The sequence below is a fragment of the Tritonibacter multivorans genome, assembly GCF_001458415.1.
Lineage (GTDB): Bacteria > Pseudomonadota > Alphaproteobacteria > Rhodobacterales > Rhodobacteraceae > Epibacterium > Epibacterium multivorans.
This window is the reverse complement of the sequence record NZ_CYSD01000012.1, coordinates 1-55,839: the sequence shown is the minus strand read 5'-3', so window position 1 is coordinate 55,839 and position 55,839 is coordinate 1. Positions and strand designations below refer to the sequence as shown.

General features: G+C 61.6%; 53 protein-coding genes and 4 tRNA genes (1 of these 57 only partly in view). 34 read left to right on the top strand and 23 right to left on the bottom strand.

Translation table 11 applies throughout. The features are described 5' to 3' along the window. Together TRM7557_RS01560 and TRM7557_RS01555 are read left to right on the top strand one after the other, a co-directional pair. Positions 1 to 771, top strand: the 3' portion of a protein-coding gene (locus tag TRM7557_RS01560; protein ID WP_058288454.1) for a GGDEF domain-containing protein. 282 nt of this gene lie to the left of the window's left edge; only the last 771 of its 1,053 coding nucleotides appear in the window; the start codon falls outside the window, past its left edge; the stop codon is at positions 769 to 771. 103 nt (positions 772 to 874) lie between these two features. Beyond that, positions 875 to 2,926 carry a molybdopterin-containing oxidoreductase family protein gene (locus TRM7557_RS01555; RefSeq protein WP_058288453.1) on the top strand — a complete coding sequence of 684 codons (2,052 nt, stop codon included), beginning with the start codon at positions 875 to 877 and terminating at the stop codon, positions 2,924 to 2,926. 170 nt (positions 2,927 to 3,096) lie between these two features. On the opposite strand, the gene TRM7557_RS01550 is transcribed toward TRM7557_RS01555, so the two are convergent. The 7 genes from TRM7557_RS01550 to TRM7557_RS01520 form a co-directional block, all read right to left on the bottom strand. Then, a tRNA-Glu gene (locus TRM7557_RS01550) sits at positions 3,097 to 3,171 on the bottom strand. Between the two features lie 169 nt (positions 3,172 to 3,340). Further along, positions 3,341 to 3,415 (bottom strand) — tRNA-Glu (locus TRM7557_RS01545). A 59-nt stretch (positions 3,416 to 3,474) separates the two neighbouring features. Continuing rightward, positions 3,475 to 3,549: transfer RNA gene (locus TRM7557_RS01540), tRNA-Glu, on the bottom strand. Between the two features lie 113 nt (positions 3,550 to 3,662). Further along, positions 3,663 to 5,405, bottom strand: a complete 1,743-nt coding sequence (gene recJ, locus TRM7557_RS01535) for a single-stranded-DNA-specific exonuclease RecJ (RefSeq protein WP_058288452.1) — start codon at positions 5,403 to 5,405, stop codon at positions 3,663 to 3,665. Between the two features lie 108 nt (positions 5,406 to 5,513). Then, on the bottom strand, positions 5,514 to 6,497 hold the full coding sequence (gene glpX / locus TRM7557_RS01530) for a class II fructose-bisphosphatase (RefSeq protein WP_058288451.1): 984 nt from the start codon (positions 6,495 to 6,497) through the stop codon (positions 5,514 to 5,516). Positions 6,498 to 6,665: 168 nt separating this feature from the next. Next, entirely contained in the window at positions 6,666 to 7,952 is a 1,287-nt protein-coding gene (locus TRM7557_RS01525; RefSeq protein ID WP_058288450.1) for a homoserine dehydrogenase, read from the bottom strand. Positions 7,953 to 8,064: 112 nt separating this feature from the next. Beyond that, a complete protein-coding gene (locus tag TRM7557_RS01520; protein WP_058288449.1) occupies positions 8,065 to 8,358 on the bottom strand; it encodes a hypothetical protein in 294 nt (97 codons plus the stop codon). Positions 8,359 to 8,495: 137 nt separating this feature from the next. On the opposite strand from TRM7557_RS01520, the gene TRM7557_RS01515 reads away from it, so the two are divergent. After that, entirely contained in the window at positions 8,496 to 9,083 is a 588-nt protein-coding gene (locus TRM7557_RS01515) for a TetR/AcrR family transcriptional regulator (RefSeq protein ID WP_058288908.1), read from the top strand. A 123-nt stretch (positions 9,084 to 9,206) separates the two neighbouring features. On the opposite strand, the gene TRM7557_RS01510 is transcribed toward TRM7557_RS01515, so the two are convergent. After that, the gene (locus TRM7557_RS01510; protein ID WP_058288448.1) at positions 9,207 to 10,118 is read right to left on the bottom strand and encodes a pirin family protein; all 912 of its coding nucleotides are present in this window, start codon (positions 10,116 to 10,118) and stop codon (positions 9,207 to 9,209) included. 225 nt (positions 10,119 to 10,343) lie between these two features. On the opposite strand from TRM7557_RS01510, the gene TRM7557_RS01505 reads away from it, so the two are divergent. From TRM7557_RS01505 to TRM7557_RS01495, 3 genes are all read left to right on the top strand, one after another. Beyond that, complete coding sequence (locus TRM7557_RS01505; RefSeq protein WP_058288447.1) at positions 10,344 to 11,315, top strand: NAD(P)-dependent oxidoreductase; 972 nt, start codon at positions 10,344 to 10,346, stop codon at positions 11,313 to 11,315. Positions 11,316 to 11,348: 33 nt separating this feature from the next. Further along, entirely contained in the window at positions 11,349 to 12,716 is a 1,368-nt protein-coding gene (locus TRM7557_RS01500) for an FAD-dependent oxidoreductase (RefSeq protein WP_058288446.1), read from the top strand. A gap of 97 nt (positions 12,717 to 12,813) precedes the next feature. Beyond that, complete coding sequence (locus TRM7557_RS01495) at positions 12,814 to 13,299, top strand: hypothetical protein (RefSeq protein ID WP_058288445.1); 486 nt, start codon at positions 12,814 to 12,816, stop codon at positions 13,297 to 13,299. Between the two features lie 74 nt (positions 13,300 to 13,373). Here TRM7557_RS01495 and TRM7557_RS01490 read toward each other — a convergent pair whose 3' ends face one another. Genes TRM7557_RS01490 through TRM7557_RS01480 form a run of 3 tightly spaced genes read right to left on the bottom strand, consistent with a single transcriptional unit; the run spans position 13,374 to position 16,264 of the window. Next, positions 13,374 to 14,000, bottom strand: coding sequence for a TadE/TadG family type IV pilus assembly protein (locus TRM7557_RS01490; protein WP_058288444.1), 627 nt, complete (start codon positions 13,998 to 14,000; stop codon positions 13,374 to 13,376). Between the two features lie 3 nt (positions 14,001 to 14,003). Beyond that, positions 14,004 to 14,552, bottom strand: a complete 549-nt coding sequence (locus TRM7557_RS01485) for a TadE/TadG family type IV pilus assembly protein (protein WP_058288443.1) — start codon at positions 14,550 to 14,552, stop codon at positions 14,004 to 14,006. After that, the gene (locus TRM7557_RS01480) at positions 14,549 to 16,264 is read right to left on the bottom strand and encodes a VWA domain-containing protein (protein WP_235811373.1); all 1,716 of its coding nucleotides are present in this window, start codon (positions 16,262 to 16,264) and stop codon (positions 14,549 to 14,551) included. The genes TRM7557_RS01485 and TRM7557_RS01480 overlap by 4 nt, the downstream gene beginning before the upstream one ends. A gap of 419 nt (positions 16,265 to 16,683) precedes the next feature. Between TRM7557_RS01480 and TRM7557_RS01475 the strand changes: the two genes are divergently transcribed. Next, on the top strand, positions 16,684 to 18,114 hold the full coding sequence (locus tag TRM7557_RS01475; RefSeq protein ID WP_058288907.1) for a Glu/Leu/Phe/Val family dehydrogenase: 1,431 nt from the start codon (positions 16,684 to 16,686) through the stop codon (positions 18,112 to 18,114). Positions 18,115 to 18,165: 51 nt separating this feature from the next. Here TRM7557_RS01475 and TRM7557_RS01470 read toward each other — a convergent pair whose 3' ends face one another. Beyond that, entirely contained in the window at positions 18,166 to 18,483 is a 318-nt protein-coding gene (locus tag TRM7557_RS01470; protein ID WP_058288441.1) for a DMT family transporter, read from the bottom strand. 198 nt (positions 18,484 to 18,681) lie between these two features. Here TRM7557_RS01470 and TRM7557_RS01465 point away from each other — a divergent pair, with 198 nt between their 5' ends. The 15 genes from TRM7557_RS01465 (at position 18,682) to TRM7557_RS20140 (ending at position 34,499) form a co-directional block, all read left to right on the top strand. Then, positions 18,682 to 20,016 (top strand): mechanosensitive ion channel family protein, encoded by a 1,335-nt coding sequence (locus TRM7557_RS01465; protein ID WP_058288440.1) that lies wholly within the window; start codon positions 18,682 to 18,684, stop codon positions 20,014 to 20,016. Positions 20,017 to 20,198: 182 nt separating this feature from the next. Then, on the top strand, positions 20,199 to 21,467 hold the full coding sequence (locus TRM7557_RS01460) for a sarcosine oxidase subunit beta family protein (protein ID WP_413081149.1): 1,269 nt from the start codon (positions 20,199 to 20,201) through the stop codon (positions 21,465 to 21,467). A 66-nt stretch (positions 21,468 to 21,533) separates the two neighbouring features. Beyond that, entirely contained in the window at positions 21,534 to 21,818 is a 285-nt protein-coding gene (locus TRM7557_RS01455) for a sarcosine oxidase subunit delta (RefSeq protein ID WP_058288438.1), read from the top strand. Beyond that, entirely contained in the window at positions 21,815 to 24,760 is a 2,946-nt protein-coding gene (locus tag TRM7557_RS01450) for a sarcosine oxidase subunit alpha family protein (RefSeq protein ID WP_058288437.1), read from the top strand. Before TRM7557_RS01455 ends, TRM7557_RS01450 begins: the two co-directional genes overlap by 4 nt. Beyond that, positions 24,753 to 25,298: a sarcosine oxidase subunit gamma gene (locus tag TRM7557_RS01445; RefSeq protein WP_058288436.1), complete on the top strand. Its 546-nt coding sequence runs from the start codon at positions 24,753 to 24,755 to the stop codon at positions 25,296 to 25,298. The genes TRM7557_RS01450 and TRM7557_RS01445 overlap by 8 nt, the downstream gene beginning before the upstream one ends. A gap of 37 nt (positions 25,299 to 25,335) precedes the next feature. Next, positions 25,336 to 25,695 carry a hypothetical protein gene (locus TRM7557_RS01440; RefSeq protein ID WP_058288435.1) on the top strand — a complete coding sequence of 120 codons (360 nt, stop codon included), beginning with the start codon at positions 25,336 to 25,338 and terminating at the stop codon, positions 25,693 to 25,695. 11 nt (positions 25,696 to 25,706) lie between these two features. Beyond that, positions 25,707 to 27,806 carry a DNA primase gene (dnaG, locus tag TRM7557_RS01435; protein ID WP_058288434.1) on the top strand — a complete coding sequence of 700 codons (2,100 nt, stop codon included), beginning with the start codon at positions 25,707 to 25,709 and terminating at the stop codon, positions 27,804 to 27,806. 190 nt (positions 27,807 to 27,996) lie between these two features. Further along, a complete protein-coding gene (rpoD, locus tag TRM7557_RS01430) occupies positions 27,997 to 29,985 on the top strand; it encodes an RNA polymerase sigma factor RpoD (protein ID WP_058288433.1) in 1,989 nt (662 codons plus the stop codon). Positions 29,986 to 30,091: 106 nt separating this feature from the next. Beyond that, positions 30,092 to 30,646 (top strand): hypothetical protein, encoded by a 555-nt coding sequence (locus TRM7557_RS01425; protein WP_058288432.1) that lies wholly within the window; start codon positions 30,092 to 30,094, stop codon positions 30,644 to 30,646. 414 nt (positions 30,647 to 31,060) lie between these two features. Continuing rightward, positions 31,061 to 31,351, top strand: coding sequence for a hypothetical protein (locus TRM7557_RS01420; RefSeq protein WP_058288431.1), 291 nt, complete (start codon positions 31,061 to 31,063; stop codon positions 31,349 to 31,351). A 173-nt stretch (positions 31,352 to 31,524) separates the two neighbouring features. Continuing rightward, positions 31,525 to 31,998, top strand: a complete 474-nt coding sequence (locus TRM7557_RS01415) for a hypothetical protein (protein ID WP_058288430.1) — start codon at positions 31,525 to 31,527, stop codon at positions 31,996 to 31,998. A gap of 103 nt (positions 31,999 to 32,101) precedes the next feature. Next, positions 32,102 to 32,524 (top strand): secondary thiamine-phosphate synthase enzyme YjbQ, encoded by a 423-nt coding sequence (locus tag TRM7557_RS01410; protein ID WP_058288429.1) that lies wholly within the window; start codon positions 32,102 to 32,104, stop codon positions 32,522 to 32,524. A 117-nt stretch (positions 32,525 to 32,641) separates the two neighbouring features. Beyond that, positions 32,642 to 33,109, top strand: a complete 468-nt coding sequence (gene nrdR, locus TRM7557_RS01405) for a transcriptional regulator NrdR (RefSeq protein WP_058288428.1) — start codon at positions 32,642 to 32,644, stop codon at positions 33,107 to 33,109. 42 nt (positions 33,110 to 33,151) lie between these two features. Next, a complete protein-coding gene (ribD, locus tag TRM7557_RS01400) occupies positions 33,152 to 34,249 on the top strand; it encodes a bifunctional diaminohydroxyphosphoribosylaminopyrimidine deaminase/5-amino-6-(5-phosphoribosylamino)uracil reductase RibD (protein ID WP_074942025.1) in 1,098 nt (365 codons plus the stop codon). Between the two features lie 22 nt (positions 34,250 to 34,271). Continuing rightward, positions 34,272 to 34,499: a hypothetical protein gene (locus tag TRM7557_RS20140; protein WP_058288427.1), complete on the top strand. Its 228-nt coding sequence runs from the start codon at positions 34,272 to 34,274 to the stop codon at positions 34,497 to 34,499. Positions 34,500 to 34,703: 204 nt separating this feature from the next. Here the strand turns inward: TRM7557_RS20140 and TRM7557_RS01390 are convergent, their stop codons facing one another. The 3 genes from TRM7557_RS01390 to TRM7557_RS01380 form a co-directional block, all read right to left on the bottom strand. Continuing rightward, positions 34,704 to 36,743 carry a capsular polysaccharide biosynthesis protein gene (locus tag TRM7557_RS01390; RefSeq protein WP_058288426.1) on the bottom strand — a complete coding sequence of 680 codons (2,040 nt, stop codon included), beginning with the start codon at positions 36,741 to 36,743 and terminating at the stop codon, positions 34,704 to 34,706. A 21-nt stretch (positions 36,744 to 36,764) separates the two neighbouring features. Next, positions 36,765 to 37,865 carry a polysaccharide biosynthesis/export family protein gene (locus tag TRM7557_RS01385; RefSeq protein WP_058288905.1) on the bottom strand — a complete coding sequence of 367 codons (1,101 nt, stop codon included), beginning with the start codon at positions 37,863 to 37,865 and terminating at the stop codon, positions 36,765 to 36,767. Between the two features lie 135 nt (positions 37,866 to 38,000). Continuing rightward, on the bottom strand, positions 38,001 to 39,314 hold the full coding sequence (locus TRM7557_RS01380) for a capsule biosynthesis protein (protein ID WP_058288425.1): 1,314 nt from the start codon (positions 39,312 to 39,314) through the stop codon (positions 38,001 to 38,003). A gap of 230 nt (positions 39,315 to 39,544) precedes the next feature. Here TRM7557_RS01380 and TRM7557_RS01375 point away from each other — a divergent pair, with 230 nt between their 5' ends. The 5 genes from TRM7557_RS01375 (at position 39,545) to nusB (ending at position 43,073) form a co-directional block, all read left to right on the top strand. Beyond that, complete coding sequence (locus tag TRM7557_RS01375) at positions 39,545 to 40,135, top strand: riboflavin synthase (RefSeq protein ID WP_058288424.1); 591 nt, start codon at positions 39,545 to 39,547, stop codon at positions 40,133 to 40,135. Positions 40,136 to 40,155: 20 nt separating this feature from the next. Then, positions 40,156 to 40,725, top strand: coding sequence for a hypothetical protein (locus TRM7557_RS01370; RefSeq protein ID WP_207382608.1), 570 nt, complete (start codon positions 40,156 to 40,158; stop codon positions 40,723 to 40,725). 171 nt (positions 40,726 to 40,896) lie between these two features. Further along, positions 40,897 to 42,018, top strand: coding sequence for a 3,4-dihydroxy-2-butanone-4-phosphate synthase (gene ribB, locus TRM7557_RS01365; RefSeq protein ID WP_058288422.1), 1,122 nt, complete (start codon positions 40,897 to 40,899; stop codon positions 42,016 to 42,018). Between the two features lie 24 nt (positions 42,019 to 42,042). Continuing rightward, positions 42,043 to 42,594, top strand: coding sequence for a 6,7-dimethyl-8-ribityllumazine synthase (locus tag TRM7557_RS01360; protein WP_058288421.1), 552 nt, complete (start codon positions 42,043 to 42,045; stop codon positions 42,592 to 42,594). Then, complete coding sequence (gene nusB / locus TRM7557_RS01355) at positions 42,591 to 43,073, top strand: transcription antitermination factor NusB (RefSeq protein WP_058288420.1); 483 nt, start codon at positions 42,591 to 42,593, stop codon at positions 43,071 to 43,073. The genes TRM7557_RS01360 and nusB overlap by 4 nt, the downstream gene beginning before the upstream one ends. Positions 43,074 to 43,431: 358 nt before the next feature. On the opposite strand, the gene TRM7557_RS01350 is transcribed toward nusB, so the two are convergent. Continuing rightward, positions 43,432 to 44,991 (bottom strand): adenylate/guanylate cyclase domain-containing protein, encoded by a 1,560-nt coding sequence (locus TRM7557_RS01350; protein ID WP_058288419.1) that lies wholly within the window; start codon positions 44,989 to 44,991, stop codon positions 43,432 to 43,434. Between the two features lie 170 nt (positions 44,992 to 45,161). On the opposite strand from TRM7557_RS01350, the gene TRM7557_RS01345 reads away from it, so the two are divergent. Both TRM7557_RS01345 and TRM7557_RS01340 read left to right on the top strand, forming a co-directional pair. After that, on the top strand, positions 45,162 to 45,503 hold the full coding sequence (locus TRM7557_RS01345; RefSeq protein WP_058288418.1) for a hypothetical protein: 342 nt from the start codon (positions 45,162 to 45,164) through the stop codon (positions 45,501 to 45,503). Positions 45,504 to 45,946: 443 nt separating this feature from the next. After that, positions 45,947 to 46,453: an MmcB family DNA repair protein gene (locus TRM7557_RS01340; protein WP_235811372.1), complete on the top strand. Its 507-nt coding sequence runs from the start codon at positions 45,947 to 45,949 to the stop codon at positions 46,451 to 46,453. Positions 46,454 to 46,463: 10 nt separating this feature from the next. Here the strand turns inward: TRM7557_RS01340 and TRM7557_RS01335 are convergent, their stop codons facing one another. From TRM7557_RS01335 to TRM7557_RS01325, 3 genes are all read right to left on the bottom strand, one after another. Next, on the bottom strand, positions 46,464 to 47,198 hold the full coding sequence (locus TRM7557_RS01335) for a hypothetical protein (RefSeq protein ID WP_074942026.1): 735 nt from the start codon (positions 47,196 to 47,198) through the stop codon (positions 46,464 to 46,466). Between the two features lie 223 nt (positions 47,199 to 47,421). Beyond that, on the bottom strand, positions 47,422 to 47,610 hold the full coding sequence (locus TRM7557_RS01330; RefSeq protein ID WP_058288416.1) for a DUF6324 family protein: 189 nt from the start codon (positions 47,608 to 47,610) through the stop codon (positions 47,422 to 47,424). A 92-nt stretch (positions 47,611 to 47,702) separates the two neighbouring features. Further along, positions 47,703 to 48,086 carry an ACT domain-containing protein gene (locus TRM7557_RS01325; RefSeq protein WP_058288415.1) on the bottom strand — a complete coding sequence of 128 codons (384 nt, stop codon included), beginning with the start codon at positions 48,084 to 48,086 and terminating at the stop codon, positions 47,703 to 47,705. A 355-nt stretch (positions 48,087 to 48,441) separates the two neighbouring features. On the opposite strand from TRM7557_RS01325, the gene TRM7557_RS01320 reads away from it, so the two are divergent. Then, positions 48,442 to 48,518, top strand: a tRNA-His gene (locus TRM7557_RS01320). 118 nt (positions 48,519 to 48,636) lie between these two features. Here the strand turns inward: TRM7557_RS01320 and TRM7557_RS01315 are convergent. Continuing rightward, positions 48,637 to 48,963, bottom strand: a complete 327-nt coding sequence (locus TRM7557_RS01315) for a DUF6476 family protein (RefSeq protein WP_058288414.1) — start codon at positions 48,961 to 48,963, stop codon at positions 48,637 to 48,639. On the opposite strand from TRM7557_RS01315, the gene TRM7557_RS01310 reads away from it, so the two are divergent. Both TRM7557_RS01310 and rpoH read left to right on the top strand, forming a co-directional pair. Next, positions 48,962 to 49,999 carry an RluA family pseudouridine synthase gene (locus TRM7557_RS01310; protein WP_058288413.1) on the top strand — a complete coding sequence of 346 codons (1,038 nt, stop codon included), beginning with the start codon at positions 48,962 to 48,964 and terminating at the stop codon, positions 49,997 to 49,999. The genes TRM7557_RS01315 and TRM7557_RS01310 overlap by 2 nt on opposite strands. A gap of 426 nt (positions 50,000 to 50,425) precedes the next feature. Beyond that, on the top strand, positions 50,426 to 51,322 hold the full coding sequence (gene rpoH, locus TRM7557_RS01305) for an RNA polymerase sigma factor RpoH (RefSeq protein WP_058288412.1): 897 nt from the start codon (positions 50,426 to 50,428) through the stop codon (positions 51,320 to 51,322). 99 nt (positions 51,323 to 51,421) lie between these two features. Here the strand turns inward: rpoH and TRM7557_RS01300 are convergent, their stop codons facing one another. Together TRM7557_RS01300 and TRM7557_RS01295 are read right to left on the bottom strand one after the other, a co-directional pair. Further along, positions 51,422 to 51,751 carry a 4a-hydroxytetrahydrobiopterin dehydratase gene (locus TRM7557_RS01300; RefSeq protein ID WP_058288411.1) on the bottom strand — a complete coding sequence of 110 codons (330 nt, stop codon included), beginning with the start codon at positions 51,749 to 51,751 and terminating at the stop codon, positions 51,422 to 51,424. Between the two features lie 14 nt (positions 51,752 to 51,765). Beyond that, positions 51,766 to 52,554: a phenylalanine 4-monooxygenase gene (locus tag TRM7557_RS01295; RefSeq protein WP_058288410.1), complete on the bottom strand. Its 789-nt coding sequence runs from the start codon at positions 52,552 to 52,554 to the stop codon at positions 51,766 to 51,768. A gap of 142 nt (positions 52,555 to 52,696) precedes the next feature. Here TRM7557_RS01295 and TRM7557_RS01290 point away from each other — a divergent pair, with 142 nt between their 5' ends. Then, positions 52,697 to 53,167: an Lrp/AsnC family transcriptional regulator gene (locus tag TRM7557_RS01290; RefSeq protein WP_058288409.1), complete on the top strand. Its 471-nt coding sequence runs from the start codon at positions 52,697 to 52,699 to the stop codon at positions 53,165 to 53,167. Positions 53,168 to 53,430: 263 nt separating this feature from the next. Here TRM7557_RS01290 and TRM7557_RS01285 read toward each other — a convergent pair whose 3' ends face one another. Then, positions 53,431 to 54,591, bottom strand: a complete 1,161-nt coding sequence (locus TRM7557_RS01285) for a dipeptidase (protein ID WP_058288408.1) — start codon at positions 54,589 to 54,591, stop codon at positions 53,431 to 53,433. Between the two features lie 204 nt (positions 54,592 to 54,795). On the opposite strand from TRM7557_RS01285, the gene TRM7557_RS01280 reads away from it, so the two are divergent. Continuing rightward, on the top strand, positions 54,796 to 55,782 hold the full coding sequence (locus TRM7557_RS01280) for a Gfo/Idh/MocA family protein (protein ID WP_058288407.1): 987 nt from the start codon (positions 54,796 to 54,798) through the stop codon (positions 55,780 to 55,782). Positions 55,783 to 55,839 lie beyond the last annotated feature (57 nt).

Genomic DNA, 55,839 nt, shown 5'->3' with positions numbered 1-55,839 from the left:
GTCGGTAAGGGCGCGGTCATCAACCTGTCCTTTGGCATCTCTGTGGTCGAAGCGGTGCGGGATTTTGCCCTGACCGCCGCAGATTTCTCGCACACCGATCAGACCATCGAAATGCTCTATCTGGTGGAGGCGAAATCGGCTGCCATGCAGGCCTCGCGTCAGCTGAACCTGCGACTGCAAGGCGCGAAGATCGCCGCCGAAGAACAGGCTTTCACAGACACGCTGACCGGTCTCAAGAACCGCCGCGCGATGGATCATGTGCTGGACCGCCTGATTGCGACGGGCAAGGAATTTGCGCTGATGCATGTCGATCTTGACCTGTTCAAACAGGTCAATGACACGTTGGGCCACGCCGCAGGCGACGCGGTTCTGCAGCGCGTCTCGGCGGTGATGGTTGATTGTGTGCGCAAAGACGACACCGTGGCGCGCGTCGGCGGAGATGAATTTGTTTTCATCTTCGAAGGGCTGATGGACTGCGAACGGATCGAAGGGCTTGCCAATCGCCTGATCGAAGGCATTGAAGAACCCATTCGCTTTGGCAAGGATATTTGCCGGATTTCCGCCTCGGCCGGGACCACCCTGTCCACTGCCATGGTGCAGCCCGATGCGGCTGTGCTTCTCAATCAGGCGGATGCCGCGCTTTATGCCGCAAAACGGGCAGGCAAGGCGCAGCATGTGTTCTACCGCGAGGGGCTGGAGGCCGAGCTGGTCCAAAACGACAGCGCCCAACCACCAGCCGATGTGGTGCTGGGGCAAACAGGTCACGGTTGATTGGTACAATGCATTTCTCGCCACGTGGCGGGAATGCGGTTTAGGGTTTCAGGGCAGGGGCCAGATCGGTCCCGCGCAGTTTCATGTCCCCGAGAGGCCCGCTATGAAAGACAGCCAGCCCACAGTTGAGCATCGCCCCAGTGTTTGCCCGCTGGATTGCCCCGACACCTGTAGCCTGAACATTGAGCTGACCGATGGTCAAATCACAGATGTACGCGGGTCGAAATCCAATCCCTTCACCGCCGGTGCAATCTGCAAAAAGGTCATGCGCTCTTATGCAGAATTCACCCAGGGCGCCGACCGTCTGCTGTACCCGCTGCGCCGCACCGGTCCGCGCGGATCCGGTCAGTTCGAGCGCATCTCGTGGGAGGAGGCGCTGGAGCTGGTCCATGACGGCTTTACCCGGGCGATTGCGGCGCATGGGTCCCAGACCGTGCTGCCGCTGAACTACGCGGGGCCGCATGGGGAACTGGCAGGCGGGTCCATGGACCGGCGGTTTTTCTACAAGCTGGGCGCGTCACGTCTGGACCGCAAGCCGCTTTGCGCGGGCGTGCGCAGCATGGCTTATTCCAGCCTGTTCGGCAGTGCGGCCAGCATGGGGCCCGAGCAGCTGGCTCAATCCGATCTGATCCTGATCTGGGGCGTCAATGTCACCGTCTCTGCGCTGCATCTGACCCGCCACATCAATGCCGCGCGCAAGGCGGGTGGGCGGCTGGTGATCATCGACCCCAAACGCACCAAAATCGCAGAGCAGGCGGATCTGCATCTGCAGGTGAAACCCGGCACCGATGTTGTTCTGGGGCTGGCACTGGCTGCCGAACTGGACCGGCGCGGCGCTCTGGACGAGGCCTTCCTTGAAAAATGGGCCCTTGGCGCGGATGAATACCGCGCCAATGCCCGCCAGTATGACCTGCCCAAAGCGGCTGAGATCTGCGGCCTTGCGCTGGCGGATCTGGAGCAGCTGACCGATTGGTTGGTTGCCGCCCGTGCATTGGTCACCGCCACAGGGGTTGGGCCTGAGCGGGGCCGCTCGGGTGGGGCCGGGCTGCGCGCGGCCATGAGCCTCAATGCGCTTCTTGGCCAGCATGGCCGCCCCGGCGCAGGGGTCTATGGCAAGCCCGCAGCGCTTCTGCCCAAAACCACCGCGCGGCTGCAGGGCGATCACATGATCGACCCGGACACCCGTATTATCAATATTCTCGACAGTGCCGCCGCCATGCTGGACCGGGACCGCAAAATCCCGGTGTCGGCGGTGATGATCTACAACCACAATCCCGTGGCCGTGCATCCTGATCAGGGCGCTATGATCAAAGCGCTGAGCCAGGAAGAGGTCTTTACCGTTGGCTGTGACGTGGTGATGACCGACAGTATGGCCTATTGCGATGTGATCCTGCCGGCGGCAAGTCATTTCGAATTTGACGACATCTATAGCGCCTATGGGCACACCTATGTTCAACGCGCCGCCCCGGTGATGGCGCCGCTTGGGGAAAGCCTGCCAAATACCGAAATCTTCCGCCGCCTTGCCGCACGTTTCGGCTTTGAAGGTGCAGAGTTCACCGCCACGGATGCAGAGCTGATGGATCAGGCGTTTGATCTCTCGGATCCGCGTTTTGAGGGGGGCAAACTCTCTGATCTGCCGCTGGACGGTGCGCTGCATCTGGATCTGGGCGCGGCGGGTGCGGCGATCCTGTGCGACACGCATGGCCCTGCAACCCCGTCGGGCAAAATCGAACTTTACAGCGCGGATCTGGAGGCGCGCTTTGGCGCCGGGCTGCCCCGCTATATTGCGCCCACGCAGGATGCAGCTTTCACGTTGGTGACGCCCGGCTCGGACAAGCGCATCAATGCGACCTTTGGCAATTGCGCCCTGTCGGACGGCCCGGAAGAGCTGGAAATCCATCCCGAGGATGCGGTCGCCCGTGGTCTGGTCGATGGCGCAGAGGTCGAAGTGTTCAATGCGCGGGGCGCGGTGCAGCTGGTGGTCAAAATCACTGATGCCATGCAGCCGGGCGTGCTCTATGTGGCCAAGGGGGCCTGGCGGCGCAGCTCTGCTACGGGCTTGACGGTCAATGCGCTGATCGCCGCCAGCGCGCGCACCGATATTGGCGATGGTGCGGCCTATCACGAAACCTTTGTGGACCTGCGCCCCATCTAGGGGCCGGGCCGCGCGCGGTGGTCTATTGCAAAAGGGCGCTCAACCCTGCTGCAGGCGAAAATACGCCGCAGCAGGGGAGCATCATGCTGGCAAGCAAACGTGAGTGAGTGGAGCCAGGCTGGGGTCTCTGAAAGAGGGTCTTGAAAGCTCGTGCACTGCATTCAGCAAAGTGGCAGCCCGTAGGGGAATCGAACCCCTCTTTCCAGGTTGAAAACCTGGCGTCCTAACCGATAGACGAACGGGCCACTGTAGTGCGTGAGGCGGCTTTTACGGTGTCCTCTGCAAAGGCACAAGAGGGAAAAGACACGCAATGCGATTTTTTTGTGACAGCGTAATTCGACATGCGAAACTTGCAAAAAACGATGCAATTACAGCGTGTTAATGCGAGCGTTCAGATTAAAGGCAGGAAAGAAGTGGCAGCCCGTAGGGGAATCGAACCCCTCTTTCCAGGTTGAAAACCTGGCGTCCTAACCGATAGACGAACGGGCCACTGAGTGCGCGACGGCGCGCTATGTTTTGCCAAACTGTCGCACCCGAAGGCGGGAAAGTGGCAGCCCGTAGGGGAATCGAACCCCTCTTTCCAGGTTGAAAACCTGGCGTCCTAACCGATAGACGAACGGGCCACGTTGGCGTGAGCGGGTATCTATGGGTTTTGCGGCGGGGCTGCAAGGGAAAAAATGCACTCAAATCGCATTTTCTTGTCCACAGCCCCGCGCGGGTGTTGAAGGGCGTTTGATCAGGCCTCTGCGGCGTCTTCCAGCCGCAATTGCGCGCTCTGACGGCCGCCCCAGGTGTTGATTTCCAGGCGCCCGGCAAAGTGGAAGCGCGCGCCACCATGCTCCAGCAGGCGAGGCCCCAGAGCCGTGTCAAACGCGCCAAAGCAGATCGCATCAATCCCCCCGCCCAGACCGTCGGTCAGGGACAGTTTCAGATGGCTTTCGCCCACCCGTTTGGCAAAGCGCACCTGAAGATCCGGGAAGCCATAACGCGGGGCCGCAGCCCCGGCGCCAAAGGGACCCGCCTGTTCGATCTGCGTGATCAGGTCCACTGTTGCAGCCCCCGGCATCAGCATGCCATCCATCTTCAGATCTGCCGGTCCCAGATCGCCAGCCCCCTGTTTTTCCAGAAGCGCAGAGAGCCGTGCCATCGCCGCATCCAGCTGGTCGCGCGCCACCGTCAAGCCCGCCGCCATCTTGTGGCCACCGCCTTTCAGCAGCACACCTTCGGAGGCGCAGCGCTGGATTGACGCGCCAAGGTCAATGCCGGTGACCGACCGGCCCGACCCTTTGCCCTCGTCGCCGTCCAGACCGATGACCACGGCGGGGCGGCCGGTGGCTTCTTTCAGGCGCGAGGCGACAATGCCGACCACGCCGGGATGCCAGCCCTCGCCTGCCGCCCAGACCAGTGGCGCATCAAGCCCGCGTTCTTCCGCCTGTTCAAGTGCTGCGGCGCGCACCGCGTTTTCAATGTCGCGGCGTTCGGTGTTCAGCTGATCCAGCCGTTCCGCCATGGCGGCGGCCTCGTGCGGATTGTCCGTCGCCAGGAGGCGCGCGCCCAAATCCGCCTTGCCGATCCGTCCCCCTGCGTTGACACGGGGGCCCAAAAGGAAGCCGAGGTGATAGGTGGAGGGCGCGGAATCCATGCGGCTCACGTCCGCCAGCGCCACAAGGCCTGCCCGCTGGCGCCGCGCCATGACCTTCAGCCCTTGCCGCACCAGCGCGCGGTTTGCATCCACCAGCGGGGCGACATCGGCCACCGTGGCCAGCGCCACCAGATCCAGCAGCGCCATCAGGTCGGGCCCATTGCCAAGTCCCTTTTCACGGGCCTGACGGCGCACCTCGACCAGCATCAGGAAAACAACGCCCGCGGCACAGAAGTACCCAAGGTCGCCTTCTTCGTCCTGCCGGTTCGGGTTCACCACCGCAACGCAATCGGGCAGGGTTTCACCGCCCAAGTGGTGATCCAGCACCACCACATCCGCGCCTTTGGCAGCAGCAATCGGCCCGTGGCTCAGCGTGCCGCAGTCGACGCAGACAATCAGATCGTGATCGCGCGCCAGCGCGGCCATGGCAGGCTCGTTCGGGCCATAGCCTTCGTCGATGCGATCGGGAATATAGAGCGTCGCCTCCTGGCCCATTTCGCGCAGATAAACCAGCAGCAAAGCCGCAGAAGAGCCGCCATCGACGTCATAGTCGGCAAAGACCGCGATCTTTTCGCCGCGCTCCACCGCCTGCAGAAAGCGGGCGGCGGCCCTCTCCATGTCTTTCATCCGCCGGGGATCGGGCAGCAATTCCTTCAGCTGCGGGTTCAGGAACCCGGACGCCTCATGCGCGGGCACGCCGCGGCGCGCCAGCACATTGCAGACCGCAGGCGGCAATCCGGTTTCCTGCGCCATATGTTCACTGGCGCGGGCCTGATCAATGCCGGGACCCACCCACTTGCGCCCCGTGAGAGAGCTTTCAACGCCTAGGAAACTCACTGTCTTCGCCTTTCATTATGCAAAAACGCCGGACCCGATCGGGCCCGGCACTTTCATCTTTTTATAAATATCCAAATTCCGGCCGCAGCCGCAAGCGGATCGCCCGGATTACTGGTGCGACGACAGCGGCGTGCGATAGGACATACGCCGCACAGAGCCGGTTTTGGACCGCATCAACAGGGTGGTGGTTTCCACCCAGCCCGGCGTCCGTTTGATCGACGGCAACAGCGACCCACCGGTGACGCCGGTGGCAGCAAAGATCACATCCTGCGTGACCATTTCATCGCGGGTATAGACGCGGTCATAATCGGTGATGCCAGCTTTTGCGGCGCGGGCTTTCTCATCATCATTGCGGAAGATCAGACGGCCAAAGATCTGGCCGCCCATGCACTTCAGTGCAGCCGCCGCCAGAACACCCTCGGGCGCGCCGCCAGAGCCCATGTACATGTCGATGCCGGTGATCTCGGATTCGGCACAGTGCATCACGCCTGCAACGTCGCCATCGGTGATCAGACGGATCGAGGCACCGGTTTCGCGCACTTCGGCAATCATGGCCTCATGGCGCGGACGTTCAAGGATACATACGGTGATATCGGCAGGGGTGCAGCCTTTGGCTGCGGCCAGGGCCTCAACGCGTTCACGCGGGGACATATCCAGGGTCACAACACCCTCGGCATAGCCCGGACCAATGGCCAGCTTGTCCATATAGGTGTCCGGCGCATGCAGCATGGAGCCGCGCGGGCCCATGGCGATGACAGTCAGTGCATTGGGCATGTCCTTGGCGGTCAGCGTGGTGCCTTCCAGCGGGTCCAGTGCAATGTCCACGCCGGGGCCTTTGCCGGTGCCGACCTCTTCGCCGATGAACAGCATCGGCGCCTCGTCCCGTTCGCCTTCCCCGATGACCACAACACCCGCGATGTCCAGAAGGTTCAGCTGTTCGCGCATGGCGTTTACGGCCGCTTGGTCAGCGGCTTTCTCGTCGCCGCGCCCGATCAGCGGGGCAGAGGCCAGCGCGGCCTGTTCCGCAACCCGGGCCAGGCCCAGGGACAGCATGCGGTCGTGGAAAGGTGCATCGGCGGTGGTCGAAGTCATACCAAAATCCTATCTCAATATTAGGCGGTTCGTTGTTCGCATACCCCGCCCCATTGCCGGCGGGCAAGGCGGAAGTCAGATGTTGCCGCTAACGTACCGCAATATGTCAAAAATTCCGACAGCAACAAAAAAGCCGCCCGGATCAGGGCGGCTTTTAAGGCAAGAATGTTACAGTTCTTCGATCCGCAGGACGACCGGGTCGCCTTCAAGGACCGCTGTGTCGCGCAGGCCAACCAGCGCGTGTTCCAGCATGTCAGAGGTGCATTTGTGGGTCACAATCAGCACGGGCTTGGCATTATCGGCGCGGCCATACTGGCGCATCCGGTCGACCGAGACACCGGCCTCACCCAGGGCTGCGGCCACTTTGGCCAGCGCGCCCGGTTTATCCAGCAGTTTCATGCGCAGATAATAGGGGGCGGGCAGGCCGGTGCGTGCGGCGGGCGCATCGTCCAATGTGGCGGCAGGCTGGCCAAAGGTGGCAATGCGCAGGCCACGGGCCAGATCGCAGATGTCGCCCAGAACCGCGCTGGCAGTCGGGCCTTCGCCCGCGCCGGGGCCGCGCAGAACCACCTGTTCAATCGAGTCGCCTTCGATGACCACCATATTGGTGCCGCCTTCCAGCTGACCCAGCGGCGAATTCGCGGGCACAAGGCAGGGGGTCATGCGCTGTTCCAGACCGCGGGCAGACCGCTGCGCCACACCCAGAAGTTTGATCCGATAGCCCATGTCGGCCGCGTGGCGGATGTCATCCAGCTCAATGCGCTGAATGCCTTCCAGCGTCACATTGTCAAAGGCCGGTTTGGTGCCAAAAGCGATCGACGCCAGAAGCGCCAGCTTGTGACCGGCGTCAATGCCGCCCACATCCAAATTCGGGTCCGCTTCCAGATAACCCAGCTCTGCGCATTCATCAAACAGCACATTATAGCCCTGACCGGTGGCTTCCATCCGGGTGAGGATATAGTTGCAGGTGCCGTTCATCACGCCCATGACGCGGGTGATTTCATTGCCCGCCAGACCCTCGGTCAGGGATTTGATCACCGGGATGCCACCGGCAACAGCGGCCTCGAACCGGATCACACGGCCTGCGGCCTCGGCGGTTTCGGCCAGCTCTTGGCCGTGGATCGCCAGCAGCGCTTTGTTGGCGGTGACCACATCTTTGCCCGCAGCCAGCGCGGCCTCGGTGGCCAGTTTGGCCGGGCCTTCATGGCCGCCCATCAGCTCGACAAAGACATCCACGTCGTCACGTTTGGCCAGGGCAACTGGGTCGGTCTCCCAAGCATAATCGCCGAGCGACACGCCGCGGTCCTTGCTGGCGTCACGGGCCGATACGGCAGTGATCACCACCGGGCGGCCGGTGCGCGCCTCCAGCAGCGCAGCATGACGGCGGACAATTTTGACCACGCCAATGCCGACGGTGCCCAGTCCTGCGATCCCGAGGCGAAGCGGTTCAGTCATGGCGAGTGGTCCTTTCCTTCAAGTAAGCTTTGGACGCCTTAACGGGTTCGCCCCGTCGGTGCAACGGAACTGATGAAACTGTGAGCGCTATCTGTGGCTTTGGGCGCGGCGGTCAGAGTTCACGTTTCCGAAGAGCTGCGGCGCGGGCCTTTAGGCGGCGGGCGCGCGCGTCGAGGTCTTCGTTCACTGCGGCGGCGGCCTCAGCGGGCGGGGTTTGCGCGGGCAAAGCGGTCGAAAGCGGCAGCAACTGCGGATAGGGCTGCGCGCGCAGATCGTCTGACAACTGGCTTTCGATTTCCGGAACGCGACTGCAGGCGCCCAGTCCGGCCCCAAGCCCAGCCAAGAGCACAAGGCCGAGGGTCGTGGTCTTGGCCCAGACCGGGCCGGGCAAAACTGTGGTAATCATCGCAGCGTCCTTTTTCTTGCCTCTTGATGCACAATTGCACCCGGCGACACAAGCATGGCACAAGCGGTGCGACGCAATCTCTGGCCCAATGGGGCGCAGGGGTATGAATTGAACACTTGATCATTTATCCTGAGGCCATGGCACGCACCCAAGGTTCCCATTCCGAAACCACCGGCCCGCGCATTCGTGCAGCGGCTGAAACCCTGTTTGCCCGCCACGGCTATGCGGCGGTCTCCATGCGCCAGATCGCGGGCGCGGTGGGGCTGCAGGCGGGCGCGCTGTATAACTATACCCCTGACAAACAGAGCCTTCTGGTCGATCTGATGCAGCGCCATATGGAGGCGCTGATGGGCGCTTGGGCCCAAGAAGTGCAGGGCGACACGGCGCTCGCTGCGCTCGAAGCCTTTGCCCGCTTCCACATTCGGTTCAATCTCGCCCGGCGGGATGCGGTTTTCATCGCCTATAACGAACTGCGCAATCTGGAGCCCGAAGGCTTTGCCCAGATCGAAGCGCTGCGCAACGCCTATGAGGGAGAGCTGGCAGGCATCCTGACCGCCGGTCGGGAGGCAGGTCTGTTCCAGCTGGAAGAACCGCGCGTGACCACCCGCGCTGTCATCGCGCTCTTGAATGGTGTTCTGACCTGGTACCGCGATGACGGACGGCTGAGCCTTGAAGAGGTCGAGAGCCTGCACTGGCAGATGGTCCGCCGTCTGGTCGGCGTGTAACGCAAGCGCCGACCAATCGGTCAGCGCCCGCAAAAGGCACCGGTTTTCCCGACCCGTGAGCGGGCCGCGCCGCTCGCAGGGAAAAGTGGGCACCGGTTTTCCCGACCCGTGAGCGGGCCAATATTAGTGAGAGGGCTTAATAAACGTCCCATTGCGCAGCTCGGCAAAGGCTTTGTTCAGCTCTGCCTTGGTGTTCATCACAATGGGGCCATGCCAGGCCACGGGCTCTTCGATCGGCGCGCCTGAAATCAGCAGAAACCGCACGCCCTCGGGGCCGGCCTGCACCGTGACCTCATCGCCGGTGCCAAAGCGCACAAGCGTACGGTCGCCGGACATATCGCGGATGTTCAGTTCCTGGCCCGCAACCTCTTTCTCCAGCAGCACCCCTTGCGGGGTGGCGGCATCGACAAAAGCGCCTGCGCCCTCAAACACATAGGCAAAAGCCCGGCGGTAGGTGTCGATGCGGAAGGTCTTGGTCACGCCTGCGGGCACGGATACATCCAGATACTGCGGATCGGCGGCAATGCCATCGACGGGGCCGGTCTTGCCCCAGAAGCTGCCGACAATCACGCGGACGCGGGTGCCATCATCGTCGATCACCTCGGGGATTTCCTTGGCCTCCACATCCTGATAGCGCGGCGCGGTCATCTTCTGGCTGCCCGGCAGATTGCCCCACAGCTGGAAGCCATGCATCTGGCCTGCTGCGTTGCCGTGCGGCATTTCCTGATGCAGGATGCCAGAGCCAGCCGTCATCCACTGTACATCGCCTGCGCCCAGACTGCCGGAATTTCCCAGACTGTCGCTGTGATCGACCGTGCCGGACAGCACATAGGTAATCGTCTCGATCCCGCGGTGGGGGTGCCAGGGGAAACCCGCCTGATAAAACGCCGGGTCGTCATTGCGGAAATCATCAAACAGCAGGAACGGGTCCAGTTCGCTGGGGTCCTGAAACCCAAAAGCGCGGTGCAGATGCACGCCTGCGCCTTCCATCGTGGGCTGGGCGCGGCGGGTTTCGAGAATCGGTCGCAGGGACATCTGGCTCTCCTTGGTCTGAGCAAACTCTGGTGTCGCCAATGTAGCCTTTGCGGCCCGTCGCTCTATTCCCTGCCGGCTCACGGGGGCTGTGCGCAAATGCGCAATTTGCACCTGTGACGCAGCGGCCTGTCGCGAACGGGCGAAGAGAAGTCTGTAAAGTGTCGTTTTCGAGCGGTTTTGCGACGCAATTCCTGATGAGGCTGGGGCGATACAGGAGGACGTGTGATGGAGTTTGAAGGCAGGGTCGGATTTATCGGTCTTGGGAATGTTGGCGCTAAACTCGCAGGCAATCTGCTGCGCAATGGCGTGGAGCTGGTGGTCTTTGATCTGGACGCCGACAAATGCCTCGAGATGAGCGAAACAGGCGCTGGCATTGCCGGATCTGCCGCTGAACTGGCACAGGTGGCCGATGTGATCATCACCTGCCTGCCCAGCCCTGCGGCCTGCGCCGCTGTGGTGGAAGAAATGCTGCCCGTTCTGGGGGCTGGCAAAACCTGGGTCGAAATGTCCACTACCGACGCAGATGAAGTGGCGCAACTGGCCGAAAAAGTCTCTGCGCGCGGTGCATTGGCGATGGAATGCCCGGTCTCTGGCGGGTGCCACCGGGCGGCGACGGGCAATATCTCGATCTTTGTGGGCGGGCCGCGCGAAGGGTTCGATGCGATCTACCCGGTGATGCAGATCCTTGGCCGTCGCATTCTGCACACAGGCGAGATCGGCACCGCGTCGAAACTGAAGGTGATGACCAATTATCTGGCCACCGCCAATCTGCTGACGCTGTGCGAAGCGATGGTGACAATGGGCGCGGCGGGGCTGGATATGGCAACGACCTATGAGGCGATCAAGATCTCTTCGGGGACGTCCTTTGTGCATGAAACCGAAAGCCAGCTGATCCTGTCGGGCGCGCGGGACGTGAACTTCACCATGGATCTGGTGCTGAAAGACATTGGCCTGTTTCAGGACCTTGCCGATCAGAACCATGTGCCACTGGAGCTGTCGCCCGAAGTGATCCGCATCATGAAAGACGGTCAAAGCCGCTATGGCGAACGGGCCCAGTCGGATCGCATTATTGAACGGCTTGAAGAATTGGCAGGCGTGCATGTGCTTGCCGATGGTTTCCCGACCGAACTGGTGGATGAGGAACCACCGGTCAAAGGGGAAGAGGTGCAGCCCAGATCGGGGCCTGTCCTCAGCTAGCGACATCAATGGACATTCATAAAGGGAGAGCAGATGTCCGTGAAAACAATTACCGAACCCGCCCGCGACATACCCGTGGTGCATGAAACGGATGTGCTGGTTGTGGGCTCCGGCCCCGGCGGCTTGGCGGCGGCATTGGCCGCGGCCCGCGCCGGTGTGGAGGTCACGCTGCTGGAACGTTTCGGCTGCTTTGGCGGCAATATCACCACCGTCGGCGTCGAAGGCTTTGCCTGGTATCGCCACGAGGCGACAGTGGAAGCAGGCGGAATTGGCTGGGAGTTCGAGGAACGCGCCAAAGCCATGGGCGCGGCCGTGCCCGAAAGCCAGTCGCTGAGCTATGAGCTCGACAGTGAAGGGTTCAAGCTGGTTGCTGACCGATTGGTCGAAGAGGCAGGCATCCACCCGATGCTGCACCGCCAGTTCGTCGCGCCGATCATGGAAGGCGATGCAATCTGTGGTGTGATCGTGGAATCCAAAGTGGGCCGCGAGGCCATCCTCGCCAAACGGGTGATCGACGCCACAGGCGATGCCGACATCGCTCATCGCGCGGGCGCGGCCACGATCAAAACCCCGGTTGAAGAAATGCAGGCCGCCAGCGTCATGTTCCATGTGGCGGGCGTCGACAAAACGGCCTTCATGGAAGGCGTAAAATCCGACCCGCAGACCTATGCCGACTGGTCCAGCGGCGAATGGCAGGTCGAAACGGACGGCAAAGAAGACGCGATGTTCTCGCCGTTTCTGCGCAAACCCTTTGAGATGGCGCAGGCGGCGGGGGTGATCCCGGCAGAGCTGAACACCATTGGCGGCACCTGGGGCGCGGTGCATGACAGCGGTGAAATGACCTATATGAACCTCGTCCATCTGGGCGGCTGTGATGGCACCGACCCCGACAGTCTGACGCAGTACGAGATCGAAGGCCGCCGTCAGGCGATGCTGGCGATCGAGGCCCTGCGCCGCTTTACCCCCGGCTGTGACGGCGTGCGGCTGCGCAACTTTGGCATGACCATCGGCATCCGCGACACCCGCAAGATCGACGCGGTCTATAATATGACCGAAGACGACGCCCGCCATCAGGGCCGGTTCGAGGACACCATCGGCATCTACCCCGAGTTCATCGACGGCTATGGCGTGCTGATCCTGCCCACCACCGGGCGCTATATGCAGGTGCCCTATCGGTCGATGCTGCCCAAAGGGGTGCGAAACCTGCTGGTTGCCGGGCGCGCCATTGGGGGGGACAAAATCGCCCATGCGGCCACGCGCAATATGGCCTGCTGCGCTGTGGCCGGGCAGGGCGCAGGGGTGGCCGCCGCGCTGTCGATCAAATCCGGGCGCGATCTGGATGCGGTCGATCTGAACGCGGTGCAATCCACGCTCGCAGACCAAGGGGTGCGCATTCACTAACAGTTCAGGCGCGTTCGCACCCAATTCCCCCTAGGTCCGCCCCCGGTTTTCGGCTACATCCCGTCGCGAGTTATAAAACAGTGGGGGAGAGCATCAGATGCTGAAAAACGACGGAGAGGTCCTTGCGACCATTACCGCATCACCGGCGCGCCGCGTGATGGGGGCGGGCATGCTGGGGAGCTTGGGGTGTCTGACGCTGTATCTGGCCATGACGGCGCCGCCCTCTCCGGGGTGGCTGGTGTTTCTGCTGGTGGTGGGGGCTGCTTCCCTGTGGTGCGGCATTCGCCTCTGGCAGGCCACGGCCCATACGATCGAGCTCACCGAAACGGAACTGCGCTGTACCGATGGCACCCTGATCGCACGGGTCGAAGACCTCGATCACATCGACCGGGGGTTCTTTGCCTTCAAGCCCTCCAATGGGTTTGTCCTGCGCAGCAAGGCGTCTGCGCCGCGCGCATGGTATCCGGGCCTCTGGTGGCGTATGGGCCGTCGCATTGGCGTTGGCGGTGTAACACCGGGCCAGCAGGGCAAGGCAATGTCGGAAATCCTTGCGGCGATGATGTCCGGGCTGGAACCGCAGTAAACCTGCGGACCAAACAAAAGAAAACCGCCGGACCTTTGCGGGTCCGGCGGTTTTTTGTTGTTCAGGCTGACCTGTTACAGCGTGGCGTCTTCGGTGCCATCGTCATGCACCGGACCATCCGAGGCGCGCATGCCCTCAAAGATAATCTGACCTGCAAAGCGGGGGCGGGTGAAGACAAAGTTATAAAGATCAAAATTGTCCAGACCCACATCAAAGATCGGCAGCAGGTTGTTCCAGGTCTCGACCAAGATCACCCGTTCCTGATCCGGCAGATTGGGCAGGTGTTCGGCCACATCATTGATGGTGCCATCATTCCAGACCGCCAGACCTGTGCCACGCTCAACCGACCAGTCGACGCCATAGGATCCGCTTGCCTCGTCCCAATAGACCACTGAAATCCGCATAGACACATCGCGGGTGTCGCGGGTCATGGCTTGGGTCAACAGATACATATTGTCGATATAGGTGTCGTCCAGGGTCGCGGTTTCCCGCGAGACCAGATCCGAAATGGTATAGGCGGCCTTGATGCTGATGCTCTCCTGACGGAAGGCATCATACAGCGTGAAGATCGCGGCAAACATTGCCAGCAGCAGCGGGAAGTAGAAGGCCGCTTCAATAGCGACAGAGCCTTCCTCATCGCGGCGGAACCGGTTCACAGCGCTGCGCAGCGCGGCGACTGGGGAAAAACATGTCTCAGTCATGGCTTACTTGGGCTCCTGTACAAAGATGGAGGAGGCGAGAACATTCACGCGACCGTCGCCGTCTTTGACCAGATCGGCACCAAGGCCGATGTGCGGAAAGACCGGGTTAAAGCTCTGGCAAGCGCGCAGGAACATCAGCTCATTGCTGTCGCCATTGACGAATTTCACCACCGGGTCCACTTCCACCGCCGAGTCGATGCAGTCGGGTGTTTCCGGCATTGTGATCGGCGCATAGGGGTCCAGCTGGGTCATCTCCAACTTCAGGTCCGTGCTGCAATTGTTGATCAGGATCGACCGTTCGCAGATCTTGTCTCGGATCTGGTCATGCTGCCAGTCCGCGCCGGTGCCCAGACGAATGTCCCGCACGGTCAGATCCAGGGCGCGGTCCAGAAAGGTCTGGCGCACGGTGATCAGCCCCATTTCGATCGAAGAGGCCAGGATAATGAACATCAGCGGCACAATGATGACAAACTCAACTGTGACGTTGCCCTCTGTGGCGCGGTGAAAGCGGCGGAATGCGGCCGCAGCGCGGAACTTGGAAAAACGGATCATTCGGTGAGCCTCAGCTGACGGATGGTGGATGCGATATTGGCAAAGGCATCCTGAATCTCGAGCCCTTCCACGTCGTAGTAATGCGCATCAGAGCTGGCACAGTCTTCCAGCACGGCCTGACCACCTGACGGGGCCTCAAAGCCGATGGTAAAGACCACAATGCCTTCGTCCTTGGCGGCGTCGCAGATCGCGCGGGTGCGGGTGTCTTTGGTGGAACGCCCGTACCAGCCGAATGCGTTGTACCACCATTTGTTGGTTGCCGCGTTCCAGGTCATCCATTCGTCTGCAAGTCTGCTGTACATGTAGGGCAGCGAAGTCTCGGCCAGAAGATCCTCGAATGTCAGGTTCTCCAGGTCGTTCGATTTGACTTCGTTGTAATAGTAGCCCGAGTAGCAGCCACCGCTGTAGTAATAGGTGGTACAGATAAACGTAGAGCTGTTCTGCTGCCCATGCGGGTGGTCGGCCCAGATGTCGACGTTGTGCCAGTAGTAGCGGTTGTTGTCTTCGTCGTAGGACGAATACACATCTGCGTCGTCATCAAACCAGACATCGGATTCGCCAACGCGGTAGTCGTCCTTCAGATAGTACTGACTGGTGTTCTGCCCGTCGGTCATCAACACCACGACCTTCAGGGTCTCGGTGTCATTGTAGGGTACAGGACGGTCCCGGAAACGCGGATCAATGACATCGGCGTGGTTCTCAGAGACCGCGGCAACTTTTGGCTGGATCGACGGATCCAGCAGCGCCACCCCCCATTTCATGCCCAGATCCAACGAGGTGTTTTCCCCCGCATAGAAGGAATCAATATAGGTCTGCATTGTCGAGACATTGTCTTCAAACAGCAGCGCGGTCCGGCCGGGGGCGTCGCTGTGGATGGTGCAGACCGGGTCGCGGACGTACCGGCTGTCATTGGTCCGATAGTCCGTGGTGCCCCAGACCGAAAACGGCATGGTGCGCTGGTATTTCTGGTTGGACGGCAGGGCGGTTGTATTGAAGTCAGAGGCTTCAAAGTTCACGCAGTTTGTGTAATCCCACCCCCGCGCGTCCGACCGCGCCTTGGCGTCTGCAGCCGCGCTGGCATAGCTGCCGGGCAGGCCATTGCCGATTTCCACGTCATATTCGTCCAGAAAATCCTGCGGCATCGCAACTTGGGTAGAGTAGGGCACGATCGAAATCGACAGATTGCCGTCTTCGGTGTTCTGCTCCATCGTTTCCACAAACTGCTTCGCGGCGGTTTTCAGGTTCGGCAGACGGTTGTTGCTGCCCATGGATCCTGACACGTCCAGCACCATCGAGATCTCGACCTTGCCGATGCTCTCGATCGCCACAGAATGGGCGGTCAGGGGCAACTCTTCCTCGGATCCGGTGAAGTTGAGCCACAGGTTGTTGAACCCCATGTCCACATCTGCCGTCACCTTTTTGGAGGTCGGTCGCACCGCACCTACGGGCAGGGTCTCAACAATGGGCTCTTGGTAATATTCCTCAAGGCCGGCTTTGGACAGGTAATCCAGAACCACTTCGGCCGGGGTCTGCGGCTGATCCAGATCCGCCGCCGCCAGCACCGCCCGGTCAAGCGTGTTCTGCAACCAGGCCCGGTCCCGTTCATGGCGCACCAGATCCATGCCCAGCCCATTGATGGCCAGCATGGTCAAAAGCATAAAAATAAAGGGCGCGGCCAGCACACCGCCGTCTGCATCCTTAAATCTGCGCAAAAAGCGACCTGCCGGAAGGGCACGCCGAAGCGATGCGAGTGCGGTGGAATTCTTCAATCTGCCGATCATTACAAACCTTCCCAATGGGCCGCCCGGTTTCTGGGGCGACGCCTAATTGTCGGACGACGGGTGTAGGTAAACTATTCATTGAGAAAGGGGGCGGAACTTTGGCATTTTCGCGCCCAAAGGCGCTCTTTTGCTTTGCATTTAAGCTTAATGCTGGGGTTTGGCGCTGGCTGTTTTCGACTTGCAAACAATCCCACGTCTTTCGAGGTAGGTGATTCCCTCCCTTCGAGCTACCGAATGGTCAAAAGTTTTCATTTTGCACAAAATTTAGGCCTGGATGCCGTAAAGGAAGTTTGAGTAATACTGCGTCATTATGAACCCTTGAGTCGTTCAAGGACCAAATGGAGCCGCAAATGAGCAGCATCAAAGAGCCGAGTTTCCGTGAGAGTGTTGACCTTATGTTCAACCGGGCCGTATCCCTGATGGATCTGCCGCCGGGGCTCGAGGAAAAGATCCGCGTCTGTAACGCGACCTATACCGTGCGCTTTGGTGTGCGTCTGCGTGGCGAAATCAGAACCTTCACCGGCTACCGCTCGGTTCACTCCGAACATATGGAACCCGTGAAGGGCGGTATCCGCTATGCCATGGGCGTCAACCAGGACGAGGTCGAGGCGCTTGCCGCCCTGATGACCTACAAATGCGCGCTGGTTGAGGCGCCGTTCGGGGGCTCCAAGGGCGGTCTGTGCATTGATCCGCGCGAATACGAAGAGCACGAGCTGGAGCGTATCACCCGCCGCTTTGCCTACGAGCTGGCAAAGCGCGACCTGATCAACCCCTCGCAGAACGTGCCCGCGCCCGACATGGGCACCGGCGAACGCGAGATGGCCTGGATCGCGGACCAGTACCAGCGCATGAACACCACCGACATCAACGGCAAGGCCTGTGTCACCGGCAAGCCGCTGAATGCCGGCGGGATCTCTGGCCGCGTGGAAGCCACCGGTCGTGGCGTGCAATATGCGCTGAAGGAATTCTTCCGCTACGAAGAAGACAAAGCCATGGCGCGCCTCTCCGGCACGCTCGATGGCAAGCGTGTGATTGTGCAGGGTCTGGGGAACGTGGGCTACCACGCCGCCAAATTCCTGTCAGAGGAAGACGGATCCATCATCACCGGTGTGATTGAACGCGATGGTGCGATCGTCGATGCCAAAGGCGTCAATGTCGACGAGCTGCGCAATTGGATCATGTCGCATGGCGGTGTGAAGGGCTACCCGCACGGCACCTATGTCGAAGACGGCAGCAAGGTGCTTGAGGAAGAGTGCGACATCCTGATCCCGGCGGCGCTGGAAGGGGTGATCAACCTCTCCAACGCGGACCGGATCAAGGCACCGCTGATCATCGAGGCGGCGAACGGTCCTGTGACCGCAGGCGCGGATGAGATCCTGCGCGACAAGGGCTGCGTGATCATTCCCGACATGTATGCCAACGCTGGCGGTGTGACCGTGTCCTATTTCGAGTGGGTGAAAAACCTCTCCCACATCCGGTTTGGCCGCATGCAGCGCCGTCAGGAAGAAGCGCGTCACCAGCTGGTTGTCGACCAGCTCGAGGCGCTGTCGGACAATCTGGGCAACAAATGGACGCTCGATCCCAAGTTCAAGGAGAAATACCTCCGCGGCGCGGACGAGCTGGAGCTGGTGCGTTCGGGTCTCGATGACACCATGCGCATTGCGTATCAGTCCATGCGCAAGGTCTGGCATGAACGCGATGACGTCAAAGATCTGCGCACCGCCGCTTATCTGGTGTCCATCGACAAGGTTGCGGCCAGCTACCGCGCCAAGGGTCTGTAACCTGCGGACCATCAGAAAATGGAAATGGCGTCCCTCGGGGCGCCATTTTTGTCAGGTGGTCAGCTTCAGCCCCACCGCGCCGATCAAAATCATGCTCATGAACCCATAGTGCACAGCCGTCAGCCGGTCGCCAAACAGCAGCGCGCCCAGAATGCTGACGCCCACAATCCCCACACCGGCCCAGATCGCATAGACCACGCCCACAGGCAGCACCTTCAGGGCCGGGGCCAGCACCCAGAAACACACCGCATAAAGGCTGATCGACACCAGCCCCCAATGCCATTTCTCAAACCCCTCTGACAGTTTCAGCGCCACCGTGGCGCAGATCTCAAGACAGATGGCAACAATCAGATACATCCACGCGCTCATGGCAAACACCTCAGGAAGGGAATGGCCCCTCAATTGGTAGGCGAAATGCGCCCGCGCACAAAGCCCGCGCAGCGGCACCCTAGGGGGCGAAAGCGGCCTCAACTTCGGCGTTTGGGGCCGAGCCAGGCGAATTTCCCCCTTCGTTTTTGCCGCCCGGTGCCGCAAGCATAGGGCAGACAAAAGACAGGGGACAGAACCGTGGAAAATCAGCCGGAAATCGTACAGCAGGCCTTGGCCTTGGCGCAGCAGGCGCAGGACATCGCGCTCGGCTGGCTCACCAGCCCTGCCGCCTGGTCGCAGTTTGCGCTGCTGGCGGTGGCGTTTGTGCTGGCCGTGGTCCTGACGCGGCGGTTCTCTCCGGTGATCACCCGCCTGCTTACTCCGCCCGAAGAGCAGACCCATATTCTGGCCCGCACGCGCCGCTTTCTGTTGCAGTTTGTGCCGCTGCTGCTGCCGCTGCTGGCCTATGCGTTGACGGGCATTGGCGAAAGCGTGGTGCGGTCGATCTTTGACAGCGGCGCGGTGATCGCCTTTGGCAAACGTCTGTTCCTGTTCCTCGCCGCACGTATTCTGGTGCGTGACATTGTTCAGGACGGCTTCCTGAAACTCTTGGGCCGCTACGTGCTGGTGCCCATGGCCGCGCTTTACGCGCTGGGCCTGCTGGATCCGGCGATGGCCTATCTGAACACCCTGCAGGTGACACTGGGCAATATTACCATTTCGCTTATGGCGCTGCTGCGTGGCGTGGTTGCCGGCGGTGTGCTGTTCTGGCTGGGGCGCTGGTCCAATGACCAATCCGCCACCTTCATCAAATCGCAGGAAGACATGCGTCCCGCCACCCGCGAGCTGGCGCTGAAAACAGCCGAGATCGCGATCTTTGGAGCGGCCTTCCTGCTGCTGATGAACATTATGGGCATCAACCTCTCGGCGCTGGCGGTGCTGGGCGGTGCCATTGGTGTGGGGGTCGGCTTGGGCCTGCAGCAGATCGCGTCGAACTTTGTGTCGGGCATTATCCTGCTCCTCGAAGGGCAGGCGACCGTCGGCGACTACGTCGAACTGGATGGCGGCGAGGCAGGCACCATTGTCAAAATGACCGCCCGTGCTGCGATCCTGGAAACCTGGGATGGCAAATGGATTGTGGTCCCGAACGAAGATTTCATCACCACCCGCGTGGTGAACTATTCCGACAGCGGCTCTGCCAACCGCTACGAGGCGCCGTTTTCCGTCAGCTATGACACCGACATCAACAAAGTGCCCGCCATCATCGAAGAAGCCGTGGCCGCGCTGCCCTTTGTGCTGTCAGACCCCGATGGCCCCGATTGCGAGCTGCGCGGCTTTGGCGACAGCGGTGTCGATTTCGCGGTCGAGTTCTGGGTCAATGGCATTGACGACGGCAAGAACAAGTTCACGCCCAAGGTGATGTTTGCGGTCTGGAATGCGCTGAAGGCGCATGACATCGAAATTCCCTATCCGCATCGCGTTGTTGAAATTCGCGGCAGTGGCGGGTTGCCGTTTGGGCAGTCCGAGGGCTGATCCAGCCTGTTTTTTGCCGGAAATAGGACCATGTTCAGGAAACGTCCCCCCATGTCGTTATCTGGCCTAGACTTTGGGCGGGCGCTGTTGTCGAACTGCGGCAAAACGGACGATTTGCGTCCCGTGGTCTGACAGGGCCCGCGTCTCTTTTTTGCGGCGGCGGGCAGACGTGAAGGAGAGACATGATGTTCGGTTCCGGTCGGTTTTCCGGTTTGCGGGTTCTGAAGGAAGGGCTCACAGGCAACAAGGGTTGGACGCCCCATTGGCGCGATCCAGAGCCCAAGTCCGAATATGACGTGATCATCGTCGGCGGCGGCGGGCACGGTCTGGCGACAGCCTATTATCTGGCGCAGGAATTTGGGCTGAAGAACATTGCCGTGCTGGAAAAGGGCTATCTGGGCGGCGGCAATGTGGGTCGTAACACCACCATCGTACGCGCCAACTATGGGCTCGAGGGCAACTCGCAGTTCTACTCCCATTCGCTCAAGCTGTGGGAGCAGATGGAGCAGGACCTGAACTATAATGCGATGATGTCCCAGCGCGGGATTATCAACCTGTTTCACAATGACGGCCAGCGCGATGCCTCGATCCGCCGCGCCAATGCCATTGTGAACCAGGGCGACGATGCCGAAATCATCTATCGCGACGACCTGAAAAAGCTGCTGCCTTATCTGAATTTCGACAATAACCGCTTCCCGATCATGGGCGGTCTGATGCATTGGCGCGGCGGCACGGCGCGCCACGATGCTGTGGCCTGGGGCTATGCCCGCGCCGCCGATCAGCTGGGTGTGGATCTGATCCAGAACTGCGAAGTCACCGGCATTGATGTCGAAGGCGGCAAAGTCACCGGTGTCCAGACCTCGCGCGGGCCGATCAAAGCCAAGAAAATTGGTCTGGCGGCGGCGGGCCGGTCGAGCCAAGTGGCGGCCATGGCCGGTCTGACCCTGCCGCTGGAAAGCCACGTCTTGCAGGCCTTTGTGACCGAAGGGCTGAAGCCGATCATCGACCATGTGGTCACCTTTGCCGAAGGGCATTTGTACATCAGCCAGTCCGACAAGGGCGGTTTGGTGTTCGGGTCTTACATCGACTACTACAGTTCCTATGCCGCGCGGGGGAACCTGCCGATGGTCGAACACACGATGGAAACGCTGGTTGCCATGGTGCCCTCGGTCGCAAAGGCGCGGCTTCTGCGCAGCTGGGGCGGGATTATGGACATGTCCTTTGACGGCTCTCCGATTATCGACAAGGCGCCGGTAGAGGGGCTGTATCTCAATTGCGGCTGGAACTACGGCGGGTTTAAGGCGACGCCCGCCTCGGGTCATACCTTTGCCCACCTCGTGGCGCTGGACCGCCCGCACGCAGCAGCCGAAAAGATGCGTCTGGACCGCTTCCGCACTGGCCGTGGGATTATGGACGAGGAGGGCACCGGTGCGCAGCATAACCTCCACTAACGCCTGTCCGCTGATCGAGGGAGCCTCCGGCGGGGATATTTTTGAAAAGATGAAGGAGCGCAGGTCATGAGAATTACCTGTCCCATTTGCGGCGAACGCGACATGCGGGAGTTCACCTACCGGGGTGCCGCGCTGCCCACACCGCCGCTTGAGGCCGATGTTGAGACGTGGGTGGATCACGTGCACCTGCGCGAAAACGCAGCAGGTGTTCTGCGCGAGCTGTGGCAGCACACCATGGGCTGCGGCGCCTGGCTGGTTGTGACCCGCAACACCATCACCCATGAAATTCTGGACGTGGTTCTGGCCGAAGAGGCCGGGATCGGCATCCCCGTGGCGGAGGAACAGCCATGAGAATTGCAGGCAAAGGTCTGGTCTCGGGCAATAAGCCCATCAGTTTTTCGTTCAACGGCACCGAATATGCCGGGTTCGAGGGCGACACGCTGGCCTCGGCGCTTCTGGCCAATGACGTGCACCTGGTGGGCCGGTCGTTCAAATACCACCGCCCGCGCGGCATCCTGTCGGCCGGGTCGGAAGAACCCAATGCGCTGGTCACCATGGGCGAGGGCGGCACGCAGGATCCCAATATCCGCGCCACCACGCAGGAGCTGTTCGATGGCCTGAAGGCGCGCAGCCAGAACTGCTGGCCCTCGGTTGACTTTGACGCGATGAGCGTCACCGATCTGGCCTCTCCTTTTCTGGGCGCTGGCTTCTATTACAAGACCTTCATGTGGCCCGCGCCGCTGTGGGAGAAGGTCTATGAGCCCATCATCCGCCGCGCCGCCGGTCTGGGGGCGCTGTCAGGCAAGGCGGACACAGATACCTATGAGAAGGCCTTTGCCTCTTGTGACCTTCTGGTCATCGGCACTGGCCCCGCAGGTTTGATGGCAGCGCTGACGGGCGCGCGCGCCGGTGCGGATGTCATCCTCGCCGAGGAAGACAGCCGCATGGGCGGCCGCCTGCTGGCCGAGGTCGAAGACATCGATGGCAAGCCCGCGCATGTCTGGGCGGGCGAGGTTCTGGCCGAACTGGGCGCAATGGACAATGTCCGCCTGATGACCCGCACCTCGGTCACCGGCACCTATGATCAGGGCACCTATTCCGCGATCGAGAAGGTCTCGCACCATCTCGCCCGAAGCCAGTCGCTGAAGGCGGCCCACCTGCCGCGCGAATGCTTCTGGCGCATCAATGCCAAGGCTTCGGTGCTGGCGGCGGGGGCGATCGAACGCCCGATTGCGTTTAAAAACAACGACCGCCCCGGTATTATGACCGCAGGCGCGGTGCGCACCTATCTCAACCGCTATGGCGTGGCGCCGGGCGAACGGGTCACCGTCTTTGCCAACAACAATGACGCCCATAAAACCGCCCGCGATCTGGCCGCCGCAGGCGTGCACATTGCCGCCGTGATCGACAGCCGCCATGACGCGCCGGACAGCGATCTGTTCCCGGTGATAAAGGGCGCAGTGGTCTGCAACACAGCAGGGCGCAAACGGATTGAAAGCATCACCGTGCGTTCGGTTGCAGGCGAGGAGAAGATCCAGACGGATCTGCTGGCCATGTCCGGCGGCTGGAACCCCTCGGTGCATCTGACCTGCCACCAGAACGCGCGCCCTGTCTGGAACCGCGAGCTGGCCGCGTTTCTGCCCTCAGAAGGCGCTGTGCCGGGCATGTTTGTGGCCGGGGCCGCCAATGGTACCTTTTCCACCGCCGGTGCCCTGACCGAAGGGTCCGCACTGGCGGCCAAGGCGCTGGACTATGCGGGGCTCTCTGGTGATCCAATCGCCACCCCGACCGCCGATAATGCGGCCTATGTGGTGACCCCCTTGTGGGAAGTGCCGCACAAGGGGCGCGCCTGGCTTGATTTCCAGAACGATGTGACCGCAAAGGACGTCAAACAGGCGGCGCGCGAAAACTTCCGCTCGGTCGAGCATATGAAGCGCTACACGACCCAAGGCATGGCCACCGATCAGGGCAAAAACTCGAATGTGGGCTCGCTTGCGATCCTCGCCGATGCCACAGGGCGCACCATTGCAGAAACCGGCGTCACCACCTTCCGCCCGCCCTTTGTGCCAACCTCCATCGGGGCGATGGGGGCAGGGGCTTTTGACAAGGGGTTCAAACCCGAACGCTTCCTGACCTCGCACGCCACGGGCGACGCCAATGGCGCCCATAACTACGAGGTCGGCCTGTGGTATCGTGCCGCCTATTTCACCAAGCCGGGCGAAACCTCCTGGCGCCAGTCCTGTGACCGCGAGGTCATGTACGTCCGCAATGCCGTGGGTGTTTGTGACGTGTCCACACTGGGCAAGATCGACATCAAAGGCCCGGATGCGGCCAAGCTGCTGGATCTGGCCTATACCAATATGTTCTCGACCCTGAAGCTGGGCCGGGTGCGCTATGGTCTGATGCTGCGCGATGATGGTCACGTGATGGACGATGGCACCACCGCACGCATGGGCGAAAACCACTATGTCATGACCACCACCACCGCTGGTGCGGGGCAGGTCATGTCGCATCTGGAATACCTGACGCAGGTGGTCGCGCCCCATTTCGATGTTCAGCTGACCTCGGTCACCGAACACTGGGCGCAGTTCTCGGTTGCCGGTCCAAAATCGCGCGAGCTGATCAATCAGGTGGTGTCGGAAGAGGTCACAAACGAGACCTTCCCCTTCATGGCCTGCGGCGAGGTCAATGTGCTGGGGCAGGCCGGACGTTTGTTCCGCATTTCCTTCTCGGGCGAACAGGCCTACGAGATCGCAGTGCCCGCGCGCTACGGCGAGGCGCTCTACCGCGAACTGGTCAAACGCTGCGAAGCTTTGGGCGGTGGCGCCTATGGTCTGGAGGCGCTGAACGTGCTGCGGATCGAGAAGGGCTTTATCACCCACGCGGAAATCGACGGGCGCGTGACCGCGTTTGATCTGACCATGCAAGGTTTGGTGTCGAAGAAAAAGACCTGCTGGGGCAAACCCTGTTCCGAGCGTGAGGGCCTGCATGACCCTTCCCGCGAGCGTCTGGTGGGCCTGAAGCCGGTCAACGCGGGGGAAGAGATCAGCGCCGGTGCGCATCTGTTCAACGAAGGCGAAACGGTTGAACGTGTGAACGATCAGGGCTGGGTGGCCTCGGTGGCGCATTCGCCGACCCTTGGCCATATGATCGGCCTTGGCCTGCTGAAAAACGGCCCCGAGCGCATGGGCGAAACCGTGCGCCTTGTGGACCACACCCGCGGTGTCGACACCCTGTGCGAAGTGGTGTCGCCTGTGTTCCTAGATCCCGAAGGAGGAAAACTCCGTGGCTGAGCTGATTGCAAAATCCCCCTGTGAAGGGCTTCTGCCCTTCTCCACCGGCAGCGCCGATCTGACCGAGCTTTGGCCCGATCACATGACCCTGATTGCCCCCTACAAGGGCAAGGACATCGCGGCCGCTGCGGCGCTGAAGTCCGCCCATGGTCTGGATCTGCCCCTGCCGGGCCAGTCGAGCGGTGATGCAGAAGCGCGCGTGATCTGGTTTTCGCGCGGCCAATCCCTGCTCATTGGTCCCAAGGCCGATGCATCGCTTGAAGGGGCCGCAGCCGTGACAGACCTGACCGATGGCTGGTCCGTGGTGGAGCTGAAAGGCAAGGGCATTGCCGATGTGCTGGCGCGTTTGTCGCCGATGGATTTCCGCCTGTCGCAGTTCCCGACCGGTAAATCCGCGCGGACAGAGCTGAAACATATGATGGCCTCCATCACCCGCACCGGTGACGCCGCGTTTCAGATCATGGTCTTTCGGTCTATGGCGGCGACCTTGGTGCATGATCTGAAAACAGCGATGGAAGCTGTCGCGGCGCGGGGGTAACCTCATCGGGATCAACAACTGATTCCGGACGAGATTTATGCTTCGCATGAGAATTGCCGCCGCGACGTTCGCGGCGGCCACCGCTGTCTCCCCCCTCTGGGCTGAAGAGATCGGCAAGGAAGACAGCTGCAAATATCAGGGCCAGGTGATGTCTGCGGTGCAGCAGGCCCGCATGGACCGTGTGGCGCAGGACAAAGTGGCAGACACCATTCTGGCCGCAAATCCCGACTGGCCTGCGCAATTCGCCAATACAATCGACCCGCTGGCCGCCCATGTCTATGGCATGAAGCGCCGCGATCTGCGCAATGTGGATCTTGGCGCGGTGATGCAGCAGCAGTGTCTGGACAATTGGGATCAGATCCAAGAAATGCAGCAGAACCTCGCTAACGGTAACTAAAGGCGCGCCCTATGTCCCTGCCTCCGGGTTTTCTTGATGAACTTCGCTCTCGCGTCAGCCTGTCGGATGTCGTGGGCCGCAAGGTCATGTGGGATCAGCGCAAAAGCCAGCCGGGCAAGGGCGACTATTGGGCACCATGCCCCTTCCACCACGAGAAAACCGCCTCTTTCCACGTCGAAGACAAGAAGGGCTTTTATTATTGCTTTGGCTGTCAGGCCAAAGGCGACGCGCTGAAGTTTGTGCAGGAAACCGAAAACGTCGGCTTTATGGAGGCGGTGGAAATCCTTGCGGGGGAAGCAGGCATGGAAATGCCCAAGCGCGACCCCAAGGCCGCAGAAAAACAGGACCGCCGCACCCAGCTGATCGAGGTGATGGAGCTGGCGGTGAAATACTTCCGCCTGCAACTGCGCACGGGGGCGGCAGCCGATGCGCGCAATTACCTGGCGCGGCGCGGTCTGAGCCAAGACGCGCTGGACCGCTGGGAAATCGGCTTTGCGCCGGATGGCTGGCAGAACCTCTGGGACGCGCTCAAGGGCAAGGATGTGGCGGACGAGCTGATCCTTGCGGCAGGGCTGGGCAAACCCTCAACCAAGGGCAAAAAACCCTATGACACCTTCCGCAACCGGATCATGTTCCCGATCCGCGATGCGCGGGGGCGCGCGATTGCCTTTGGTGGCCGCGCGATGGATCCCAATGACAATGCCAAATATCTGAACTCTCCCGAGACAGAGCTGTTTGATAAGGGGCGCAGCCTCTACAATCACGGCCCCGCCCGCGCCGCCTCGGGGCGGGGGGCGCCGCTGATCGTGGCCGAAGGCTATATGGATGTGATCGCACTCTCTGAGGCGGGGTTCCCGTCGACCGTGGCGCCTTTGGGGACAGCAGTGACCGAAAACCAGTTGCAGATGCTGTGGCGCATAGGGGACGAACCGATCATTGCGCTGGATGGCGACAAGGCAGGCATTCGTGCCGCCATGCGTCTGGTCGATCTGGCGCTGCCCAATCTGGAGGCGGGCAAATCCCTGCGCTTTGCGATCATGCCCGATGGCAAAGACCCCGACGATCTGGTCCGCAGCCAAGGGCCAGAGGCCGTCCAGACGGTGCTGGATCAGGCCATGCCGATGGTGAAACTGCTGTGGCAGCGCGAAACCGAGGGCAAGGTCTTTGACAGCCCCGAACGCAAGGCCGGGCTGGACAAGGCCCTGCGCGAGCAGATTAAAAAGATCCGCGACCCGTCGATCCGCGGCCATTACGCCCAGGACATCAAAGAGATGCGCAATGTCCTGTTCGGGCGCACCGGCGGGGACAGCGGCGATGGCTTCAGTGGTGGCTACAATGACGGTGGCTACAATGGCGGTGGCTACAGTGGCGGGGGTCACAACGATCGTGGCGGGCGCGGGCAGGGGGGCTCCGGCTATCAGCCCCGTGGTGGCAGCTACCAGCCGGGCTCCCGGAAATCGGGCGGCTTCCGTGATGGCGGACGTAGGAAGTGGCAGGGCGCGCCGGTCGAACCTGTGGCCAGCACACGGGCTTCGCTGGTGGCGGGCGCGGATGAGGCCTCGATCACCCGGGTGCGCGAAGCGGTCATTCTGGCGTCTTGCGTGGCCACCCCGCGCGTCGTTGTGGAATATGAACAGAACCTCGAACGGCTCGCCTGTGTGGATCCCGACCATGGTCCTCTGCGCGACCTGATTCTGCGCTATGGCGTCGATGCGCCGGACCGTCTGCGCGATGAAATAGATTACGCTTTGGGGCCCCATGCCCTTGAAAACCTCTTCTCGCTTCGCCATGTGGCTATTAGCCCCTGTCTGCGCCGCGCCGGTGATTTGGAGATTGCAAGCCAGCTCCTCGCCGAAGAGTTTGCCAAACTCGAAGCCAGCCGGGGCGCCGATGCGGAACAGCAGGAAGCCGTCGAGGACATCCAGCACACCGAAGACGAAGCGCTGACCTGGCGCCTGCGCGAGGCCGCGGAGGCGCGCAATAAGGCACAGCGCAGCGAGAACGAGGACAAGGCAACATATGATGTGGGTGACAATGGAGCGCGGCTCAATCGGGAAGAGCGCGATGCCTTTGGCGCCCTATTGGCCCGAATCGGGTTTCCGAACAAATAACCCCCAGATTGTGTGGCTTTAGGTCGTCGATTGTGGCCAGAAGGCCGCTTGAGGGCGTTTTGCTAAGGAAGCCCAAAGAAAAATTAGGTAAACGGGGTGACGAATCACCGGATCGCTCTAATGATTCCCACCACCCGAATCGCCCCGGCCGCCAGCGACGGTCGCAGGGGGAGCCCCAGAGGAGCAATGAATGGCCGCCAAAGATACCGACGACCAAAAGCCTGAAGACCAGGACGGCGAAATCTCGATCGACATGAGCCAGGCCCAGGTCAAGAAGATGATCGCAGAGGCCCGTGAGAAGGGCTACATCACCTACGATCAGCTTAATCAGGTCCTGCCGCCGGATCAGGTGTCCTCCGAACAGATCGAGGACGTCATGTCCATGCTGTCGGAGATGGGCATCAATATCATCGAGGATGAGGAAGCCGAGGAGGAGGAGAACAAAGGCTCCACCGAACTCGTGGCCACCGAAAGCAACCGCGAGGTTGCAGTCGCTGGCGCCGCGACCGAAAAACTCGACCGGACCGATGACCCGGTGCGGATGTACCTGCGCGAGATGGGCTCGGTCGAGCTGCTGTCCCGCGAGGGTGAGATCGCGATTGCGAAACGCATTGAGGCGGGCCGCAACACGATGATCAACGGGCTGTGCGAAAGCCCGCTGACCTTTCAGGCGATCACCATCTGGCACGACGAACTTCTCTCCGAGGACATTCTGCTGCGCGACGTGATCGATCTGGAAGCCACCTTTGGCAACCAGTTGGACGAAGACGAAGCCGCCGCGCCGGTTGTCGACCCGTCCGCCGTGCAAGCCGCCAAGCCTGCCAAGGAAAACTCCGGCCCCGAGCTGGACGCCGACGGCAACCCGATCCTGAACCAGGACGATGACGACGACGAAGACGAACAGGCCAACATGTCCCTCGCGGCCATGGAAGCGGCGCTGAAAGATCGTGTTCTGGAAACGCTGGAGCAGATCTCCAACGACTTCGCCATGCTGTCCGAAATGCAGGACAGCCGGATCTCCGCGACGCTGAACGAGGATGGCTCCTTCTCGGAAGCGGACGAGGCTCGTTACCAGCAGCTGCGGTCGGAAATTGTGGAACTGGTGAACGGCCTGCACCTGCACAACAACCGGATCGAGGCGCTGATCGACCAGCTTTATGGCATCAACCGCCGCGTCATGCAGATCGACAGCGCCATGGTGAAGCTCGCCGATCAGGCGCGCATCAACCGCAAGGAATTTGTCGACGCCTACCGCGGTCGCGAACTGGACCCGAACTGGCTGGCTGACATGGGTGAAAAGCCCGGTCGCGGCTGGCAGATGTTTATCGAACGCTCCACTGAAAAGGTCGAAGAGCTGCGCGCAGATATGGCGCAGGTCGGCACCTATGTGGGTCTCGATATTTCGGAATTCCGCCGCATTGTGCAGCAGGTTCAGAAGGGCGAAAAAGAAGCCCGCCAGGCCAAGAAAGAAATGGTCGAGGCAAACCTGCGCCTGGTGATCTCCATTGCGAAGAAATACACCAACCGCGGTCTGCAGTTCCTCGACCTTATTCAGGAAGGCAACATTGGCCTGATGAAGGCGGTCGACAAGTTCGAGTACCGTCGCGGTTATAAATTCTCCACCTATGCGACCTGGTGGATCCGTCAGGCGATCACGCGCTCGATCGCGGATCAGGCCCGTACGATCCGTATCCCGGTCCATATGATCGAGACCATCAACAAGCTGGTTCGCACCGGCCGTCAGATGCTGCATGAAATCGGCCGCGAGCCGACGCCGGAAGAACTGGCCGAAAAGCTGCAGATGCCGCTCGAGAAGGTCCGCAAGGTCATGAAGATCGCCAAAGAGCCGATCAGCCTTGAGACCCCAATCGGGGACGAGGAAGACAGCCAGCTGGGCGATTTCATCGAGGACAAGAACGCGGTTCTGCCGCTCGACTCTGCGATTCAGGAAAACCTGAAAGAGACCACCACCCGTGTTCTCGCCTCGCTCACCCCGCGTGAAGAACGGGTTCTGCGGATGCGTTTTGGCATCGGCATGAACACCGACCACACGCTGGAAGAGGTCGGCCAGCAGTTCTCGGTCACCCGCGAACGTATTCGCCAGATCGAAGCCAAGGCTCTGCGAAAACTGAAGCACCCGAGCCGCTCGCGCAAACTGCGCAGCTTCCTCGATCAGTAAATCTCAAAAACACCCTCCGTTCTTCGGGGGGTGTTTTCCTATGGGCGGTATTTCCGCGCCCACCGTGTGATATTTGCAGTGCGATATTTGAACAAAGAAGAATTCCATGCCCACTGGCACCTACACTCTGTTGTCTTTTCTTGAGAACGCCACAGGCCTGTCATCCTGGACCATAATTGGCGGTACTGTGGTCGCTGTTGCGGGGCTGTGGGGTGTAAAAGAACTGCGGGACATTCGGGACCGGCAACGGCGGCTTCGGGCCATTCAACGCGCCGAAGAAGAACGCCGCGCAGAAGAACAACGCGCGGCCCATATCAAACAACTCGAAGAACTGCGCTATTGGGTGGGTTGCATGATCGGCAGCCCCGGAGAGCCCCACTATGGGCTGATCCACATGATGTCGCACGGCTATCGCGACTGGATCGAACTGGTCCGCGATGGCGCGCGCCACTATGGGCTCGACTGGATGGCCGACGCGCTGGACGCAGGGCTGGAAGACTATGACTTCCACTACAATGTCGGGGGAGAGAGCGATGAGCCGGCTTATGTGGCCTCGGAACACCGCTTGGAGCAGCTTGAAAGCCTCTACCTTTCGCAGCAGGGGCGGGCAAAATTGTTGGCCTGTATTGATGCAGATCTGACCGCGCTAAAGCAGGGCTGAGTCTCAACTTTTTGCCTGCCCCACGTCCGGTGACGCGAAAATTCAGTGATCGGCGCGCCGCGCGCGGCTGACACAAATTCGGTCACTGTCCCAAGGCCTGCTTTCCCTAGGGTCAGCAAGATTTTGCCGAGGGAAATTTTCTCCTTAATCGCCTGATACTTGCGCGGGCTTCGTCTCAGTCGCCTTGTGGATGGCGATGTGGATAACCTGTGCACAAGGATAGGCAACCCTTACCAAAGTATTAACCACGCCAAATTTTATCGTTGCATTGACGCGGTTTGCTGTGAATTTTCTGAATATTATCGAAGGCCTCAACCGCAGCGGTGCTAACGTCCGCTGCAACTGCAAATGGGGGGACACCCGTTTCAGCAAACACCGTGGGGGTGCGGCTGCGAGGCTCAAGAGGGGTACGGAATGACACAATCGACGGAGCTTTCCGGCGCGCTCAAAGTGCTGGATGAAAAACTGGAACAGCTGGACGTCATGACCGAGGTCAATGGCTTTCTTGTTCGGGCCCTGCGGGACCACGAAGAAGAGCTGATGCGGATGACGCCCGAAGAAACCCGCGCCATGCTGCGGGTCGAGGCACGCGCGACCTACCGACCGGACGGTACCAGCCCCAATCCAGAGGCGCTGGCCATGCTCGAGGCAACCCTGGGCACCGGCCAGACGGCCGATATTATTCCCTTCCCCGCGCGGGGCTGACAGGGGTGAGGGGCGGATGCCTGCTGACAGGAACAGCAGGCGAGACACACCGCCCTCTGACACCCTTGTGACTTCCATGATGCACATGTGTCTGGCACCCTGAAAAGGACGGTGAAAAGGGATCGAAACAGGAGGTTGCGATCCTTATATGACGCACAAAGGAGTGTCTCACCATGCCGCATACCGCATCTCTTCGTTCTCTGCCTAACATCCCCTCGGGTTTCGCGCTGAAGTCTGTCGCGATTGTGTCCGCGTTTTGCCTCATGGGCTGTGACGTTTCGACATCCAACAGCGACCGCTTCATCAGCCGCAGCAAGACCCCCGTTTATCCGATCACCGACACCACCTTCGAGGTCGGCCTGCGTCCCGGACAGCCGTTTCGGGCCTTCTGGTGTTCCGCTGCGGACTATGCGCGGCGCGTCAAAGGTGCCGATTGGAATGACCGCATCTATGTCTTGCGCAGCCTTGGCCGGGGGCGCATTTCGGACGCGCCCGACGCAGTGGAGTTTTCGCTGGATCCAGTGGCGCAGGCGGCACAGCCTTCGGTGCGCCTGTCGTTCAATGCGTTCGAGGTGGGCGAGAACCGCTCTGTCAGCTCGGCCAATGGCGACTGCCAGCGCCAGTTCAGCGATGATTTCGACGAATAACCTGCGCCTCTGCCGTGGGGCTATCTAGGCCCTGCGCCGCTGTGGTGTCTGTGCTAGACCTGCGGATGTGACAAAACCATGTGACAACAGCAGGGGCAGGCAGATGCAGCAGACAGGGTTCACAATCAGCACGCGCGGGCAGGGGCTCTATGAATTCACCGATGAGATCACCGCCTGGCTGCGCGACACTGGCGTGCAGGTGGGGCTTTTGACGTTATTTGTGCGTCACACCTCCTGTTCACTGCTGATCCAGGAAAACGCCGACCCCGAGGTGCAGGGCGACCTGCGCGCCTTCTTTGGCCGCCTCGTGCCGCCAACAACCGATCCCAGCATGTCCTACCTGCGCCACACATACGAAGGCCCCGATGACATGCCTGCGCATATTAAGGCTGCGATGATGCCGGTCAGCCTGTCGATCCCCGTGGTGGACGGGCAGCCGGGCCTTGGCACCTGGCAGGGGGTCTATCTGTTCGAACACCGCGATGCGCCGCACCAGCGGCAGGTTCTGGGTCATTTGACATCATAAGTCTTGGGGCGTTAATTCCCCTCTACCCAAATCCTAGCGGTGCCCCTATACTTGTGGATAAGTGCCTAAGTATGCGCACTAGGACAAATAATTTATCCAAACGAGGGGAACCGGCGGATGCGCTGCCCATTTTGCGGAAATGTTGATACCCAAGTGAAGGACTCGCGTCCCGCCGAGGACCATGTCGCCATCCGTCGCCGTCGCTTTTGCCCCTCCTGTGGCGGGCGCTTCACCACCTACGAACGGGTGCAGCTGCGCGATCTGGTTGTCATCAAGACCAATGGCAAACGCGAAGATTTCGACCGTGACAAACTGGAACGCTCGATCCGCATTTCCATGCAGAAACGCCCGGTCGAACCGGAACGCATTGACCAGATGATCTCGGGCATTGTGCGCCGTCTGGAAAGCATGGGCGAAACCGATATCCCGTCGAAAAAGATCGGCGAGATCGTGATGGAAGCGCTGGCCCGCATCGACACTGTCGCTTATGTTCGCTTTGCAAGCGTATATAAGAATTTCCAGGCGGCCGATGATTTCGAGGATTTTGTCCACGAGCTGCGCCCGCCGGAAGCCTCCGAGGACTGATCCACGCGCTCGCCAGATCCGCGCGTCACGAAAGCTAATCAGATGTCCCAGACCGATCAAAGGTTTATGGCTCTTGCCCTGTCGCTTGGAAGGCGCGGGCAGGGGCGGTGCTGGCCCAACCCTGCGGTGGGCTGCGTCATTGTCAAAGACGGCGTGATTGTTGGTCGCGGCTGGACCCAGCCGGGGGGGCGTCCACATGCGGAACCCGTGGCGCTGGCGCAGGCCGGCGATGCGGCACGTGGGGCCACGGCCTATGTCTCGCTGGAACCCTGCTCCCATTACGGTAAGACCCCGCCCTGTGCACTGGCGCTGATCGAGGCAGGCGTGGCCCGCGTGGTCGCTGCGATCGAAGACAGCGATCCGCGTGTTTCAGGGCAGGGGTTCGAGATGATGCGCGCTGCGGGGATTGAGGTCACCACCGGTGTCATGGCCGAGGAAGCCGCCCGCGATCTGGCCGGGTTCTTCCTGAAAACCGAACAGGGCCGCCCTTTTGTGACGTTGAAACTGGCCAGCAGTTTTGATGGCCGCATTGCCACTGGATCGGGGCAAAGCAAATGGATCACCGGCCCCGACGCGCGCCGTGTGGTCCATGCCATGCGCGCGCGCCATGATGCGGTGATGGTGGGGGCTGGCACCGCGCGCGCTGATGACCCCTCGCTCACCGTGCGCGATCTGGGTGTTGAGTACCAACCGGTCCGGGTGGTGGTCTCGCGCCATCTGGACCTGCCCTTGATGAGCCAGCTTGCCCGCACCGCCAAAGAGGTGCCGCTGTGGCTGTGTCACGGGCAGGGGGCGGACAGTGAACGCATCCGTGCCTGGGATGGCATTGGGGCCAAGCTTCTGTCCTGCAACCTGCACGGTGTGCAGCTGGATCCGACCGATATTCTGACGCAACTGGGTGCTGCTGGCTTGACCAGCGTCTTCTGCGAAGGCGGCTCTGCCCTTGCGGCGACACTTCTTGCGCATGATTTGGTGGACGAATTGGTGGGCTTTACCGCAGGCGTCACAATTGGGGCCGAAGGCCTGCCGGCGCTCGGCGCGCTGGGCGTAGGCCGTCTGGACGAGGCGCCGCGATTCCAGCTGGTCGACAGCCGCCCTGTTGGCCCGGATATCCTGCACCGCTGGCGCCGCGCGCAATAAAAACCGCCTGAAAAAGGGGGTGATGTCGGGAGCCTCCGGCGGGGATATTTGGAAAAAGATGAAAGCTTGCGCGCTCTTCATCGCGGCCGCCATTGCCTTTGAGGGGCGCTGTGCGGGCGTCTTCATCTTTTCAAAAATATCCCCGCCGGAGGCTCTGTCCTTTTGTCTTGCGATGCCGTCCGTTGCAGGGGCGCCGCACGGTGGCGTCAGGCTTTTTTTCTGCGGCTGGCATAGACTGTTCCCGTCATGACATTCGCAGCAGGAGCCCGGCCGCCCAAAGACCACCCCCGCTAGGGTGCAGGGCTGTCCGGACAGGAATTCCGACCCGGGTGGGGGGATCGCATCCCCCTCGGGCATATCCGATTGCATCCCCAATGGGGCGGCGCCGCTCTTCCTTACTGCACTTCCGCTTTCCCCTCGCCGCGTCCCCGCGGGCGAGGGTCAAGTTGCTGGCTTATCGCCACAGATGCGCATAACTCGCAAGCGCGCCTTGTGCCTTCGACAGCAGGCGCATCCCCAACCCAGGCTGCGGGATGGTGCCCGTGATCAGGCGGTCGACGGCGACTTCGGGGGAGCAGGGCAGCCCGCTTTGGGGGTCGAAATAGCGCGGATAGTCAATCAACGCCGCATGGGCGAGCCCCAGGATCGACGGCTTTGCCTTGCGCCAATGGGGCGCTTCCAGCCGGTCCCGTGTCAGCCCCCAGCCCGCGTAAAACGGCAGGCCGACGCAGGTCACCGGCACCCGGCGCAGCAGCGCCTCAAACCCTAAGAGAGAGGTCATCGTCCAGACCTCGTCCACCAGATCCAGCATTGCCATGGGATCGGCATGTTCGGCCACATGGTCGGCCCAGTCGCCTGCATTGATCTTGCCCGGGCGCAGGCCGCTTTCGACATCGGGGTGGGGTTTATAGATGATCACCGCGTGGGGGCGCGCGGCGCGCACCGCCTGCAAGAGCTTCATATTGGTGTTGATCTTGCCCGCCCCCAGCCGGATCGAGGCATCATCTTCGACCTGCCCGGGCACCAGAATCCGCTTGCCCTTGGGCAGGTCGTCGGGCAGCGCCGCAATGCCACGGAGGTTGTATTTCGACACCTCCTGCTGCACCAGCCGCATCACCAGATCCTCGGCGCGGCGTTCCTGTGCCGGAGACAGTTTCTCACGCTCCACAATCAGATCGTCCAGATCGCTCTGGCGAGTGGGGTCGTAATAGATCCCCTGCCGGTCCAGGATCAGCGACAGCGGCGGTACCAATTCGGCCCCGAGGCCGCGTGAGCGCAGGAAGCCATCCTCCAGATTCCACGCCCCGGCATGCGCCTTGGTGGCTTTGCTGGCCCAGACCATCCAGTTCTTGCCACTGCGCGCCGCTTTTGGGGCGCCGCTGGCAAAGCTCATCTTTTTGGTGCCGCCAAAGAACTGCTGCAGAGGTTTGCGTTTCCACAGGCGCATTTCCGCCCCGACCCAGCCCGCGCGATCTTCGCGCCAGGCCCGCGCTTGGGCTTCCAGACTGTCGATCACCGGTTCCAGTTCGCACAGGCGGTCATTATGCGGATCATACCATGTGGGGAAATCCATCATCGCCACTTGGAACAGCTGCGCACGGGTCAGTTTTCGGTGGCGGCCGGGGGGCGGGAATTCATCCGCCGTCAGACCCCAGCCGGCATAAAACGGCTGGCCAAAGACGCGGGGTTTATGGCCTGCAAGGATCGCCTCGAACCCCAGTTGCGAGGACACTGTATAGACCGCAATTGCGCCCTCCAGCAGCACATGAGGCGACACCGGCGCATCCAGCAGGCTGATCCGGCCCTGGGCGTCGGCTTCGGTGAAATAGCCGGGGCGATAGCCGCGCGCGGTTTCGGGGTGGGTTTTGATCACAATCCGCGCGCCGGGGTGTTCCTCTTGGGCAAAGGCCAGCATTTCGCGAAACCGCCCCTCATCCGCGCCGGGAAAGGGGATAGAGCCCGTCACCGCCGCATCGCCGCGCACCTGATCCACCACCAGCACATAGCCCGGATCGGGTGCAGGGGTGGCAGGGTGGAAGGCGTTATATTTGGACAGCTGCGCCTCTTTCAGGCGGGCCATGGCATCGCGGGCGCGGCGCAGTTTGGCCGCGTCATCCAGCGGCGCGGTTTTCAGCATTGTGACCAGATCGCCGGGCTGGCCGGCATCAAAATGCAGCCCCGTGCGATCCAGCAGCAGCCCCACCGGTGGCTCGCCGCTGCGCCCCGGGTGGACCGAGCGCAGAAACGCATCTTCGACCCGCAGGATCCCACAGCCACGATCCGCCGCAATCCCTTCGCCGCGCGGTGCCGTGGGCGAAGCGCCCCAGACGCCGACCAGATCGCCAGCGGAAGCATCCGGCCAGCCCAGCCGGATGTCATAGCCTGCCAGCTGCAGAATGCGCCGCACCCGGCCCTGGGTCAGAAACCCGCCATTATAGACGAAAAGCCGGGAGCGTTTGCCCCCGGCCTGATGCGGTATCACGTCAGCCGCCATGTCGTGTCAGCCGCCCTCAGATCAATTGGTGCCGAACAGCGTGCTGGCGCTGCCTGCGACCTGCGTGGCCGGGTTGATCAGCAGCGAAAGGGTCTTGGTCCACTGGGAGTAGGGCGCTTCGGTCACATAAAGCGTATCGCCATCGCGGATGACAAAATCGCGCGCCACAAACAGACCATTGGGCTGGGTCAGGTTCAGCACATAGACCATGCGCTGCGCGCCGATCAGATCTTCGCGCCCCAGCACCTGATTGGAAATCTCAGCCGCTTCATTGCGGAAGATGAAGACACCGGTCGGATCGGATGCGGTAGAGACCAGTCCGCCCACCTGCGCAATGGCTTCCAGCGCCGACAGGTCCTGGCTTTCAAACGGAACCCGTGCCTGTGCCGCAGTGGCGCCCAATGCGGTGAAAGAGCGGGTGTCGCCTTCGACCAGAATCTTGTCCCCGCCCCGCAGCGCAATGTCGAGCTTGGGGTTTTCAAACAGATCCTCAAACCAGATGGTCGAGGTTTCCTCGCCGCGGATCACGGTCACTTGCGCAATCTCGGGTTCAATGGTCACACCACCGGCGCGCGACAACATGGCGGCCAGCGTGCGGGTCGGGCGCTCAATGGCATAGACACCCTGACCTCCGACCGCGCCAGACAGGCTGACCGTGGCGCCATCGCCTGCAAGGCGGCGTACTTCGACCTGCGGGTCAGGGGTCTGATCCTCGAGCTTTTCCGTGATCGCCACACGCAGCTGTTCGGGCGTATTGCCCGCCGCACGCAGGCGGCCCGCATAGGGCACAAAAATAAAGCCAGAGCCGTCCACCTGCACCTCTTCCAGCGCGGTAGAGCTGCTGACCTCACCGGACAGAAGCCCGTCGTCGACGTTCTCCCAGATGGTCAGGCCCAGCACGTCACCGGGGCGGATGGTGTCCGAGGTCAGCACTGAGGCCGAAGAAAACCGGTCGGAAAAGCCAAGCGCCGGCACCACGGCGGTGGCGCGGGCCACCCGGTCATTGACGGCAACAATAAAGGCATCGCCTTCGCGTTCGACCGAACCGGCAAAGATCTGCCGTTTGTTCGGGCCAACTTTGGGCAGGCCGCATCCTGCAACAATCGCCAACGCAGCAAGCATGGCCACGGGGCGTGCCCAACGGGTGTAGAAGGGTTTCACTGCTCGGTCTCCTGACCTGATTTTTGTTTTGCCTCAAGTTTTAAGGGCAAATTAGCTGAAGCAAAGAGAAAAATCCAGCAAAGAGCCGTGTTTCCCTCAGGCGAGGGCGCGCAGGTGTTGCCGTGGTGCTGCGGTGCCCTGCAAAAAGGCGGCATAGGGATCGTCTGGTGCCAGCATCATATCGACCACCTGCCGCAGCAGCTGACGGCGGCCGGACCGTGAATAAAACCCGCCCGGCAGCTGTGACGTCTCCAGCAGGAACCGGCGATATTGTTTGTAGGCGCGCCCATCGGGGCGGGCGGGGGCGGCAAAGAAATCGGCAAGCGGTTGGTCGGATACAAATTCGGCCTTGTCATAGACCGCCTTGCCAAAGACCTTCAGCGGCAGACCGCGCCACAGCACCTGCTGACCTGCGGTCGAGTTCACGGTGACCGCGGTGCGGGCCTCATTCAGCAGCTCTGCCAGTTTGCCGCCCCGGACAAAATGCAGCCGGTCGCCGACCTCGTATTTTTCGGCCAGCCGCCGCAGGGTGCGGCGGATCGGGGCGCGGCCATCTTCCAGCGGATGGGCCTTCATCACCAGATGATGATGGCGTGGCGCGCCTTTGGCGAAATCGCGCACCACCTCTTCCAGAAAATCCTCCATCGCGGTGAAGGGGGAATGTTCCTGAAAGGCGCTGTCATGTTCCAGCTGCAACAGCGCCAGATGATAGGGGAAGCCCCCATTGCGAATGCGCGCGGTGGCGATGCGGCGTTCGGCGATATGCAGGGGCATCAACAGCAGACGCCGCAGGTACAGCTTGAATTCCTGCGTCACTGTCAGGGCGCGATGAGGTCTGAATGCCCGGTACGCGCGGTTCGCAAACATCACAAACCAATGATAAAGCGCGCCGTAAATCACATGCTGGCGGGTGTCGCCCCAATGGGCCGGCGGCAGCGGTGTTTCCAGCGCGGTGCGCGCCAGCGCCTCTTCCATTTCGGGCACAGACATCTCCATCAGGCGCGAATGCCCATTGGCGCCACCGCGTTCATAGGTGACCCAATAGGGGCGCAGATAGCCTTCCTCGAATACATGCACGGTCAGGCCACGGTCGCGTGCAATTTCAACGGCTTGCGCATGGATCGGGCGGGTGTCGCCATACAAAACAATATCGGTGACGTCATGGGCATCGCACAGCTCTGCAAACCGTGCGGGCCAGTCTTCGGGCGCGCCCTGATAGGGGACATAGCTCGCGCGGTCCGGCCAGAACATCTGGTCGCCCTTGTTGAACCCGACACGATGCACCCGCGCGCCTGCCGATTTCACCAGCTGTCCCAATGCGCCAAAAAACGGCCCATGCGGCCCCTGTAGAAACAGGAAGCTGCGCGCCTCTGGCGGCAGGCTGGCAGGCTGGGGCGTCTCAGACGGCATTCGGCGGCTCCTTTGGGGCCTGAAAACTTGGTTAACACATCCTTAGCTATCACCGAGGCTGTGACTTGACGAGCGTATGTAACGTCTAAGGCAAAACTATGACCCAAGGTTTACCGCCCCCTCAGCTTCACGCGCCAGATCACCGGCCCCTCTTGAGAACACAGGCGCAAACCGCTAGCTCTGTCTGGAATTCTGCCCCGACCTTTGGGGCCCCTGTCAGGAGACCGCCCATGTTCACCGGGATCATCACCGATGTCGGCCGCATCACCCAACTGGAACAAGAAGGCGACCTGCGCGCCCGGATTGAAACCGCCTATGACACCAGCGGCATCGATATGGGGGCGTCGATCGCCTCGGATGGCTGCTGCCTGACGGTCGTGGCGCTGGGCGATACCTGGTACGAGGTGCAGATCTCGGCTGAAAGCCTGTCCAAGACCAACCTTGGCAACTGGACGGTCGGCAAACGCGTGAACCTTGAGCGCGCGCTGAAAGTCGGCGACGAGCTGGGCGGCCATATTGTCTCTGGTCACGTCGATGGCGTTGCCGAAGTGGTGGAAATGGTCGACGAAGGCGACAGCACCCGCGTCACCCTGCGCGCGCCCGAAGCGCTGGCGAAATTCATCGCGCCCAAAGGCTCGGTTGCGCTCAATGGCACCTCGCTGACAGTCAACGATGTGTCGGGCTGTGATTTTGGCATCAACTTCATCCCGCACACCAAAGAGGTCACCACCTGGGGCGACGTCAAACTGGGCGACCGCATCAACCTAGAGATCGACACGCTGGCCCGTTACGTGGCACGTTTGGGCGAGTTCCAGTCGTAAGCAGCATCCAAGGGGGTATCATGGCGGGGATCGGACATAACAACGGGCCTGCCATGGATGCCGCCGCACGGCTGCGCGTCAACCAATGGCGCACCGCGCAGGCGCAGCTGATGCGCCAGACCATCCCGCTGACCATTGTGCGCATGCGGATGAAGCGCGCGACCGAGCTGGGGCTGGATTACAAAACCTATGCCCGCGTCCGGCAAGCTTCGGGGCGGGATATTCTGGCGCTGATGTTTTCGTCGAATGCACTTCGCATTATAGGGCAGGGGGCAAAAATGCCCGCCGACCGCGACGCGGTGCTCGCGCGTGTAAAACGCGCCGATCAACTGGCCTTGGTCCATCGCCCAAACACACCCGAAGCTGTTCTGGCCGCCAACCCAACCCTGCATGACGCCGCAGCAGCACCCCTGTTCACCGACAGCTGGTCCACCATGCGCGACCGGGTCGCTGGCCTGATCCAGACGCGCAACTTGCCCGGCGACACAGTGCTGGTGGTGGGCGATGCGCCCTTGGAAGCAGACTGGTACGCCGCCGCCCGCGCCGCCGGTTATTTGACGGCAGAGGCCTATTTTGGCGCGCAGGGCTGACGCCCGCCGGATCACATCCTTTGGAAACCCGGCGGCATATGGCAATTCTCAGCCGCCAAATGCCGCTTCGAGGGTAGTATTCGCGCATCGAAGGGGCTATTTCGGCGCTAGACCGATGCGTGGGGCGGATGTGCCTGCCCCATAACGCTCCAGACCAAGAGGCCATGCCCCATGAGCTATGCGACCCCCGGACCCGTTGAGGCCGAACTGCGCGACGCCATCAGCCCGATCCAAGACATCATTGATGCCGCACGCGCGGGTGAGATGTATATTCTGGTGGACCACGAGGACCGCGAAAACGAAGGCGATCTGGTGATCGCGGCGGAATTTGCCGATGCGGCTGCCATCAACTTCATGGCGACCCATGGTCGGGGCCTGATCTGCCTGCCGATGACCGCCGAACGCGTCGATGATCTGGGCCTGCCGATGATGGCGGTGAACAACTCCTCGCGTCACGAGACCGCCTTTACCGTGTCGATCGAGGCCCGCGAAGGTGTCTCCACGGGCATCTCTGCCGAGGACCGCGCGCTGACCATTGCCACCGCGATTGACACCAGCAACACCATGGCCGAAATCGCCACCCCCGGTCACGTCTTCCCGCTGCGCGCCAAACGCGGCGGTGTGCTGGTCCGTGCGGGTCACACAGAGGCCGCCGTGGATATCTCGCGTCTGGCGGGCCTGAACCCCTCGGGCGTGATCTGCGAGATCATGAAAGAAGACGGCACCATGGCCCGTCTGCCCGATCTGGTGGAATTTGCCAAAGCGCATAATATGAAGATCGGCACCATTTCCGATCTGATCGCCTATCGCGCCAAGAACGACAACCTTGTGGTTGAGACGGGCCGCGACACCGTGCAGTCCGAATTTGGCGGCGCGTGGGAGATGCGCATCTTCACCGACCAGACCCATGACGTCGAACATGTGGTGCTGATCAAAGGCGACATCACCACGGCTGATCCGGTGCTGGTGCGCACCCATGCGCTGCACGAGGCCTCGGACCTGTTGGGTCTGGGCCCGAAACAATCGGACGAGCTGCCCACCGCAATGCAGAAAATCGCCGATGAGGGCCGCGGCATCGTCTGCCTGTTCCGCCAGCCGCGCAATGCGCTTTATGCCGCCGACGACGAAGGCCCGCGCACGGTGACCATCAAACAGACCGGCTTGGGCGCGCAGATCCTCAATAAGCTGGGCGTCGAAGAGCTGATCCTGCTCACCGATTCGCCTGCGACGAAATATGTGGGTCTGGACGCCTATGGTCTGTCGATTGTCGGCACCCGTCCGATCCTGACCTGATTGATGCCAAAGGAGGTCTGAGCTATGGCCGGACATGAGCAACATTACATTATGCCGCGTGCGGACTTCGACAAGCCGGTGAAAATCCTGATTGTCGTTTCGCCCTATTACAAAGACATCGCCGACAATATGGTCGCCGGTGCCGTGGCCGAGATTGAGGCCGCTGGTGGCACCTTTGAGATCGTCGAAGTGCCCGGCGCGCTTGAGATTCCCACTGCGATTGGCATTGCCGACCGTCAGTCGAACTTTGATGGCTATGTGGCGCTGGGCTGCGTTATTCGCGGCGAGACCACCCATTATGATACCGTCTGCAATGACAGTTCCCGCGCGATCCAGCTGTTGGGTCTGCAGGGGCTGTGCATCGGCAATGGCATCCTGACGGTGGAAAACCGCAAGCAGGCCGAGGTCCGCGCGGATCCCGCCGATCAGAACAAGGGCGGTGGGGCTGCGGCTGCGGCCTTGCATCTTGTGGCATTGACGCGTAAGTGGGGCGCCCAGACCAAGGGAGTCGGCTTTAAGGCGCCGACAGAGGCCATCCAACTGGCCGGCTCAGACAGTGGATCCACAACAGCATGACTCAAGATAACGGCCCCAAAAAGGGCAAGAACAAGACCCAGGAACGTTCTGCCGCCCGCCTTTACGCGGTGCAGGCCTTGTTTCAGATGGAAGCGAGCGATCAGACCTTTGACAAGGTGCTGGTGGAGTTCGAGGACCACCGTCTGGGGGCCGTTGTTGATGGCGACGAATATGCTGAAGGCGACCTGAAACTGTTCCGGTCGCTGGTGCGCGAAGCGGTGAACCATCAGGCGCAGATCGACCAGATGACCGACCGCGCGCTGGTTGCCAAATGGCCGATTGCTCGCATTGACCCGACCCTGCGCGCGCTGTTCCGCGCCGCTGGTGCGGAATTCATTGTCGATAAAACCCCGGTCAAAGTTGTCATCACCGAGTTTGTGGACATTGCACGGGCGTTTTTCCCGGAAGGCAAAGAAGCCAGCTTTGTCAACGCGGTGCTGGATCATATGGCACGCGAGGCCAAGCCTGAAGCGTTCTGAGGCTGACCTCTCTGCCGTAGAAATCCAAAGCGTCCCATTTGGGGCGCTTTTTCTTTGCGTGGGTGCCTGTTTTAGATGTCTCGCCTGGCATCTGGTGGTGCTCCCGCCCCCGCAGGGGATCTGACGATCCCCTTGGCGGTGTTGGGCATGGCACGCTGCCCCCCTGATAAGGGGGCAGCGTGCCGCGCCGGGCCAGAGGCCCGGCGCCCCCGCGTGGCGGGCGGGACTTTAAAATCTGGACGCAACCGCTTGCGGCGCGGGAGCGGCGCAAGCCCGGCCCAACGGGAGGGCGGGCCTTTTAAGGCCTGTCCGATGGGCGGGAGATCCCCCCCGCTGCGGTCGGCAGTTGGGCGCGGCGTCAGCTTTCCCGCAGACCGGTGGCCGAGGCGTGCAGAAGCCTTTCCAGCTGGGCGCGGGTGGTTTGATCCAGGCGTTCCAGATGCACCGTCATGCTTTTGCCATCCGGGCTGAGTTCGCTTGTGGGCACATCGCGGCGGCCGGGGTGGATGGCGTAGGGGATGATCTCGCGGCTGATGCCTTTGAACTGCATCGGCGGCATGGCCTCTGCCGCCACCATGTCGCGCACATGGGCATAGGTCTCGTAGCTCATCACAATGCCGCCGGGCTCTGCCGCCGCCTCGAGCCGCGCCGCGAGGTTGGCCTCGGCGCCGATGATCGTGTAATCCATCCGCTCGCTGGAGCCGAAGTTGCCGACGTTGCAGAACCCTGTATTGATCCCGATGCGGGCGCGGAAGGGGCGGTCGATCCCGCGTTTGCGCCAGTCCACATCGAGTTCTTCCAGACGGTCCTGCATCTCTAGGGCCATGGCGACACAGGCGCGCGCGTCCTCGGCTGTGCCGCGGGTTTCAGGGTCGCCGAAAAAGCCGACAATCGCATCGCCAATGAATTTATCGATGGTCGCCCCATGCCGTTCGGCAATGGCGGACATTTCGGTGAAATATTCATTCAGCAGCTCGGTCAACTCTTCGGGTTGCAGATCCTCCGAGGTCTGGGTGAAGTCTTTGATATCGGTGAAAAACACCGTCAGCTTCTTGCGTTCGGTGGAAATCTCTGCGGTTTTTTCACCAGAAAAGATCGACTTATAGACCTGCGGCGACAGATAGCGCGAGATCTTCATCGACACGCCCGCAAGGAATTCATTGTTGGAGGCCAGTTCTTCGCTTTGGGTTTTGAACTGCCGGGCCAGGCGCAGCTGGTGCAGGGCAAAGATCGTGCCGACGCTGCCCGCAACAATCAGATAGCCCAGCAGATGCGAGAACGACAGCAGGTTCACCGCCACAGGCTGACCGATCGTAAAGGACTGCAGCCCGCGTACATCGCCGACCTGCCAGTCGGTTTTGGGACTGTCGGGGTGGCTGTTGTGGCAGGCCACGCAGGCCGCGCCCATGCGCACCGGCGTCAGCATAGTCAAGCGGTGCTGGAACAGGTTGTTGCCTTCGGCTGCAAAAAACAGCGCATCGTCCTTTATGCCATTGCGAAACTGCGCAAGCGCATTGGACTCAGCCGTGCTCAGCGGTGGGCGGTCGCGGCCCTCGAACGGCAGGTCGGACAGGAACCGATAGGTGGCATCCAGACCCTTGGCGTCAATGGCCTGACCAATTTCAATCGACAGGGTGGCGGGGATCGGAATGGCGCCCTCGACCTCGTGGTGATCGTGGCGCGCCTTGGTCGGGGTTTCCCCATCCAGCTGGCTGATCACATTCTGCGCATAGTAGCTGCGCACCGTGGTCATCAGCGAATCCAGCGTGTGCCCCTGCCGCTTCAGCGCCTGATCGCTGATTGCGGTCAGATCGAGCCAGACGGCAATCGGCAGGGCAATGACGCCAAGCGCAACAAAAACGGGAACAAGTTCAGGCCGATTTAACAGAAACTGGCCTATACGATGTGATACTGCCATTGGGTACTCCCTCGCTGTGACGCGAAAACTGCTGCGCTTGGAAAAGGGTCATTTATGACTATACGTCCGAAATCGGTAAAATCGTCGCAATTTGTTTACACGGGCTGGACCTTCGGCGGATGCAGCCCTAGCATCTTTTACAGCGCGCAGAGATTTCCACGGAGGATCCAATGCCCGACCTGATCAAGCTCTATATTCGCAGCGCCCTTTGGGGGCTGGTTCTGGCAGCGATTTTTGTGGGCATGCTGATGTGGTTCAATGTGATGAACCTCTGGTCGCTGATTTCCGGCTCAAACGAGGGCGTGATTGCGCTACTGGCGCTGTGGATTGCCAATGCGATTGTCTTTGGCGCGGTGCAGTTTGCCTGGGCGATCATGGATATGGCCGAAGATGACGATGATGAACCGCGCGGGGGCACGAAGGTTGGCCCGCAGATGCAGCGGGATCTGGTGGCGATCCCGGTGCGCAGCGACGGAAAATCCGGTCAGGCCCGCCAGTTGCGCCGCCGTTGACACCCGCGCAGGTGACCCCCACCGGCTGACAAAAGAAAACAAGCCGCGCCAAGAGCGCGGCTTTTGTTTTTCATAACGAACACAAAGATTTACGACCACAAAGACTTGGTGGATTTGCGGCGGGACCACCAGACAACCGTTTCGCTTTGATTCCCGAGGACCTGTATGTACAGGTGGGCGCCAGGTAAACGGACCAGGATCCGAACAGAGCCAGCTCCCTCGGAATTGCTTAAGGCCACCGGAATGCTGCGTTGCACGAGAAGGGCAGAACCCGCCTGCAGACCTAACTAGGGCTGCGCAGGCAGGGTTGCAAGGGGGCGCGGTGCTGCGGCTGCAAAGAACCTGCCTTTGGCGCCGCACCTTATGGGGTTGGGCTGGCGGCGCGGGTCTGTGGGTGCCGTCGCGCGCTTGATTTTTGTTCTTCAATTGTTCACATTTGACTCATGGACAATCTGACCCCTTCGCCCATGGACCCCATGGACCCCTTGGACCATCTGCAGCCCGGTCAGCGGCTGGCCCGCGGGGTGAGCCGCTATTTCCGCTCGCTTGGGTTTGCCGCGCTGGAAGAATTTGTGCCTGCCCGTGGCCTGCGTGTCGATGTGATGGGGCTGGGCCCCAAAGGCGAGCTGTGGATTGTGGAGTGCAAGTCCAGCCGCGCCGATTTCCAGAGCGACAGCAAATGGCAGGGCTATCTGGAGTGGGGCGACCGGTATTTCTGGGCGGTCGATTCGGAGTTTCCGACCGACCTGCTGCCTGAAGGCAGCGGGCTGATTATGGCCGATGCCTATGATGCGCAGGTGATCCGTATGCCGGATGAACAAAAGCTGGCCCCGGCGCGACGCAAGAAGCTGGTGCAGAAGTTCGCGATGGATTCCGCCTGGCGGCTGCAACGGCTGCGCGATCCGCGTCCTGGGAAGGACGGGACCTTGTTTAGGGGGCCAGGGCTGTAACGCGCGGGCGCTAGGGGTCGCCGGGTTTTTCTGGTTCAAACGACGGCTGTGCGTACCCGCTGAGGGCCATGTTCAACAGCTGTTTGGTGCTGTCTTCAGGCTCTGCTGCGGCGCGGGCGGCGGCGCGTTCTTCGCGTTCGACAAAGGCATTGATGACAGTCGCAGCCTCAGGGACAGGGACAGCGGCAGGGCTGCTGCTGTCCATCCGCTGTGCGGGCGCGGCGACCTGCGCCAACGCCGATATGGCGACGGCGGTCTGGGATGTCGAAGGATGCGGTTGGACCGTGTCCTGTTCCTCGTAGAAGGCGGTGACGCGATCGGCTGTTTTCAGCACCTCCAGCGCGGGCATGGGCGGCAGGCCGGGATTAGAGATCGGCGGTTTGATCTGCGCCGTGGAAATCGCACGTTCCATCTGCTGCAGCGTTTCGGTCAGGCGGTCAACAGCCATCCGCCAGCCCAGCGTTGTGGGCTTGGGTTCGGCGCTGATCATCTGCGCACGGGCGCGCCGGGCGAGCGAGGCTTCCTTGTGCAGAAACCCGGTGTCCGGTCCGCGTGTTTCGGCGGCCTGCGACGGCGCCGCAGCGGATGACGAAGAGCTGTCACCGCGCGCTGGCGTGGATGGGGTTGCACCGGGCGTCTTGGCGGGCGTCTGAGCAGGCGTGCGAGCAGGCGCATCAGCCTGCGCACCATTGTGCGCCTGTGGCGACATGGACACCCCGGCAACATTGGGGAGATACTGATACATCTTACTGGCTCCAAAAACGGGCATGTGCCCGACACGAAAACCCTCACTGTCTGGTTAACAATACCGGAAAGCACAGCGGGCATGTTTAAGTTTTGGAGAGGAAGGTTAATCAGGGGTTAACCTGCGCCAGCCGGGACAGGGGGCTTTCCCAATCAAAGGCGCATCGACCCCGCCGCGACAGGCTGGCGGCAGGGCCTGAGGTCACGCGCGCCCGGCGGCGCGATCAGCCAGAGACGCTGCGCGCGGCCATGGCGGCGGCGCGGATTTCGTCCGCGATTTCTTCGGCTTCTTCGGGGTCGAAATCCATCGGGATTTCAACGTCACCCGCTTCGATAAAGATGCGCACCATGCCCTGATCGGTGGGGCCGATTTGCAGGTTGGCTTCGAGGTCGCGTTCGGTGTTGATGCTCATGGCGTAGGGTCCTTGGGTTTGCTTTTGCGCCGTGGCGGCGAGACTTTGGAACTGCTGCTAGACTGCATCAGGGGGTAAGGCAAGCCAAGGGGTCAGCCGGGGGTGGTGACGCGATGCCCTGCGGCGCGGAGTGCGGCAGCGGCCTGCGCGCCGGGCACCAAGACATGTTCGCCGTCAAAGGTGCAGACCACAAAGACACCGATTCCCTTGTCCGACAGCGGCGCGATAAAGGACTGCACAATACCTGCGGCTTCGAACGGGAAGGGGCCGATGCTGCGCAGGCAGATCCAGTCGCGGTCTGCCTCTACCTCGGCGGGCACGCGGTCCTCTGGGCACACAAGGGTGACTTCGTCCGAGGCGCGGATGGCGGCTGAAAAACCGGGACCGTTCAGCCAGCCCGGAAAATCCGCGTCCGGCGCCAGGCGCGAGATGGCGTATTGGCCGGGCACGGTTTGGATGTTGAGAGTATGGGACATTGGCATTCCTTTCCGCCGTGCCTGTCTGCAGTGCGAAGAAGGACATTCCTGCGCCGGGTCTGATGAGCAGACAAGCTGGGTGGGCAAGCGGTGCAAGAGCTTCATCTTCAAAGATGATTTGCAGGGAGCCTAGGGGACGCGGGTCACGGTTGGCAAGGGGCTGGCGCGGGGCGGGCTCCGGGCGGGCACGGGGCTGGCACGGGTGGGGGCAGGCACGGGGGGCAATCAGGAGGCAGGCGCTCAAAAGGGGCAATTGCTGGATCGATGCGTTTTGCACAGAAAAATGACATTTCGTAAAAAACTTCGCTTGGACCCTCTTGCGCTCCCCAAACCTGTGTTATAAATCGCCCCCAGTGCCGCCTTAGCTCAGTTGGTTAGAGCGCCTGATTGTGGATCAGGAGGTCCCCCGTTCGAGCCGGGGAGGTGGTACCACCCTCTCACTCAGTTGTGAAAAGCTGTTGATGAGAAAAGAAAAACCGGCCCTTGTGGCCGGTTTTCTTTTGTTCAGGCGGTGGTGGGAGAGAGAGCCCCCAAATGGGCCCTCAGGTGGTTATTTGATCGTGATGTCCTGGCGCAGATCGCCGGTTTTCGCGTCGAGAATCAGGATCTTGTCCGAGGTGGTCACCACGGCGATCCAGCCCGGCCCGAAGGTCACCGCGCGGGCGACCTCGCCCTCGGGCAGGGTGATCTGACCCGGCATCTGCGGCAGCGCAGGCGTCGGCGCATCCGACAGGCGGATGACAAGCAGGGCGACAACGGCTAAAAGCCCGCCCACCATGATCACGGTCAGCGTGGTCACCAATCGGCGCAAAAAGCGCAGGTTCTGCGGCTCTGTTTCGGGGTCGTTTTGGAAATCAGGCTCGGAAGGAAGTGTCATGGCCAGCCGCCTCGTTGAATTCGTGATTGCGGAAGATCCGCCCAAGCGCCTTGATAAGGCGGTTGCGCGCGATGTGCCAGAGGAAGCCAGCCTGTCGCGCACGCGGCTGGCGCGTCTGATCGAAGAGGGCAGCCTGCATGTGGATGGTGTTGCGGTCACCGACCCCAAAGCGCGCGTCGCAGAAGGCGCGGCGATTGCCATCACCGTGGAGGACGCCGACGAGAGCCACATTGGCCCCGAAGACATCCCGCTTGAGGTGATTTTTGAAGACGACGATCTGATCGTCATCAACAAGCCTGCGGGCATGGTGGTGCATCCGGCGCCCGGCTCGCCCAATGGCACGCTGGTCAATGCGCTGCTGCATCACTGCGGCGACAGCCTGTCGGGCGTTGGCGGGGTGAAGCGCCCCGGCATTGTGCACCGTATCGACAAAGAGACCTCGGGCCTGCTGGTGGTGGCGAAATCTGATGTGGCGCATCAGGGGCTGGCGGCGCAGTTCGAACGCCACACGGTGGAACGCTACTACCGCGCGGTCTGCTATGGCGTGCCCGACAGCAATGATCCGCGTCTGCGGGGCGTGAAGGGCACAAGTTTTGAGCCCGGCAATATTTTGAAGATCACCACCCAGCTGGCGCGGCATAAACATGACCGTCAGCGGCAAGCGGTGCTGTTTGATGGCGGCCGCCATGCGATCACGCGGGTGCGGATCGTCGAGGCCTTTGGCACGCCAGAGGTGGCGGCGCTGGTTGAATGCTGGCTGGAGACCGGGCGCACCCATCAGATCCGCGTGCATATGGCCCATGCAGGCCACAGCCTGGTGGGAGATCCGACCTATGGCGGCAAGCGCAAACTGTCGCAGAAAGCCCTGAACCCGGCGGGGATTGCGGCGGTGGGGGGCTTTGCCCGTCAGGCCCTGCATGCGGCCGTTTTGGGGTTTGAACACCCGGTGAGCGGCGAGATGATGCGTTTTGAAGCGCCGTTGCCGCAGGACATGGAAGATCTGATTGCCAAATTGAGCCGCCCTGCGCTTGGGTGAGGCAACCGCTGGGAAGAGATGTTTCGCTTCGGGCTTTGCCCGAAGCGACCGGCGCGGCGCGCGCCCCTTTGGGGCGCGCGCCGCGCGTGGCCCAACTCGCCGATGGGTCCCCGAAGGGGGCACAAGACGGGGCGGGAGCGCCCCGCTGCTGCTGGGCGCAAAGCTTGTCGTTCTGCCGCCCCGCCGCGTCCTGGCGCAAATTTCCCCATGGCGCTGGTTTTTCGAGGAAAACGGCCCTTTTCGAGGTCGCTAGAAAAAACTTATTAAAAATAATGCCCTCTGTGTCCTGTTTCACAGAAGACAGAGGCTTTGCTTTCTATAACACTGGAGACAAGACCGGGGGCCGCCCTCTTGAAACCTTGTGCGGCAGACCCCATCTGGCTTGATGTTAAGCCTGTATACATTTGGAACAAAGGGGACAGATGAATGGCGAATTATGCAAACCTGCCCGCACCGACACCGGAAGGCGGCCTCAATCGTTACCTGCAAGAGATCCGCAAGTTTCCGCTCCTGGAGCCGGAAGAGGAATACATGCTGGCGAAACGCTGGGTCGAGGAGCAGGACGCCGAATCTGCCCATAAGATGGTGACATCGCACCTGCGCCTGGCGGCCAAGATTGCCATGGGCTACCGCGGCTATGGTCTGCCGCAGGCCGAGGTGATCTCGGAGGCCAATGTCGGCCTGATGCAGGCGGTGAAACGCTTTGATCCCGAGAAAGGCTTCCGTCTGGCGACCTATGCCATGTGGTGGATCCGGGCGGCCATTCAGGAATACATCCTGCGGTCCTGGAGCCTGGTGAAGCTGGGCACCACCTCGGCGCAGAAGAAGCTGTTCTTCAACCTGCGCAAAGCCAAGGCCCGCATTGGCGCGCTGGAAGATGGTGACCTGCGGCCCGAGAATGTGGCCCGCATTGCGACCGATCTGGGCGTGACCGAGGACGAGGTGATTTCCATGAACCGCCGCATGTCCGGTGGGGATGCCTCGCTGAACGCGGTGATTGGCGGCGACGGCGACAGCACCATGCAGTGGCAGGACTGGCTGGAAGATGAAGACGCCGACCAAGCTGGCGACTATGAGGCCAAGGACGAGCTGAACGCCCGTCGCGAGCTTCTGGCGCAGGCGATGGATGTGCTGAATGACCGGGAAAAGGACATTCTGACCCAGCGCCGCCTGACCGAGCAGGTCAAAACGCTGGAAGAGCTGAGCGCCCAATATGACGTAAGCCGCGAGCGCATTCGTCAGATCGAGGTGCGCGCCTTTGAAAAGCTGCAGAACAAGATGCGCGATCTGGCCGCCGACAAGGGCATGATGCGCACCGTTTAACCGTTTCTCCCTCGGGCTGGCTGGCGACGGTCGGTTCCGCCTCCCAAAGGGCGCCAGAGGTTTTCTCTTGGCGCTCTTCTTTTTTGTTCTGATCTGTGTTCAGGCGATGGCCTGATCGAAGGTCTCGGCGGCGTGCAGGTCCACGACGCTCAGCCCGCCTGCGCCATTGTCGGCGTCATGGGTGGTGTAGCGGATGGAGAAATAGCCCCAGCCCAGTTGCAGATCCGGGTGGTGGCCGGATTTATCCGCGAGATAGGTGGCGAGGTTGCACAGGTACACGGCCTTGGCAAAGCCTTTGACATCAAAACGGCGTTCAATGGATTGCCCGTTTTCGGAGAGGATCCAGTCGGGCAGGCGCGCGGCCATAAAGGCTTTGGCCTCGGAACGGGAGAGGGTGGGGGTGTCGTGCCCACAGCGTGTCGTCGTCATGTAAATTATCCTGATTATGCCGCTTTTGGCGGGTATTTGGGGGCGTGCAGCCCAAGGGCGCGGGCGGTTTGAATATCGCCCAGAAGATCACGGTCGGCGGCGGCAAACAGCTGGTCCAGATCATCGAGCACAAAGTATACCGGCTGCGGAATGTCGATCCGGTAAGGGGTGCGCAGAATGTCGATCACGTCAAAGGGGCGCAGTTCCGGCACGCCTGAGGTCGCATGCAGGATCTCCGTCGGCGAGGAGGCCAGACCAGAACCCAGCGTTTTTACACTGTCGCCTTCGCGCAGGAGGCCGAATTCGATGGTGAACCAGTAAAGGCGGATCAGCCAGGCATAGTCGTCCTTGACGGCCTGTGTTCCGGCCGTGCCGATGGCCTGCGAAAACCCGGCAAAACGCGCATCGGTCAAAAGCGGTGTGTGGCCAAAGATTTCGTGGAAAATATCCGGTTCTTCAATGTAGTCGAAATGCTCGCGTGAGCGGATAAAGGACGCCGCGGGAAAGGTTTTCTCCGCCAGCATGGAGAAGAACTGCTGAAAGCCAATCAGCGCGGGCACGGGGGCCACTTGCCATCCGGTCAGGGTGCGCAACCGGTCCGAAATCTCGGGACATTGCGGCACACGATCTGCGGCCATGGCGACGCGGTCGAATCCATCAAGATAAGGCTTTGAGGCATGTTCGCGGATGCGCGGCAGCTGCTGGGCATAAAGATCGGCCCACACCGCGTCTTCCTCGGAGGTGTAGGCAATATGGCCGGTGTCATCCGGGATCTTGGCGACATAGTCGGTGGATTTTGGCACGGGGTCCTCCCTTTGGGCTGTTTGCGGTGAGCGCGTCCTCCGTGAATAGGATTGCCTCCTGTGGGCGAAAAATCTTGCCTTTCTGCCTTTTGGGATGCTGAACTGAGGTAAAGTTTTTCAGAATGACGGGGTTAAAGGGCAAATGTCGCTAAAACTGGATGCAACCGACCGGAAACTGCTGGCCTTGGTGCAGGCGGATGGCAAGGCGAGCCTTCAGGATCTGGCCGAGGCCGCGGGCCTGTCGCCGTCGCCTTGCTGGCGGCGGATCAAACGGATGGAGGAGGCCGGGCTGATCCGGGGCTATGTGGCGCGGCTGGATCCCAAGCTGTTGGGGCTGCACGCGCTGGCCTATGTGTTTGTGACGCTGGTGGATCATCACGAGGACACAATGGCGCGGTTCGCCCGGCTGGTGGGGCAAGAGGAGCGCATTGTGGAATGTGCCTCGGTCACGGGGAGCGCGGATTACATTCTGAAAGTCGCAGCCAAAGACCCCGAGGATCTGGAGCGGTTCCTGATGAGGGGGATTTTGGCCTCGGGGCTGGTGCGGGAAAGCCAGACCCATTTCATTCTGCGACAGACCAAAACGCGCAGCCCCTGGCCATTGTTGGACTAGGGGGGCTGTATCAAAGGCGGCAGGCCTTCGCGATGTGGGCAACGGCACGTATCCCAAAGCGGGTGTCTGGCTGGCTGCTGTGCGGGTGGCTGCGGGGCTGGCTGTCTGGCTGGGTCAGGGACCTGGCTGGAGTGCTTGCTGCGGTGCGTCCTTACAAAGTCGCGCGCTTGAATGCCTTGGACCCTCTATGCCCTGATTCCATCCGGCTTGCAAGAAAAACGTTCAAAAACAAATACTTGATAGATTTAGTCGGGAGTTTTCCATTAGGGAAGCCGCTGGCGCAGCAGCCGGATGACATTGCCGCCCATGACGTTTTCGATCTGCTCCGGGCTGAGGCCTGCGTCGCGCAGCGCCTGTGTCAGCTGCGGCAGCCCAGCGGCGTCAAAGGGCACGGGCTGGGCGCTGTCAAACCCCGACGCCAACGCCACATGCGTGTCGCCGACAAGGTCCAGCGTGGCGCGCAGGCTTTGGGCAATGCTGGTGGCCGTGGTGTCACAGCTGCCAGATGCGGGGGCGGCAAAGGGCACGCCAATCACCCCGCCGTGGCGGGTGAAGTCGACCAGCAGATCTTCGGGCAGGGGCAGATGACCGGCGCAGCCCGGTTGCGGCGCACCGGTGGTCAGGACCATCGGCATCAGGGTTTCAGACAGGGCGGCGCGGATTTTGGCGGGGCTGAGCCCGGCGAGGTTCACCACCATGCCCCGGCGGTCCGCCTCTGCCAGCAGTTGCCGTTCAAAGGTGGACAGGCTGCCGTTCGTGGGGGGCAGGGCAGGGCGCAGTGGATCGGCCAGGCCGACCATGCGGTAGCCGCCCTGATACAGCGGGTCGAGATTGCGGATCTGCCCCTGCAGGGCAGAGGCCCCGTCCAGCGCCAGCAGCCCACCGATCACATCGCCAGAGGCGGATTTCCGGCGCAGCAGGGTTTCCAGATCGGCGCGGGTGCGCAGGATCCGCAGACCGCCACCCCCGGCTTCCTGTGCCTGATGCAGAAGGCGGGCCTGCACCGCGGCCCGGTTGAAGGGATGGCGCCAGCTGGGCAGCGGCCAGAGCTGGATCATCGCCAAGAGGCTGGCCCCATCAAGATCGCCGTTCCGCCCCAGCCAGCGCGGCGCCGGTGCAGAGGTCACCACAGAGAAGACCTGCAGCGTAACATTGCCCCGCTCTAGCCGCGGCAGATCCACATGGCCCCGCGTGTTGTCCCGACTAAGGTCGCGCCGCCACAGCGTTGTCGCCGCTGAAAGATCCGCAATCTGCAGGTTTTGGTGCAGGCTGGCGGTTTCGGGGGATGGCACTGGCCCATCTGACCGGGGGGTGACCCGGTTCAGCTGCTGGTCCAGCGCCTTTGGGCCAAACACCAGCGCGGCCCCGGCCAAAACAGCGACGAGGATCAGGAGGCGGGTCAAAAGGCGCATGAGGCGGCGCATTGGCTCTCCTTTGCCGGAAAGGCCTCAGGTCTGGCCCTGCGGGGTTGTGGGCTCCTTCCCTTGCGGAAAGCTACGCCTGCAATGGGGTTCCGCCAAGGGAAAATTTTCCCGCGTCTCAGGGCGCAAAAGGCGGACAGGGTGTTTGCGCCAACAGGCGCAGCGGGTACTCTGACCGCAACTGCGGATCAAAGGGGGAGGCAGACCATGGCAGACACGGTCAAATGGGGGATTTTGGGCGCGGCGAAATTTGCCCGCGAGCATATGGGCCCGGCCATTCACAGCGCGGCCGGCGCAGAGCTTTATGCGCTGGCGACCTCCAGCCCCGAGAAAGCCGCGCCGTTTCAGGCCTTTGCACCGGGGCTCCGGCGACATGACAGCTATGAGGCGCTGCTGGCGGATCCCGAGGTCGAGGCCGTCTATATCCCGCTGCCCAATCACCTGCATGTGGAATGGACGCTCAAGGCGCTGGCGGCGGGGAAACATGTGCTGTGCGAAAAGCCAATGGCGATGCGGGCGGGCGATTATGATGCGCTGATTTCTGCGCGTGACACCAGCGGGTTGCTGGCGGCAGAGGCCTATATGATCCTGCATCACCCGCAGTGGCAACGGGTCCACGAGATGGTGCAGGCCGGGGAGGTCGGCGCCGTGCAGCATGTATCGGGCCGGTTCTCGTTCGACAATCGCGCGGACACGGGCAATATCCGCAACCGGGCAGAAACCGGCGGCGGGGCGCTGCGCGATATTGGCGTCTATGTCTTTGGCAGCGCGCGCTTTGTGATGGGCGCGGAGGCGCAGGATATTTCCGCGCAGATCCGCTGGGAAAACGGGATTGATGTGCAAAGCCATGTGCAGGCGCGGCTAGGGGGCGCGACCTATTCGGCCTATGTCAGCACCCGGATGCATCCGTTTCAGGAGATGGTGTTTCACGGGGAACGCGGGCTGATCCGGCTGACTGCGCCCTTTAACCCGCGCGTCTTTGGGGAGGCGCGGATAGAACTGCACCGGGCCGCACATGTGGGCGGGGGGCAGGTGCTGGAAGAACGGTTCCCGCAGGCTGACCATTATCGCCTGCAGGTCGAAGCCTTTGGGCGCAGCCTGCGGGACGGCGCGGCTTATCCCTGTCCGCTGGAATTTTCCCGTGGCACCCAAGAGATGATGGATCAGGTCTTTGCGGTGGCACGCGACCTCTGAGGCCGCCCTGTGGTGCGGCGCGCACCATGGGCGGAACAGGCGGGGGCGCACCGCAGG

Coding starts and splice junctions, on each gene's coding strand:
- TRM7557_RS01450 (WP_058288437.1), top strand. CDS start 21,815: ATGAGAATTGCAGGCAAAGGTCTGGTCTCGGGCAATAAGCCCATCAGT.
- TRM7557_RS01360 (WP_058288421.1), top strand. CDS start 42,043: ATGGCCGGACATGAGCAACATTACATTATGCCGCGTGCGGACTTCGAC.
- TRM7557_RS01290 (WP_058288409.1), top strand. CDS start 52,697: ATGTCGCTAAAACTGGATGCAACCGACCGGAAACTGCTGGCCTTGGTG.
- TRM7557_RS01410 (WP_058288429.1), top strand. CDS start 32,102: ATGCAGCAGACAGGGTTCACAATCAGCACGCGCGGGCAGGGGCTCTAT.
- TRM7557_RS01345 (WP_058288418.1), top strand. CDS start 45,162: ATGCCCGACCTGATCAAGCTCTATATTCGCAGCGCCCTTTGGGGGCTG.
- TRM7557_RS01500 (WP_058288446.1), top strand. CDS start 11,349: ATGTCCGTGAAAACAATTACCGAACCCGCCCGCGACATACCCGTGGTG.
- TRM7557_RS01420 (WP_058288431.1), top strand. CDS start 31,061: ATGACACAATCGACGGAGCTTTCCGGCGCGCTCAAAGTGCTGGATGAA.
- TRM7557_RS01470 (WP_058288441.1), bottom strand. CDS start 18,483: ATGAGCGCGTGGATGTATCTGATTGTTGCCATCTGTCTTGAGATCTGC.
- TRM7557_RS01370 (WP_207382608.1), top strand. CDS start 40,156: ATGGCGGGGATCGGACATAACAACGGGCCTGCCATGGATGCCGCCGCA.
- TRM7557_RS01380 (WP_058288425.1), bottom strand. CDS start 39,314: ATGCCGTCTGAGACGCCCCAGCCTGCCAGCCTGCCGCCAGAGGCGCGC.
- TRM7557_RS01440 (WP_058288435.1), top strand. CDS start 25,336: ATGCTTCGCATGAGAATTGCCGCCGCGACGTTCGCGGCGGCCACCGCT.
- TRM7557_RS01310 (WP_058288413.1), top strand. CDS start 48,962: ATGGCCAGCCGCCTCGTTGAATTCGTGATTGCGGAAGATCCGCCCAAG.
- TRM7557_RS01505 (WP_058288447.1), top strand. CDS start 10,344: ATGGAGTTTGAAGGCAGGGTCGGATTTATCGGTCTTGGGAATGTTGGC.
- TRM7557_RS20140 (WP_058288427.1), top strand. CDS start 34,272: ATGTCGGGAGCCTCCGGCGGGGATATTTGGAAAAAGATGAAAGCTTGC.
- TRM7557_RS01280 (WP_058288407.1), top strand. CDS start 54,796: ATGGCAGACACGGTCAAATGGGGGATTTTGGGCGCGGCGAAATTTGCC.
- TRM7557_RS01390 (WP_058288426.1), bottom strand. CDS start 36,743: ATGGCGGCTGACGTGATACCGCATCAGGCCGGGGGCAAACGCTCCCGG.
- TRM7557_RS01315 (WP_058288414.1), bottom strand. CDS start 48,963: ATGACACTTCCTTCCGAGCCTGATTTCCAAAACGACCCCGAAACAGAG.
- TRM7557_RS01525 (WP_058288450.1), bottom strand. CDS start 7,952: ATGACTGAACCGCTTCGCCTCGGGATCGCAGGACTGGGCACCGTCGGC.
- TRM7557_RS01475 (WP_058288907.1), top strand. CDS start 16,684: ATGAGCAGCATCAAAGAGCCGAGTTTCCGTGAGAGTGTTGACCTTATG.
- TRM7557_RS01555 (WP_058288453.1), top strand. CDS start 875: ATGAAAGACAGCCAGCCCACAGTTGAGCATCGCCCCAGTGTTTGCCCG.
- TRM7557_RS01285 (WP_058288408.1), bottom strand. CDS start 54,591: ATGCGCCGCCTCATGCGCCTTTTGACCCGCCTCCTGATCCTCGTCGCT.
- ribD (WP_074942025.1), top strand. CDS start 33,152: ATGTCCCAGACCGATCAAAGGTTTATGGCTCTTGCCCTGTCGCTTGGA.
- TRM7557_RS01375 (WP_058288424.1), top strand. CDS start 39,545: ATGTTCACCGGGATCATCACCGATGTCGGCCGCATCACCCAACTGGAA.
- TRM7557_RS01495 (WP_058288445.1), top strand. CDS start 12,814: ATGCTGAAAAACGACGGAGAGGTCCTTGCGACCATTACCGCATCACCG.
- TRM7557_RS01385 (WP_058288905.1), bottom strand. CDS start 37,865: ATGCTTGCTGCGTTGGCGATTGTTGCAGGATGCGGCCTGCCCAAAGTT.
- TRM7557_RS01340 (WP_235811372.1), top strand. CDS start 45,947: ATGGACAATCTGACCCCTTCGCCCATGGACCCCATGGACCCCTTGGAC.
- rpoD (WP_058288433.1), top strand. CDS start 27,997: ATGGCCGCCAAAGATACCGACGACCAAAAGCCTGAAGACCAGGACGGC.
- nrdR (WP_058288428.1), top strand. CDS start 32,642: ATGCGCTGCCCATTTTGCGGAAATGTTGATACCCAAGTGAAGGACTCG.
- nusB (WP_058288420.1), top strand. CDS start 42,591: ATGACTCAAGATAACGGCCCCAAAAAGGGCAAGAACAAGACCCAGGAA.
- rpoH (WP_058288412.1), top strand. CDS start 50,426: ATGGCGAATTATGCAAACCTGCCCGCACCGACACCGGAAGGCGGCCTC.
- TRM7557_RS01300 (WP_058288411.1), bottom strand. CDS start 51,751: ATGACGACGACACGCTGTGGGCACGACACCCCCACCCTCTCCCGTTCC.
- TRM7557_RS01325 (WP_058288415.1), bottom strand. CDS start 48,086: ATGTCCCATACTCTCAACATCCAAACCGTGCCCGGCCAATACGCCATC.
- TRM7557_RS01490 (WP_058288444.1), bottom strand. CDS start 14,000: ATGACTGAGACATGTTTTTCCCCAGTCGCCGCGCTGCGCAGCGCTGTG.
- TRM7557_RS01485 (WP_058288443.1), bottom strand. CDS start 14,552: ATGATCCGTTTTTCCAAGTTCCGCGCTGCGGCCGCATTCCGCCGCTTT.
- TRM7557_RS01515 (WP_058288908.1), top strand. CDS start 8,496: ATGGCACGCACCCAAGGTTCCCATTCCGAAACCACCGGCCCGCGCATT.
- glpX (WP_058288451.1), bottom strand. CDS start 6,497: ATGACTTCGACCACCGCCGATGCACCTTTCCACGACCGCATGCTGTCC.
- TRM7557_RS01335 (WP_074942026.1), bottom strand. CDS start 47,198: ATGTATCAGTATCTCCCCAATGTTGCCGGGGTGTCCATGTCGCCACAG.
- TRM7557_RS01415 (WP_058288430.1), top strand. CDS start 31,525: ATGCCGCATACCGCATCTCTTCGTTCTCTGCCTAACATCCCCTCGGGT.
- TRM7557_RS01460 (WP_413081149.1), top strand. CDS start 20,199: ATGATGTTCGGTTCCGGTCGGTTTTCCGGTTTGCGGGTTCTGAAGGAA.
- TRM7557_RS01350 (WP_058288419.1), bottom strand. CDS start 44,991: ATGGCAGTATCACATCGTATAGGCCAGTTTCTGTTAAATCGGCCTGAA.
- TRM7557_RS01510 (WP_058288448.1), bottom strand. CDS start 10,118: ATGTCCCTGCGACCGATTCTCGAAACCCGCCGCGCCCAGCCCACGATG.
- dnaG (WP_058288434.1), top strand. CDS start 25,707: ATGTCCCTGCCTCCGGGTTTTCTTGATGAACTTCGCTCTCGCGTCAGC.
- ribB (WP_058288422.1), top strand. CDS start 40,897: ATGAGCTATGCGACCCCCGGACCCGTTGAGGCCGAACTGCGCGACGCC.
- TRM7557_RS01425 (WP_058288432.1), top strand. CDS start 30,092: ATGCCCACTGGCACCTACACTCTGTTGTCTTTTCTTGAGAACGCCACA.
- TRM7557_RS01330 (WP_058288416.1), bottom strand. CDS start 47,610: ATGAGCATCAACACCGAACGCGACCTCGAAGCCAACCTGCAAATCGGC.
- TRM7557_RS01455 (WP_058288438.1), top strand. CDS start 21,534: ATGAGAATTACCTGTCCCATTTGCGGCGAACGCGACATGCGGGAGTTC.
- TRM7557_RS01520 (WP_058288449.1), bottom strand. CDS start 8,358: ATGATTACCACAGTTTTGCCCGGCCCGGTCTGGGCCAAGACCACGACC.